At 63.1% G+C, this 56,844-nt stretch carries 52 protein-coding genes and 3 pseudogenes (1 of these 55 only partly in view); 32 read left to right on the forward strand and 23 right to left on the reverse strand.

Annotation, left to right across the window (positions count from 1 at the left end; all coding sequences use genetic code 11):
* Window positions 1-96, forward strand: a pseudogene (locus GWE18_RS20525) (IS5/IS1182 family transposase); the annotation flags it as partial.
* Between the two features lie 51 nt (window positions 97-147).
* On the opposite strand, the gene GWE18_RS20530 reads toward GWE18_RS20525, so the two are convergent.
* Window positions 148-945 (reverse strand): SDR family oxidoreductase, encoded by a 798-nt coding sequence (locus tag GWE18_RS20530; RefSeq protein WP_275187523.1) that lies wholly within the window; start codon window positions 943-945, stop codon window positions 148-150.
* Window positions 946-977: 32 nt separating this feature from the next.
* On the reverse strand, window positions 978-2,576 hold the full coding sequence (locus GWE18_RS20535; protein WP_275187524.1) for a glycosyltransferase family 39 protein: 1,599 nt from the start codon (window positions 2,574-2,576) through the stop codon (window positions 978-980).
* 115 nt (window positions 2,577-2,691) lie between these two features.
* Here GWE18_RS20535 and lepA point away from each other — a divergent pair, with 115 nt between their 5' ends.
* Complete coding sequence (gene lepA / locus GWE18_RS20540; RefSeq protein ID WP_275187525.1) at window positions 2,692-4,503, forward strand: translation elongation factor 4; 1,812 nt, start codon at window positions 2,692-2,694, stop codon at window positions 4,501-4,503.
* 30 nt (window positions 4,504-4,533) lie between these two features.
* On the opposite strand, the pseudogene GWE18_RS20545 reads toward lepA, so the two are convergent.
* Window positions 4,534-4,689: pseudogene (locus GWE18_RS20545) on the reverse strand (GNAT family N-acetyltransferase); the annotation flags it as partial.
* A 125-nt stretch (window positions 4,690-4,814) separates the two neighbouring features.
* Here GWE18_RS20545 and GWE18_RS20550 point away from each other — a divergent pair.
* Window positions 4,815-6,050, forward strand: a complete 1,236-nt coding sequence (locus GWE18_RS20550; RefSeq protein ID WP_275187526.1) for an MFS transporter — start codon at window positions 4,815-4,817, stop codon at window positions 6,048-6,050.
* 86 nt (window positions 6,051-6,136) lie between these two features.
* Window positions 6,137-7,309, forward strand: coding sequence for an acyl-CoA dehydrogenase family protein (locus tag GWE18_RS20555; RefSeq protein WP_275187527.1), 1,173 nt, complete (start codon window positions 6,137-6,139; stop codon window positions 7,307-7,309).
* Between the two features lie 195 nt (window positions 7,310-7,504).
* Here the strand turns inward: GWE18_RS20555 and GWE18_RS20560 are convergent, their stop codons facing one another.
* Window positions 7,505-9,262 carry an EAL domain-containing protein gene (locus GWE18_RS20560; protein WP_275187528.1) on the reverse strand — a complete coding sequence of 586 codons (1,758 nt, stop codon included), beginning with the start codon at window positions 9,260-9,262 and terminating at the stop codon, window positions 7,505-7,507.
* Window positions 9,263-10,064: 802 nt separating this feature from the next.
* Here GWE18_RS20560 and mepA point away from each other — a divergent pair.
* From mepA to modC, 5 genes are all read left to right on the forward strand, one after another.
* Window positions 10,065-11,012 (forward strand): penicillin-insensitive murein endopeptidase, encoded by a 948-nt coding sequence (gene mepA, locus GWE18_RS20565; RefSeq protein ID WP_275187529.1) that lies wholly within the window; start codon window positions 10,065-10,067, stop codon window positions 11,010-11,012.
* A gap of 32 nt (window positions 11,013-11,044) precedes the next feature.
* Window positions 11,045-11,566 carry a Spy/CpxP family protein refolding chaperone gene (locus tag GWE18_RS20570; protein ID WP_275187530.1) on the forward strand — a complete coding sequence of 174 codons (522 nt, stop codon included), beginning with the start codon at window positions 11,045-11,047 and terminating at the stop codon, window positions 11,564-11,566.
* Between the two features lie 214 nt (window positions 11,567-11,780).
* Entirely contained in the window at window positions 11,781-12,566 is a 786-nt protein-coding gene (modA, locus tag GWE18_RS20575) for a molybdate ABC transporter substrate-binding protein (protein WP_275187531.1), read from the forward strand.
* Window positions 12,566-13,261 carry a molybdate ABC transporter permease subunit gene (gene modB / locus GWE18_RS20580; RefSeq protein WP_275187532.1) on the forward strand — a complete coding sequence of 232 codons (696 nt, stop codon included), beginning with the start codon at window positions 12,566-12,568 and terminating at the stop codon, window positions 13,259-13,261. The genes modA and modB overlap by 1 nt, the downstream gene beginning before the upstream one ends.
* Before the next feature lie 2 nt (window positions 13,262-13,263).
* The gene (modC, locus tag GWE18_RS20585) at window positions 13,264-13,923 is read left to right on the forward strand and encodes a molybdenum ABC transporter ATP-binding protein (RefSeq protein WP_275187533.1); all 660 of its coding nucleotides are present in this window, start codon (window positions 13,264-13,266) and stop codon (window positions 13,921-13,923) included.
* A 113-nt stretch (window positions 13,924-14,036) separates the two neighbouring features.
* On the opposite strand, the gene ilvD is transcribed toward modC, so the two are convergent.
* The 5 genes from ilvD to GWE18_RS20610 all read right to left on the reverse strand — a co-directional run bounded on the left by ilvD (window position 14,037) and on the right by GWE18_RS20610 (window position 21,295).
* Window positions 14,037-15,881 carry a dihydroxy-acid dehydratase gene (gene ilvD, locus GWE18_RS20590; protein ID WP_275187534.1) on the reverse strand — a complete coding sequence of 615 codons (1,845 nt, stop codon included), beginning with the start codon at window positions 15,879-15,881 and terminating at the stop codon, window positions 14,037-14,039.
* A gap of 136 nt (window positions 15,882-16,017) precedes the next feature.
* Complete coding sequence (locus GWE18_RS20595; protein WP_275187535.1) at window positions 16,018-17,211, reverse strand: CoA transferase; 1,194 nt, start codon at window positions 17,209-17,211, stop codon at window positions 16,018-16,020.
* A gap of 180 nt (window positions 17,212-17,391) precedes the next feature.
* A complete protein-coding gene (locus GWE18_RS20600; protein WP_275187536.1) occupies window positions 17,392-18,321 on the reverse strand; it encodes a glycine/sarcosine/betaine reductase selenoprotein B family protein in 930 nt (309 codons plus the stop codon).
* A gap of 639 nt (window positions 18,322-18,960) precedes the next feature.
* Window positions 18,961-19,413, reverse strand: a complete 453-nt coding sequence (locus GWE18_RS20605) for a hypothetical protein (RefSeq protein WP_275187537.1) — start codon at window positions 19,411-19,413, stop codon at window positions 18,961-18,963.
* 88 nt (window positions 19,414-19,501) lie between these two features.
* The gene (locus GWE18_RS20610) at window positions 19,502-21,295 is read right to left on the reverse strand and encodes a potassium/proton antiporter (RefSeq protein ID WP_275187538.1); all 1,794 of its coding nucleotides are present in this window, start codon (window positions 21,293-21,295) and stop codon (window positions 19,502-19,504) included.
* A gap of 228 nt (window positions 21,296-21,523) precedes the next feature.
* On the opposite strand from GWE18_RS20610, the gene GWE18_RS20615 reads away from it, so the two are divergent.
* The 4 genes from GWE18_RS20615 to radC all read left to right on the forward strand — a co-directional run bounded on the left by GWE18_RS20615 (window position 21,524) and on the right by radC (window position 25,927).
* Complete coding sequence (locus GWE18_RS20615) at window positions 21,524-22,840, forward strand: mechanosensitive ion channel domain-containing protein (protein ID WP_275187539.1); 1,317 nt, start codon at window positions 21,524-21,526, stop codon at window positions 22,838-22,840.
* Window positions 22,841-22,955: 115 nt separating this feature from the next.
* Window positions 22,956-23,780, forward strand: a complete 825-nt coding sequence (map, locus tag GWE18_RS20620; RefSeq protein ID WP_275187541.1) for a type I methionyl aminopeptidase — start codon at window positions 22,956-22,958, stop codon at window positions 23,778-23,780.
* 351 nt (window positions 23,781-24,131) lie between these two features.
* On the forward strand, window positions 24,132-25,091 hold the full coding sequence (locus GWE18_RS20625; protein WP_275187542.1) for an MBL fold metallo-hydrolase: 960 nt from the start codon (window positions 24,132-24,134) through the stop codon (window positions 25,089-25,091).
* A 119-nt stretch (window positions 25,092-25,210) separates the two neighbouring features.
* Window positions 25,211-25,927, forward strand: a complete 717-nt coding sequence (radC, locus tag GWE18_RS20630) for a DNA repair protein RadC (protein WP_275187543.1) — start codon at window positions 25,211-25,213, stop codon at window positions 25,925-25,927.
* 64 nt (window positions 25,928-25,991) lie between these two features.
* Here the strand turns inward: radC and GWE18_RS20635 are convergent, their stop codons facing one another.
* Window positions 25,992-26,588 (reverse strand): TetR/AcrR family transcriptional regulator, encoded by a 597-nt coding sequence (locus tag GWE18_RS20635; RefSeq protein WP_275187544.1) that lies wholly within the window; start codon window positions 26,586-26,588, stop codon window positions 25,992-25,994.
* 139 nt (window positions 26,589-26,727) lie between these two features.
* Here GWE18_RS20635 and GWE18_RS20640 point away from each other — a divergent pair, with 139 nt between their 5' ends.
* The 6 genes from GWE18_RS20640 to GWE18_RS20665 all read left to right on the forward strand — a co-directional run bounded on the left by GWE18_RS20640 (window position 26,728) and on the right by GWE18_RS20665 (window position 31,886).
* Window positions 26,728-27,441, forward strand: a complete 714-nt coding sequence (locus tag GWE18_RS20640; protein WP_275187545.1) for a hypothetical protein — start codon at window positions 26,728-26,730, stop codon at window positions 27,439-27,441.
* A gap of 17 nt (window positions 27,442-27,458) precedes the next feature.
* On the forward strand, window positions 27,459-28,154 hold the full coding sequence (locus tag GWE18_RS20645; RefSeq protein ID WP_275187546.1) for a methyltransferase domain-containing protein: 696 nt from the start codon (window positions 27,459-27,461) through the stop codon (window positions 28,152-28,154).
* Window positions 28,155-28,487: 333 nt separating this feature from the next.
* Window positions 28,488-29,063 carry an HdeD family acid-resistance protein gene (locus GWE18_RS20650; RefSeq protein WP_275187547.1) on the forward strand — a complete coding sequence of 192 codons (576 nt, stop codon included), beginning with the start codon at window positions 28,488-28,490 and terminating at the stop codon, window positions 29,061-29,063.
* Between the two features lie 56 nt (window positions 29,064-29,119).
* Window positions 29,120-29,350: a hypothetical protein gene (locus GWE18_RS20655; RefSeq protein ID WP_057850106.1), complete on the forward strand. Its 231-nt coding sequence runs from the start codon at window positions 29,120-29,122 to the stop codon at window positions 29,348-29,350.
* Window positions 29,351-29,388: 38 nt separating this feature from the next.
* A complete protein-coding gene (locus GWE18_RS20660; protein ID WP_275187548.1) occupies window positions 29,389-30,417 on the forward strand; it encodes a patatin-like phospholipase family protein in 1,029 nt (342 codons plus the stop codon).
* A 14-nt stretch (window positions 30,418-30,431) separates the two neighbouring features.
* On the forward strand, window positions 30,432-31,886 hold the full coding sequence (locus GWE18_RS20665; RefSeq protein WP_275187681.1) for a GntP family permease: 1,455 nt from the start codon (window positions 30,432-30,434) through the stop codon (window positions 31,884-31,886).
* A 38-nt stretch (window positions 31,887-31,924) separates the two neighbouring features.
* Here the strand turns inward: GWE18_RS20665 and GWE18_RS20670 are convergent, their stop codons facing one another.
* Both GWE18_RS20670 and GWE18_RS20675 read right to left on the reverse strand, forming a co-directional pair.
* Window positions 31,925-32,593, reverse strand: a complete 669-nt coding sequence (locus GWE18_RS20670; protein ID WP_275187549.1) for a DUF1326 domain-containing protein — start codon at window positions 32,591-32,593, stop codon at window positions 31,925-31,927.
* Window positions 32,594-32,644: 51 nt separating this feature from the next.
* Window positions 32,645-33,490, reverse strand: a complete 846-nt coding sequence (locus GWE18_RS20675; protein ID WP_275187550.1) for an MBL fold metallo-hydrolase — start codon at window positions 33,488-33,490, stop codon at window positions 32,645-32,647.
* Window positions 33,491-33,832: 342 nt separating this feature from the next.
* On the opposite strand from GWE18_RS20675, the gene GWE18_RS20680 reads away from it, so the two are divergent.
* The gene (locus GWE18_RS20680) at window positions 33,833-34,843 is read left to right on the forward strand and encodes an AraC family transcriptional regulator (RefSeq protein WP_275187551.1); all 1,011 of its coding nucleotides are present in this window, start codon (window positions 33,833-33,835) and stop codon (window positions 34,841-34,843) included.
* Window positions 34,844-35,709: 866 nt separating this feature from the next.
* Here GWE18_RS20680 and GWE18_RS20685 read toward each other — a convergent pair.
* Window positions 35,710-36,945, reverse strand: coding sequence for a peptidoglycan-binding protein (locus GWE18_RS20685; RefSeq protein ID WP_275187552.1), 1,236 nt, complete (start codon window positions 36,943-36,945; stop codon window positions 35,710-35,712).
* 813 nt (window positions 36,946-37,758) lie between these two features.
* On the opposite strand from GWE18_RS20685, the gene GWE18_RS20690 reads away from it, so the two are divergent.
* The 7 genes and pseudogenes from GWE18_RS20690 (at window position 37,759) to GWE18_RS20720 (ending at window position 42,614) form a co-directional block, all read left to right on the forward strand.
* Entirely contained in the window at window positions 37,759-38,928 is a 1,170-nt protein-coding gene (locus GWE18_RS20690; RefSeq protein WP_275187553.1) for a saccharopine dehydrogenase NADP-binding domain-containing protein, read from the forward strand.
* Between the two features lie 149 nt (window positions 38,929-39,077).
* A complete protein-coding gene (locus GWE18_RS20695) occupies window positions 39,078-39,266 on the forward strand; it encodes a hypothetical protein (protein ID WP_275187554.1) in 189 nt (62 codons plus the stop codon).
* A gap of 329 nt (window positions 39,267-39,595) precedes the next feature.
* Window positions 39,596-40,513, forward strand: a complete 918-nt coding sequence (locus GWE18_RS20700; protein WP_275187555.1) for an aldo/keto reductase — start codon at window positions 39,596-39,598, stop codon at window positions 40,511-40,513.
* Entirely contained in the window at window positions 40,513-41,196 is a 684-nt protein-coding gene (locus tag GWE18_RS20705; RefSeq protein WP_275187682.1) for a DUF6064 family protein, read from the forward strand. The genes GWE18_RS20700 and GWE18_RS20705 overlap by 1 nt, the downstream gene beginning before the upstream one ends.
* A 247-nt stretch (window positions 41,197-41,443) precedes the next feature.
* Window positions 41,444-41,611, forward strand: a complete 168-nt coding sequence (locus GWE18_RS20710; protein ID WP_275187556.1) for a hypothetical protein — start codon at window positions 41,444-41,446, stop codon at window positions 41,609-41,611.
* A gap of 141 nt (window positions 41,612-41,752) precedes the next feature.
* Window positions 41,753-41,955: pseudogene (locus tag GWE18_RS20715) on the forward strand (JAB domain-containing protein); the annotation flags it as partial.
* Window positions 41,956-42,170: 215 nt separating this feature from the next.
* Entirely contained in the window at window positions 42,171-42,614 is a 444-nt protein-coding gene (locus GWE18_RS20720; protein WP_275187557.1) for a hypothetical protein, read from the forward strand.
* A gap of 65 nt (window positions 42,615-42,679) precedes the next feature.
* On the opposite strand, the gene GWE18_RS20725 is transcribed toward GWE18_RS20720, so the two are convergent.
* Window positions 42,680-43,174 carry a DUF3237 domain-containing protein gene (locus GWE18_RS20725; RefSeq protein WP_275187558.1) on the reverse strand — a complete coding sequence of 165 codons (495 nt, stop codon included), beginning with the start codon at window positions 43,172-43,174 and terminating at the stop codon, window positions 42,680-42,682.
* 28 nt (window positions 43,175-43,202) lie between these two features.
* A complete protein-coding gene (locus tag GWE18_RS20730; protein ID WP_275187559.1) occupies window positions 43,203-43,658 on the reverse strand; it encodes an ester cyclase in 456 nt (151 codons plus the stop codon).
* 150 nt (window positions 43,659-43,808) lie between these two features.
* Between GWE18_RS20730 and GWE18_RS20735 the strand changes: the two genes are divergently transcribed.
* Entirely contained in the window at window positions 43,809-44,417 is a 609-nt protein-coding gene (locus GWE18_RS20735; protein WP_275187560.1) for a TetR/AcrR family transcriptional regulator, read from the forward strand.
* 362 nt (window positions 44,418-44,779) lie between these two features.
* A complete protein-coding gene (locus GWE18_RS20740) occupies window positions 44,780-45,091 on the forward strand; it encodes an antibiotic biosynthesis monooxygenase family protein (RefSeq protein ID WP_275187561.1) in 312 nt (103 codons plus the stop codon).
* 2 nt (window positions 45,092-45,093) lie between these two features.
* Here GWE18_RS20740 and GWE18_RS20745 read toward each other — a convergent pair whose 3' ends face one another.
* From GWE18_RS20745 to GWE18_RS20775, 7 genes are all read right to left on the reverse strand, one after another.
* The gene (locus tag GWE18_RS20745; RefSeq protein WP_275187562.1) at window positions 45,094-46,368 is read right to left on the reverse strand and encodes an RNA polymerase sigma factor; all 1,275 of its coding nucleotides are present in this window, start codon (window positions 46,366-46,368) and stop codon (window positions 45,094-45,096) included.
* Between the two features lie 31 nt (window positions 46,369-46,399).
* A complete protein-coding gene (locus GWE18_RS20750; RefSeq protein WP_275187563.1) occupies window positions 46,400-46,795 on the reverse strand; it encodes a YciI family protein in 396 nt (131 codons plus the stop codon).
* Between the two features lie 140 nt (window positions 46,796-46,935).
* A complete protein-coding gene (locus GWE18_RS20755) occupies window positions 46,936-47,637 on the reverse strand; it encodes an AprI/Inh family metalloprotease inhibitor (RefSeq protein WP_275187564.1) in 702 nt (233 codons plus the stop codon).
* A complete protein-coding gene (locus GWE18_RS20760; RefSeq protein ID WP_275187565.1) occupies window positions 47,637-48,626 on the reverse strand; it encodes a 2-hydroxyacid dehydrogenase in 990 nt (329 codons plus the stop codon). The genes GWE18_RS20755 and GWE18_RS20760 overlap by 1 nt, the downstream gene beginning before the upstream one ends.
* Complete coding sequence (locus tag GWE18_RS20765) at window positions 48,626-49,414, reverse strand: ABC transporter permease (RefSeq protein ID WP_275187566.1); 789 nt, start codon at window positions 49,412-49,414, stop codon at window positions 48,626-48,628. Before GWE18_RS20765 ends, GWE18_RS20760 begins: the two co-directional genes overlap by 1 nt.
* Entirely contained in the window at window positions 49,411-50,208 is a 798-nt protein-coding gene (locus GWE18_RS20770; RefSeq protein ID WP_275187567.1) for an ABC transporter ATP-binding protein, read from the reverse strand. Before GWE18_RS20770 ends, GWE18_RS20765 begins: the two co-directional genes overlap by 4 nt.
* Before the next feature lie 21 nt (window positions 50,209-50,229).
* Window positions 50,230-51,249, reverse strand: coding sequence for an ABC transporter substrate-binding protein (locus tag GWE18_RS20775; RefSeq protein WP_275187568.1), 1,020 nt, complete (start codon window positions 51,247-51,249; stop codon window positions 50,230-50,232).
* Between the two features lie 141 nt (window positions 51,250-51,390).
* Here GWE18_RS20775 and GWE18_RS20780 point away from each other — a divergent pair, with 141 nt between their 5' ends.
* The 3 genes from GWE18_RS20780 to GWE18_RS20790 all read left to right on the forward strand — a co-directional run bounded on the left by GWE18_RS20780 (window position 51,391) and on the right by GWE18_RS20790 (window position 55,081).
* Entirely contained in the window at window positions 51,391-52,212 is an 822-nt protein-coding gene (locus tag GWE18_RS20780) for a creatininase family protein (protein ID WP_275187569.1), read from the forward strand.
* Window positions 52,213-52,365: 153 nt separating this feature from the next.
* A complete protein-coding gene (locus tag GWE18_RS20785) occupies window positions 52,366-52,626 on the forward strand; it encodes a hypothetical protein (RefSeq protein WP_275187570.1) in 261 nt (86 codons plus the stop codon).
* A gap of 541 nt (window positions 52,627-53,167) precedes the next feature.
* Window positions 53,168-55,081, forward strand: coding sequence for a carbohydrate porin (locus tag GWE18_RS20790; protein WP_275187683.1), 1,914 nt, complete (start codon window positions 53,168-53,170; stop codon window positions 55,079-55,081).
* A gap of 184 nt (window positions 55,082-55,265) precedes the next feature.
* On the opposite strand, the gene GWE18_RS20795 is transcribed toward GWE18_RS20790, so the two are convergent.
* Window positions 55,266-56,844, reverse strand: the 3' portion of a protein-coding gene (locus GWE18_RS20795; protein ID WP_275187571.1) for an FMN-binding glutamate synthase family protein. Its footprint extends 53 nt past the window's final position; 1,579 of the gene's 1,632 nt are visible here — the last part of the coding sequence; its start codon lies beyond the right edge, outside the window; the stop codon is at window positions 55,266-55,268.

The raw sequence follows: 56,844 nt of genomic DNA on the forward strand, positions 1-56,844 counted from the left end.
CTGGCCAAAGACTTCGAGGCAACCATCGCCAGCGCGGAAGCCTGGATCCTGATCGCAAGCATCCGCCTGCTCTCCCGCCGCCTGGCTAGAACCTGAGATGCCAATGACTTATTTTGAGTCAGACTCTCAGGATGAGGTCTGACACCATCAAAACGGGTTGGTGACAATCCCGCCGTCGACGCGGAGCGCGGCGCCGTTGGTGGCGCTGGAGGCCTTTGAGCAGACATAGCAGATCAGATTGGCGACCTCTTCCGGCTTGGCGTAGCGCTGCAGCAGCGACGCCGGGCGCCGTTCGCTGAAGGTGCGCGCGACGAGATCCTCGACCGTCGTTCCCATCGTTTTTGCGCGCGCGGCGAGGCGGACCGGCGCCAGCTCTACCCAGGTCGGGCCGGGCATCACCGAATTGACGGTTACGTTGGTGCCTTTGGTCGTCTCCGCCGCGCCGCGCGCGATCACGAGCTGCGCCGATTTGGAGAAACCGTAATGCACCATCTCCTTCGGAATGTAGACGCCGGATTCGCTGGAGACGAACACGACACGGCCCCAGTCCTTGTCATCAAGCATCCGCTTCAAATAATGCCGCGTCAGTCGGACCCCGCTCATGACGTTGACTTCGAACATCTTTGACCAGTCCGAATCCTCGATCTCGAAGAATCCCTTTGGCTCGTAGATGCCGAGATTGTTGACGAGGATGTCGACGTCGGGAAATTGCGCCACCAGCGCGGCACAGCCCGCCGCATTGCCGAGGTCGAAGGCTGCGGCATGCACCTTAGCCGACGGCGTAGCCTCTTGAACTTTCGCCACGGCCTCACCGACCGCCGCCTTATCGCGCCCGTTGACGATCACCTCCGCGCCCATTTGCGCAAGGCCAACGGCCGTGGCGAGCCCGATGCCGCGCGTCGAACCGGTGACGAGCGCCGTCTTGTCCGTCAGGTCGAGATCCATGCGTTACCCCTTCGCTTTTCTTGTAGCCGCTTCTATCTGGCCGGCGGCACGATGAAGATGTTCCAGGCCGTCGCGGGGCCGGGCATCCCTAAGAAGAATCGCCGCGTGGTCATCACCATGCGCTCGGCATTAGCAGCATGGGCCTTCATCCACGCCTCGCATTTTTCCAGCTTCCAGTCGCCGGCCTCACAGATGCCGATGAAGCCCGATCGCTCGGCGTCGTCGAGCGAGGTCAGGCCCGACGACCACGGTTCGTCCGGGGTCAGCGGCGCCGGATGATCGGGGCTGTAGAAGGTGACGGGCTGGCCGGTATCGGTATAGGCCGCGACCACCGGCCAGCGCGAATGAAAGCGCGTGTGCCAGGCTTCCGTCAGTTCGCGGGCGAGTTCGGAACGCGCCCGGTAGGTCGCACCCGCCGTGCGTTTTTCACCCAGCTCATAGGCCACGATACTTGGTGATACCGCGAGCACGACGAGCGAAATCACCAGCCACGTCGCCGTCAGGTTCAACAGCGAGACTGAGCGCACCCGCACCGCGGGAATGGCGATCAGCGCGAGCGGCGTCAGGAAGAACAGCGGGATGCCCCAATCGGTCTTGATGTAGACGTGGAATATCAAGGCGCCGAGCGGCGGCCCGATCGCCACCACCGCCTGGATGATCCAGACATTGAGCGCCCGGGAGGTATTCACGCCGGAATTGGCGCCGCGCGCAAAGGCCGGAAACGGCGCCAGGCGCCACGGCCGCCAGACAAGCGCGATCGCGCCGAGCGCCACCGGCAAAGTCAGCAGCGCGAGATTATGCCCGACATAGCCAAGTGCGAGATCGTTGATCATCGCGCGGTCGGTGAGGGAGTAGGTATCGCCGGCATAGGTGAGCGGGACGAAGTCGACCTGCTTCAACCACATCAAATGCGGGAGCATCGCAACCGCGAGCGTGGCTATCGCGACCCACGGCGCCGGCGAGCGCAGGAACTGCAGGCGCGCGGGATGGATCAACGCGGCAAGGCCGATGGCGCCGATCATGGTCAGCACCCAGTATTTGGTCATCAGCGCCAGCGCACCGGCGAGCCCGAGCCACACGCCGGATTTGATGCTGCGCTTCTCGAACGCATCGAGATAGGCCAGCACGACGAGCGGCAGCGTGACGAGCTGCAACAGGTCTGGATTGTATTTGAAGCCCTTGAAGTTGAAGATCGGATAGAGCGCCAGCATCAGCACGACGAAGAACGCGCGGCGGTGATCGACGACGCGTAACGCCAGCAGCCAGCAGATCACGAGCCCCGCGCCCAGCGTCGCCATCGCCAGTGCGTAGGTCGCCCAGTCGGTGACCGGAAAGATCATGAACCAGACGCCGGCGACCCAGCCCGACAGCGGCGGGTGCTTGCCATAGCCGAGCAGGAACTTCTGCCCCCAGGCGAAGGCTTCGGCGACGTCCATGTGGATGTCCTGCCCGGTCTTCAGATTGACCAGGATCAGCGTCCACAGCACGGCGTGAGCCACGGCAAGGCCGGTCACCAGCCACAGGGCGGCCTTCGGATCACGGGCGCGGGAGGCCAGCCACGCCGCCAGCCGCCGAATGGAGGGAAAACGCTTGCCGCGCGCGGCCGTAGGCAAAATGGATGCAGTCGACATGACCCATTCCGTAGCGTGTTTTTGCCTTGAGTGGAATCAGCTTGGCGTGAAGAAACTCCCTTAAAATACAGCAAGATGGTTGCCGCACGGTGATGTGAATGCTATCCCGCGCCCCATGACAACGACGCCGATTTCCAACATTCGCAACTTCTCCATCGTCGCCCATATCGACCATGGCAAATCGACGCTGGCCGATCGCCTGATCCAGATAACAGGCGGGCTGACGGATCGCGAAATGGCGGGCAAGGAGCAGGTGCTCGATTCCATGGATATCGAGCGCGAGCGCGGTATCACCATCAAGGCGCAGACGGTGCGGCTGAACTACCGCGCCAAGGACGGCAAGAATTACATCTTCAACCTGATGGACACGCCCGGCCATGTCGACTTCGCCTACGAAGTCTCGCGGTCGCTGGCGGCCTGCGAGGGATCGCTGCTCGTGGTCGACGCCAGCCAGGGCGTCGAGGCGCAGACGCTCGCCAACGTCTATCAGGCGCTCGACAACAATCACGAGATCGTGCCGGTCCTCAACAAGGTCGACCTGCCGGCAGCCGAGCCGGACAAGGTCAAGCAACAGATCGAGGACGTGATCGGCATCGACGCCTCGAACGCCGTGATGATCTCGGCCAAGACGGGCCTAGGCGTTCCCGACGTGCTGGAAGCCATCGTCACCCGCCTGCCGCCGCCGAAGGGCGACCGGGATGCGACGCTGAAGGCGCTGTTGGTCGATAGCTGGTACGACGTCTACCTCGGCGTCGTCGTGCTCATTCGCGTCGTCGACGGCACGATGAAGAAGGGTGGCCGTATCCGCATGATGGGCACCAACGCGGCCTATGATGTCGAGCGCGTCGGGTTCTTCACGCCGAAGATGGAGCAGGTCGACGAGCTCGGTCCCGGCGAGATCGGCTTCATCACCGCGGCGATCAAGGAGGTCGCCGATACGCGCGTCGGCGACACCATCACCGACGACAAGAAGCCGGTCACCGAAATGCTGCCGGGCTTCAAGCCGGCGATCCCCGTGGTGTTCTGCGGCCTGTTCCCGGTCGATGCTAACGATTTCGAGACGCTGCGCGCGGCGATGGGCAAGCTACGGCTCAACGACGCCAGCTTCTCCTACGAGATGGAAACCTCCGCCGCGCTGGGCTTCGGCTTCCGCTGCGGCTTCCTTGGGCTCCTGCACCTCGAAATCATTCAGGAACGACTGTCGCGCGAGTTCGACCTCAACCTGATCGCGACCGCGCCGAGCGTGATCTACAAGATGCACCTGACGGACGGCCAGGAAATCGAGATCCACAATCCCATCGATATGCCCGACGTGGTCAAGATCGCCGAGATCGAGGAGCCATGGATCGAGGCCACGATCCTCACCCCTGACGAATATCTCGGCAGCGTCTTGAAACTCTGTCAGGACCGCCGGGGCGCGCAGAAGGAGCTGACCTATGTCGGCTCCCGCGCCATGGTGAAATACGATTTGCCGCTCAACGAAGTCGTGTTCGATTTCTACGACCGCCTGAAATCGGTCTCCAAGGGCTACGCCTCATTCGATTATCATTTGACCGACTACAAGCCGGCCGACCTCGTCAAGATGCAGATCCTGGTCAACGCCGAGCCGGTCGACGCGCTGTCGATGCTGGTGCACCGCACCCGCGCGGAGGGGCGCGGCCGCGCCATGGTCGAGAAGATGAAGGAATTGATCCCGCCGCACATGTTCCAGATCCCGATCCAGGCCGCGATCGGCGGCAAGGTGATCGCCCGCGAAACCGTCCGTGCGCTGCGCAAGGACGTCACCGCCAAATGCTACGGCGGCGACATCACGCGCAAACGCAAGCTTCTGGAGAAGCAGAAGGAAGGCAAGAAGAAGATGCGGCAGTTCGGCAAGGTCGATATCCCGCAGGAAGCGTTCATCGCCGCGCTGAAGGTGGATAGCTGAGCGCGTGCCGCACGACGCCCTCAGCATACAGAATTTCGAATCGACGGCTATGACCGGAAAGGCCTTGGGCAAACCGGCTTTTGGCAATTCCTTGAAATCTCTCTTTTCATAGAAGCGATGCGCCGCCCGGAATTTGTCCGTGGTGCCGAGAAAAATCTCCGCGACGCCCGGCGCGCGGGTATGCGCCTAACGCAACTCACAATCGCAGCTCTCCGAATGATAGGGTTGCTTTCCACCGCATTGCGCGAGCGCGGCGAATAGGCCACCATCTTGCCGTGCACATAAGCAACAATACAAGCGCGGGGAAACGCATGAACAAGTCCTCCGGATTTTCCTACGGCTGGGTCGTGGTCGCCGCGGGCGCGCTGATGACCTGCGTGGCGTTCGGCGCGATGTTGTCGCTGGCGGTATTCCTGCAGCCGATTTCGGAGGCGATGGGCTGGTCGCGCAGCGGCGTCTCGGCGGCGGCGACGATCGACTTTCTCGCAATGGGGCTGGCGGCGTTCTTCTGGGGCGCGCTGTCCGACCGGTTCGGCACCCGCATCGTCGTATTTTCAGGCACGCTGCTGCTCGGCGCCGGGCTGATCGGGGCGAGCCAGGCCACCAGCCTGTGGCAATTCCAGTTGGCGTTCGGGGTATTGATCGGGATCGCGGCCGGCAGCTTCTATGCGCCGATGGTGGCCGCGGCGAGCGCCTGGATCGAACACCACCGCAGCCTCGCGGTTGCGCTGGTGTCGGCCGGCATGGGCGTATCGCCGCTGACGGTTGCCCCGTTCGCAAGCTGGCTGATCACGAGCTATGACTGGCGCACCGCGATGCTGGTGATCGGCATCGCCGCGTTGGCGTTGTTGATTCCGGCCTCTCTGCTGGTGCGACGGCCGCCGGCGCCCTCAACACTTATGGCCGCAAACGGAACCGGCGCTCCTGACGGGCAGTGGACCGTCGCGCAGGCGCTGCAAACGCCGCAATTCGTCATCCTGGCAGGTGCGCATTTCGCCTGCTGCGCGGCGCATTCCGGGCCGATCTTCCACCTGGTGAGCTACGCCATGGTCTGCGGCATCGCGCCTTTGACTGCGGTTACCGTCTACAGCCTTGCCGGATTCTCCGGACTCGGCGGCCGGCTCCTACTCGGCGTATTGGCCGATCGCCTCGGCGCCAAGCACGTTCTGGTCGGCGGCCTGTTCGTGCAGGCCCTGTCGATCGCCACCTTTCTCGCCGTCGGCCAACTTGGCGAATTCTATGCGCTGTCGGTGATCTTCGGCCTCGCCTATGGCGGCGTGATGCCGCTCTACGCGGTGCTGGTGCGCGAATATTTCGGCGTGCGCATCATGGGCAGCATGTTCGGCGCGGTCTCCGCCTTCGCCAGCCTCGGCATGGCGCTGGGGCCATTGGCCGGCGGATGGGTGTTCGACACCTTCCACGCCTATAACTGGCTGTACGTCGGCTCGTTTGCCATCGGCATGGCCGCCGTCGCCGTGGCATTCAGCTTCCCGTCGGCCAGGCGGCCGTCGCAGCCCTCCCTCGATCTGGGGCGGGCAACGGCGTGAGAGGCTGGCAATCGCCGCCGCCTTGATCACCAATGACGGATGGGTCACCATCGCGGTTACGTCAAGAAGAGAACGAGAGGAAGCGCATGAACAAGCATCCCGGCCTCGACCTCGTCGAGCGCGCCCGAGCGCTTGCTCCCTTGATCATGCGCGAGGCCGACGAGATCGAGCGGACGCGGCGGCTGACATCAGCGGTAACACAGGCGCTGATCGAGAACGGGCTGTATCGCGCGCTGCTGCCGCAAAGCTTTGGCGGCGCCGAGGTACCGCTCGAGACCTTCATGCAGATGCAGGAGGAAATCGCCAAGGCCGATGCCTCGACCGCGTGGTGCGTCGGCCAGTGCAGCGTCTGCGCCATGACCGCGGCCTATCTCGATCCCGATGCCGCCAATGAGATTTTCAACGTCGCGCCCGGCATTCTGGCCTGGGGCGCGATCAACCATGAAGTGCAGGCGGTTGCGGGCGGTTACAAAGCCAGCGCGCGCTGGGATTTTGCCTCCGGTTCGCGGCAGGCGAGCTGGTTGGGCGCGCATGTCCGCGTCGTCGAGGCCGACGGCAGCCCGCGACGCAAGCCCGATGGGTCGCCGGAGATCCGCACCATCCTGTTTCCGGTGACCAGCGCCACGATGTATGACGTCTGGGACGTGATCGGCCTGCGCGGCACCGGCACCGATTCCTACTCGGTCGACAACCTTTTCATCCCCGAAAAATTTGCAGCGCTTCGCGACGAGCCGGCGGCGCTACGCGAGAGCGGCCCGCTGTACAAGCTCTCCACCAACATGGTGTTCGGCATGGGCTTTGCGGCAACCTCGCTCGGCGTCGCGCGCGCCACGCTCGATGCGGCGATCGACCTTGCCCGCGCCAAGACGCCGCAGGCGCTGAAGGCGATGCGCGACAACAACGCCGTACAGGGGGTGATCGGCCGCACCGAGGCGACATTGCGCGCGGCGCGGGCCTATCTCTACGCGACCGCTGCCGAGGTCTGGCGCGATCTGGCGCACGGCGAGGCCACCACCGAAGCGCACCGCGTCGCGCTTCGCATCGCCACCACCTGGACCATCCATCAATCCACCGCCGTGGTCGACACCGCCTATCACATGGCCGGCGCCACGGCCGTGTTCAACGCCAACAAGTTCGAGCGGCGCTTTCGCGACATGCACGCCATCGCCCAGCAGATCCAGGGCCGCGACGCCCATTATGAAGATGCCGGCAAGGCGATCCTTTCCGGTAACCTCGATAAGCCGCCGACGGCGCGCTGAGGTAGCCGTCCGGCTCGCGCGGCGAGAAGGTGCCCGAGAAAGCGTTGCGTCACTGCATCGCGCTGGCGCTGACCTATCATGCGCGGAAGCGGAAGACGGCCAATAGACGCGCGTAGCCCGGATGGAGCGAAGCGCAATCCGGGACAGACTGGTCCGCTGCGCGATGGCCCCGGATTTCGCTTCGCTCCATCCGGGCTACGCCACCAGTGCCGCGCCATAGCCGCGCTGCGCCTTCAACAGGCTCACGATTTCCGCATTGGGCCGCGCGCGGCTGAACAGGAAGCCCTGCCCCTCCTGGCACCCCTCGTCGCGCAGGCAGTTGACTTCGGCCTCGGTCTCGACGCCTTCCGCCGTGATCGTGACGCCCAGGCCCTTGCCGAGACTGATGATCGAACGCACGATCGCCTGCGCATCGGGGTTGGCGGCGAGATCGCGCACAAAGGACTGGTCGATCTTGATTTTGTCGAACGGAAAGCTGCGCAGATAGCTGAGGCTGGAATAGCCGGTGCCGAAATCGTCCATCGAGATGCGAACACCGAGCGCGCGCAGCGCATGCAGCGTCGCCAGCACCTCGCTGCTCTTTTCCAGAAGCAGCGTCTCGGTGATCTCGAGTTCCAGGCGCTTCGCCGACAGGCCGGACTGGTTCAGCGCATCCATTACCAGCGACAGCAGATTGCCGACACGGAACTGCAGCGGGGACAGATTGACCGCGACGCGGATGTCATCGGGCCATTGCACCGCATCCATGCAGGCGCGGCGCAGCATCAACCCGCCAACGGCGTTGATCAGTCCGGTTTCCTCCGCAACGGGGATGAATTCGGCCGGCGAAATCATGCCGCGCTCGGGATGCGGCCAACGCACCAGCGCCTCGAAGCCGGTGATGCGCCCGCTCGAAAGATCGACCAGCGGCTGGTAATAGGGTCGCAGCACATCGCTCTGGACGGCCTCGCGCAGCTCGGTTTCGATCTTGCGGCGGGCCTGAGCTCGCGCGTCCATCCCGGCCTCGAAGAACGAAAACGTACCCCGAGAATCGTTCTTGGCGCGCGACAATGCGAGATCGGCGTTCTTCAAGAGCTTCTCGGATTCATCGCCGTCGCCGGGCGACATCGCAATGCCGATGCTGGCGCCGATCACGACGGAATGCCCGTCCAGCAGATAGGGATCAGCGATCACGTCCAGCAGGCGTCTCGCCAGAAACGCCGCATCCTCAGGCCGCGTCACCCTGCTCTGGACGATCACGAATTCGTCTGAGTTGAGCCGGGCCAGTGCATCGCCCTCGCGCAATATCGATCGCAATCGCTTGGCGACGCCGCGCAGGAGCGCGTCGCCGATACCATGGCCGAGCGTGTCGTTGACCGCCTTGAAATGGTCGAGACCGAGCACGAGCACCGCCACCTGCTCGGCGCTGCGGCGCGTGCGCAGCAGGATGTCGTCCATCTTCTGACGCAGCAAATTGCGGTTCGGCAGCCCGGTCAGGCCGTCATGCTGGGCCATGAAAGTCATTTGCGCTTCGGCGCGCTTGCGTTCGGTGATATCCATCAGCGCGAGCAGGACCGCCGGCTGATCGCCATAAACGAGCTGGCGCGAATAGATCGCCAGATCGATCAGCGCACCGTCGGCCCTGACATGCTTCCAGGTGCGCGCTGCGCGCTCATCGCCAGAATGGCTGTCGGCCCACGGCAACTCGGGGTCGAAGGCCTGCAGGCTGCGGATCGTCAGCTTCTCGAATTCGCTGCGGCTGTAACCGTAATGCTGGATCGCGGCGTCGTTGACGGCGAGAATGCGTTCGTCACGCAGTGCGCAGACAATCATCGGAATCGGATTGCTGTCGAACAACAGCCGGAACGACGCCTCGCGCTGCTTCAACTTTGCAGCGGGCTTTGCCGGCCGGCCTAGAAAGCGAACAATCGCCGTCTGCTTTGGCTTTCTGGTCTTTCTTGGCTTCTTCGGCATTGCTACGCTCTACTCGCACTCTACGCGCAAAGTTTTCGGATAAGTTGTCTGAAAAAATAGTATCTCTTGTCGATGAAACTGGCCCCGTGCGTGGTCATGCGCAGCCTGAGAGAAGCGGCGACCGCACGCTTTGCGTGTATCGTCAGTCGAAGCGGTCGGCGGGAGTCGCAAATTCACGTGGCAGAAACCGCAACACCGGTAACGGGCGCACGACCTGCGTCCTGGATGCACAAGGAATGCGCGAAACGCCGTGCGTGCATATAAATATAGGTCAAATGATCGACAGGGTTATCGGACGGTTAACGATGGTGGCGACATAACGCCCGTTCAGCTGAACGCAGCGGCGCGGCTTGCGCTTCCGGCACGACGTCGTGATCGTAAAGCCGTTTTCGGAATGCTGCATGCGCTGAGATCTCGGCATCGCGAACGCCAAGATCGGCGCAGGAAGAGTCGCAGCGCATGCCGTTCTCCCGCGCACCGCGCTGAACCGCCGCCACCCGCTTACGCCGCAGCCGCTCACACGCACGCCTCCTCGAACCGTCCGGCAGGGCTTGCTGGCGCGCGAATAATAGCAAAAAGCGAGAGAATGAAAGCTGGAGCGGAATTCACCAACGATGGTGGAAATCCCTGCTCCAGTTGATCTCGATGCGGGTATCGCGTGGACCGTTGCGCAGGACGCAGCGAATCCGGGTTAATCTTAACCCGGCGGGCGCGTCGCGATTGCAGGGACCAGGCAATGGCGTTTGCCGCGCTTTTCCCCTGTTGCCCATTCGTGCTACTGTTGCGCGAATAGAGTGATCTGATGAGCCCCCGCCTGATTCTGATTCCGCTCCTGACCTTGATGACTGTCGCCAATGCCGCGAGCGCATGGGCGCAGGACAAGGGCACGGTCAACCCGAAGCCGCTGCCGCCGCTCGCCAACCCCAACGATCCCAAGATCGCCGCCAAGGAGCTGTTCGGCCGCAAGTTATTGCCGGCGGCGATGCCGACGCGCGTGCACGGGTTCTATGCCCACGGCTGCATCGCGGGCGCGGAAGGGCTGCCGATCAACGGCGACAATTGGCAGGTGATGCGGCTGTCGCGCAATCGTTACTGGGGGCATCCCAACCTGGTCGCGTTGATTAAGCGGCTCGCGGCCAAAGCGCGCCGGGATGCCGGCTGGCCGGGCATATTGGTCGGCGACATGTCGCAGCCGCGCGGCGGGCCGATGTTCACCGGACATGCCAGCCACCAGGTGGGGCTCGACGCCGACATCTGGCTGACCCCGATGCCGAACCGGCAATTATCGCGCAACGAGCGCGAAGATATGTCCGCCGTGATGATGGTGCGGACCGATCGGCTCGACATCGACCCGCAGGCCTGGACGCCGACCCATCTCGCGGTGATCCGCGCCGCCGCGCTGGAGCCCAGCGTGCAGCGCATCTTCGTCAATGCCGCCATCAAGAAGGCGCTGTGCCGCGAAGCCAGAGGCGATCGCGGCTGGCTCCACAAGGTGCGGCCAATGTACGGCCACGACTATCACTTCCACATCCGCATGAGATGCCCGTCCGGCGCCGGCGAATGCGAGAGCCAGCCCGAACCGAACGAAGGCGAAGGCTGCAGCGCAGGCGATCTCGCCTACTGGTTCAGCGATGCGGTGCTGCATCCCAAGCCGCCGAAAGTGCCGCCGAAACCGAAGCCGCCGATGACGATGGCTGAGCTGCCGCCCGCCTGCAAAACCGTATTGCAGGCGCCGGACGCAAAGCCCTGACCGCGCAAGATCAGACCCGCAGGAGAATGACAATGAAGATTTTGCCTCTGATAGCGTCCATCGCTTTTGTCACAAGCGTGCATGCACAAACCCCATATGCCGGAATGCAGTCGCGTTCGATCAAGGCGCTTTCGGATCAGCAGATCGCCGACCTCAATGCCGCTCGCGGCATGGGTCTGGCGCTTGCCGCCGAATTGAACGGATATCCGGGCCCGTTGCACGTTCTCGAGCTGGCCGACAAGCTTGAACTCTCGGCCGATCAGCGCGCGAGCATGCAGCGCCTGTTCGATTCGACGAAGGCCGAAGCGATGCCGCTGGGCGTGAAGCTGATCGAGCAGGAAGCCGAGCTGGACAAGCAGTTCGCAACCCGCACGGTCACGCCGGAGAGCCTGAAGGCGTCCACCGCGGCCGTTGCCACGACGCAGGGAATGCTGCGCGAAACTCATCTGAAATATCATTTGTCGACTGGAAGCATTTTAACGCCAGCGCAGATGACGAAGTATGCGGAATTGCGAGGTTACGGCAGCGGCCACAGGCGTCAGCATCACCATTGACAGTTCGGAAAGGCCGGACCGATCTCAACTCAGTGAGGTCGAGCCGCCTTTACCTCGGCTGCCATCCTGATTATGTTGGGGCTGGCGATATCCCTATCGACCGCAAGTCCTCAGGGGATTCCGGAACGGCGCTTCCGACCATCGCCTCATCGACCCGACCAACGCCTGTCTTGTGCGCGCTGTCTGCGCCTCGCAAGCATGCATGGAGCGCCTCATGTATCGCCGTACCGGTATCTTCATTGCCCTTGTCCTTCTGATCGGCGCGCTCTGCCCGCCCGCGGTCGCGCAGGAAAGGACCGTGAGCGTCTTTGCCGCGGCTTCGATGAAGAACGCGCTCGACGACATCAACACCGCCTACACGGCCAAGTCTGGCGTCAAGATCACCGTCAGCTACGGCCCGAGCTCGGGGCTGGCCAGGCAGATCGAACAGGGTGCGCCGGCCGACGTGTTCATTTCCGCCGATACCGACTGGATGGACTACGCGACGTCGAAGAAGGCCATCCGTCAGCCGAGCCGGGTCAATCTGCTCGGCAACAGCATCGTGCTGATCGCGCCGAAAGATTCCAGGATCGACAATGTCGGTATCGCGTCAGGCTTCGACCTTGCGAAGCTCGCGGGCGACGGCAAGATCGCGACCGGCGACGTGAAATCCGTTCCCGTCGGCAAATATGCCAAGGCGGCGCTGGAAAAACTCGGCGCATGGGAAGCCGCCGAGCCGAAATTCGCGATGGCCGAAAGCGTGCGCGCGGCGCTTACGCTGGTAGCGCGCGGCGAGGCTGTTCTCGGCATCGTCTATTTCACCGACGCCAAGGTCGAGCCCGGCGTCAAGGTCGTCGGCACCTTCCCGGCTGATTCCCATCCGGCGATCATCTATCCGGTGGCGGCGACGACCACCGCAAAGCCGGAGGCCTCGGATTATCTCGCCTTCCTGCGCTCGACTGCGGCGAGGACCATACTCGAAAAGTACGGCTTCAAGTTTCTCGTCAGCCCCTCGACCTGATGTTCGAGATTTCGCCCGCCGAATGGACGGCCATCCTGCTTTCGCTGCGGGTGGCCGTTGTTGCGACGCTGGTGGCGACGCCGTTCGGCATCGCGCTGGCGTGGCTACTGGCGCGGCGTGAATTCTGGGGCAAGTCCATCCTCGATGCTCTGGTTCATCTGCCGCTGGTGTTGCCACCCGTCGTGACAGGTTATTTGCTGCTGCTGACGCTCGGCCGCCGCGGCCTGGTCGGCGCATGGCTCGCCGACAACCTCGGCATCGTGTTCGCATTTCGCTGGACCGGAGCTGCGCTTGCCTGCGGCGTGATGTCGTTTCCGTTGTTGGTCAGGCCGATCCGGCTCTCGATCGAGGCGATCGACCGCCGACTGGAACAGGCATCGAGCACGCTCGGCGCCGCACCATGGCAGGTGTTCGCCACCGTGACCTTGCCGCTGGCACTGCCGGGCGTACTCGCCGGCATGGTGCTCGGCTTCGCCAAGGCGATCGGCGAGTTCGGCGCCACCATCACCTTCGTCTCCAACATCCCCGGCGAGACCCAGACCATTTCGTCGGCGATCTATTCGCTGATCCAGACGCCGGATGGCGACAGCGCGGCCGGGAGGCTGGTTGTCGTTTCCACCGTGATCGCGATGGGCGCGCTGATCGCCTCCGAATGGTTCGCGCGGCGCGCCACCAAACGCCTGCATGGAAACTGACCATGCTGCGCGTCGACGTCACCAAACAGCTCGGCGAGTTCTCGCTCGAAGCCTCGTTCGAAAGCCAGGGCCGCGTCACCGGCCTGTTCGGCGCGTCCGGCGCCGGCAAAACCTCGCTGATCAACATCATAGCCGGGCTGTTGCGGCCTGACCGCGGTATTATCGCGCTGGACAATGAGACGCTCGACGATACATCCGCAGGCGTCCATGTGCCGCCGCATCGTCGGCGCATCGGTTACGTGTTCCAGGACGCACGGCTGTTTCCGCATCTTAACGTGCGGCAAAACCTCGATTACGGCCGGCGCATGAACCGGCTCGCCGAAGATCAAGCGCAGCACGCGCGGATCACCGATTTGCTCGACATCGGCCATCTGCTCGACCGCCGTCCCGGCCAGCTCTCCGGCGGCGAGCGCCAGCGCGTCGCCCTCGGCCGCGCGCTGTTGTCAAAGCCGCGCCTGCTGCTGCTAGATGAGCCGCTGGGATCGCTCGACGAGAGCCGCAAGGAGGAAATCCTGCCCTATTTGGTGCGGCTGCGCGACGAAGGCATTCCCATGGTCTATGTCAGCCACGACGCCGCCGAGCTGCGTCAGCTCGCGACGCAGATCGTGATGCTGAGGCGCGGCCGCGTGACCGCGCTCGGCGGTGTCAAGGTGCTGACGTAGGTGACGGTGGTTTGTAGGGTGGGCAAAGCGCAGCGTGCCCACCATCGAGAGGCGTTTTAATGATAGATGGTGGGCACGGCGCGAGGGCGCCTTTGCCCACCCTACGAAACCCTTTACTCCGGAACGACGCGCACCGCGCCGCGGGCCGCACTCGTCGTCAGCGCCGCATAGGCCTTCAGTGCCATCGTCACGTTGCGGCTGCGCTTCTTGGCGGGCTTCCACGCCTCCGCCCCGCGGGCCAGCATGGCTTCACGGCGCTTCGCCAGCGTGGTGTCATCGACCATCAGGCTGATCGAACGGGCGGGGATGTCGATCTTGATGCGATCGCCATCCTCCACGAGGCCGATCAGGCCGCCTTCGGCGGCTTCCGGCGAGATGTGCCCGATCGACAGGCCTGAGGAGCCGCCGGAAAAGCGGCCATCGGTGATCAGCGCGCAGACCTTTCCGAGCCCCTTCGATTTCAGATAGCTGGTCGGATACAGCATCTCCTGCATGCCGGGACCGCCGCGCGGACCTTCATAACGGACCACGACGACGTCGCCGGCGTTGATCTTGCCGCCCAAAATGCCTTCCACCGCGGCATCCTGGCTTTCGAAGATCCGCGCCGGCCCCTCGAACTTAAGGATGCTCTCATCGACTCCAGCGGTCTTCACGATGCAGCCGTCCAGCGCCAGATTGCCTGACAGCACGGCAAGGCCGCCATCCTTCGAATAAGCATGCTCGGCGTCGCGGATGCAGCCCGTCGCACGGTCGGTATCGAGCTCCTCGAACCGGCGCTCCTGGCTGAACGCGACTTGCGTCGGCACATTGCCCGGCGCCGCCGTGAAGAACTTGCGGACGCTTTCGCTCTTGGTGCGCACGATGTCCCAGCGGCCGAGCGCGTCCTCCAGCGTCTTGGAGTGAACCATCGGCAGGCCGCGATTGAGCAGGCCCGCGCGGTCGAGCTCGCCCAAAATGGCCATCACGCCGCCGGCGCGGTGGACATCTTCCAGATGCACATCGGCCACCGACGGCGCTACCTTGCAGAGAACAGGCACCCGCCGCGACAGGCGGTCGATATCCTGCATCGTGAACGGCACCTGTCCTTCATGGGCGGCAGCCAACAGATGCAGCACCGTGTTGGTCGAGCCGCCCATGGCGATGTCGAGCGTCATGGCGTTCTCGAACGCCTTGAAGTTCGCGATCGTGCGCGGCAGCGCGGTTTCATCATCCTGCTCGTAGTATCGCCGCGCCAGATCGACGATCAGATGCCCCGCCTCGACGAACAGGCCCTTGCGGTCGGCATGGGTGGCCAAGACCGAGCCGTTGCCCGGCAGCGCCAGCCCCAGCGCCTCAGTAAGGCAGTTCATGGAATTGGCGGTGAACATGCCCGAACACGAGCCGCAGGTCGGACAGGCCGAGCGCTCGATCACTTCCACGTCGGCGTCGCTGACATTGCTGTCGGCGGCTGCGACCATGGCGTCGATCAGGTCCACCGCGCGGACCTTGCCCTTGAGATTGACCTTGCCGGATTCCATCGGACCGCCCGAGACGAACACGGTCGGGATGTTGATCCGCAGCGCCGCCATCAGCATGCCGGGCGTGATCTTGTCGCAGTTGGAGATGCACACCATGGCGTCGGCGCAATGCGCGTTGACCATGTATTCGACGCTGTCGGCGATGATCTCGCGCGACGGCAGGCTGTAGAGCATGCCGTCATGGCCCATCGCGATGCCGTCATCGACCGCGATGGTGTTGAACTCTTTCGCGACGCCGCCCGCCTTCTCGATCTCGCGCGCGACGAGCTGGCCGAGATCTTTCAGGTGCACGTGGCCGGGCACGAATTGGGTGAACGAATTGACCACGGCGATGATCGGCTTGCCGAAGTCCTCATTCTTCATGCCGGTGGCACGCCAGAGGCCGCGGGCGCCCGCCATGTTGCGGCCGTGGGTCGTGGTTCGGGAACGGTAGGCGGGCATGGTCTGTCCTTCTTGGATCGGGAAAGGCGTCTTTTAGACGGTGAGCTCTGTCGATTAAAGCGCCTTGGCGCGGGGTCGCCATGCGCGGGCCACCCAAAACGGGACAGTGCTAGGGGCACCACTGCCCCGGCTACCGCTAGATGACCTCGCGCGCCCGCAGTTCCGCGATCGCGCCTCCGTCATAGCCGAGCGAGGCCAGCACCTCGTCGGTATGGGCGCTGAGCGCGGGGGCCATACGGTCGAGCCGGCCGCCGCCATGAGCGAGCTGAAAGCCGCTGCCGGCAAAGCGCAGGCGCCCATAGGGCGTATCGATTTCCTGAATGGCGCCGCGCGCCGCGATCTGCGGATGGTCGATCACTTCCTCGACCTTCCAGATGCTGGCGCAGGGCGCGCCCGCGGCCTCCAGAATCTTCTCCCACTCGCGCGGGTCCTTCTTCGACAGCGCCTCCTCGATGATCGCCCGTAGCGCCACCTCGTTTTCCTGCCGGGCGAACCAGTCGGCGAAGCGGGGATCGTCCAGCGCATCGGCTCGATCAAGCGCGGTCATCAACGCGCGGTATTGCTTCTCGCTGTTGACGGCCAGCAGCAGATAGCCCTCGCCCGCCCTAAACAGATTGGCGGTCGGCCGGCGGCTCACCGCCTGATTGCCGGAGAGCTGCTGGCGGTGCCCGGCGACCGAATAGTCCGCAACCTGCCCGGACAGGAACGCCAGCGTCGCCTCCAGCATGGAGACGTCGACCAGTTGCCCCTTGCCGGTGTGCGTGCGCTGGAACAGCGCGCTGGATACGCCGAACGCGGCCGTGGCGCCGGACAGGACATCGCAGACCGCGAAGCCTGCCCGCGTCGGCCCGGTCTCGGCATGGCCGGTGATCGACATGATGCCCGAGAGCGCCTGGATCTTGCCGTCATAGCCGGCGCCCAGCCGTTCCGGCCCGGTCTGGCCGAAGCCTGAAATGGCGCAATAGATCAGCCGCGGATTGATCGCGGAGAGCGCGGCGTAGCCGATGCCGAGCTTGTCCATCACGCCGGGGCGGAAATTCTCCATCACCACGTCAGCCTGCGCGGCGAGCTGCTTGACGATGGCGATCGCTTCCGGTTTTTGCAGATCGAGCGTCAGGCTTCGCTTGTTGCCGTTGATCGCCTGCCAGCCCGGCGCGAGGCCGCGCTCGGCCCATTCGCGGCTCAGCGGCGTGCGGCGCATGTCCTCGCCCTCGCGCCGCTCCACCTTGATGACGTCGGCCCCGAGCAGCGCGAGCTGGTAGCTCGCATAGGGGCCAGCCAGCACCTGCGTGAAGTCGAGAATCTTCACGCCTTCGAACGGTCGGGTCAATGGAACGTCCTCCTGCTTCTTTCTTCCCTCTCCCCTTGTGGGAGAGGGTGGACGCGATGCGAAGCATCGCGGACGGGTGAGGGGTTCTTTCCGCGAACACCGAATGCGCAGAGAGATACCCCTCATCCGGCAGCCTTCGGCTGCCACCTTCTCCCACAAGGGGAGAAGGGAAGTAACCCGTCACGCCGCGCGGTTACCGCGCGCGATTTCTTTCTGCTTGTCGAACTCGGCGCGGCGCCTGGCCAGCTCTTCCGGACTCATCTGCGCAATGTTGTTGTAGTCGAGCTTCCAGGAAGCATCCTCGCTCCAGCGCAGCGGCGACTGCATCGTGGTGCGCGCGCCGGGAGCGGACTCCAGCAGCCGCAGCGCCAGTTCGAGCGTCAGCGCCTGCGATTCCACGTCGTGCGGCTTGCCGGCGGAATTGCCGAGCGGGAAATCCGAAAACAGGAAGCGCGGCGCGGCCGCGTGTTCGACGATGTCCTTGGCGCACCCCATGACGACGGTGGCGATGCCGTTGGCTTCGAGATGACGCGCCACCAAGGCTGACGTCTGGTGGCAGACCGGGCAGTTCGGGACGATTATAGCGGCGTCGACCTTGTCGGCCTGGCAACGCGCGAGGATTTCCGGCGCATCGACATCGATGGTGACGCGGTGGCTGCGATTGGTCGGCGCGCCGAAGAAGCGCGGCGCGACCTCGCCGATCCGTCCCGAGGCGGCGGCTTTCAGAAGCTGCGGCAGCGGAAACCACGTGCCGCTGTCGGTCGCGGTGGTGTGCTTGCGGTCGTAGCCGATATGCGAGATCCGCAAATCGTGCTGCTTCGACGTGTCGCCATCATAGACCTGGTAGAACTTGGCACTGCCATTATACGCCGCGCCCGGGCCCTGATCGCCCTTGGTGGGATCATATTGGGCCGCGGTGGTGATGATGGTGACGCGCGATTGCGCAAGCGGCTTCTTCAGCGGCTGGAACGGCGCATCGACATAATGCGCCCAGCGGTAGGGCGTGGTGTAACCGATCGCCGCGTAATAATCACGGGTGCGCTGCATATAGGGAATCGCGGAATCGTAGTCGGGCGCAAAACCGAGCTGATCGTCGAGGGGGCCGGACATTGTGTTTCTCCTGCGTTTCCACCGCGCGCGTAAGATCGATTTTCGGGAAGACTAGAGATACTCGGCCGGTTCCTCAACTGCCGAAAGTGCAACTCAAACCCGCATGACCGGCGACCAGCGCCGCTGCCTCTTCTCCCTCGCCCCGCTCTTCGCGGGGTCGAGACGAGCGAAGCTCGCTCTTAGAGGGTTGGGGTGAGGGGCTCTCTCCACACGCACGACGCCAATCGATAGACCTGTACCCCCTCACCCGAACGCACCTCTGCGCTCGCAGGCGACGCGCGCCCCGAGTTGATGCGACGGCTCGTGTCCCTCGAAATGACACGGAGAGCTGTCATGCCCGCGAAGGCGGGCATCCAGTACGCCGCGGCCTATCGGTTCAATCATTGACGTCTCTGGAATACTGGATCACCCGCCTTCGCGGGTGATGACGACGGAATATGAGCTGGCGTTCTCGCGGCGCATTGCGTCCGAGGTTTGCTATCAACTTCCCGCCCTCTTAGTCAGAGGGCGCAGGGAAGACCGGGTGCGCGCTGCACCCGCGGTCTCGTGTGCAATGTACACAAAGAAGTGCGCACACGAGCATACAGGGTCCAGCGGGTTTGTGACACTCATCGTAAGTCCCCCACGTAAAACGTCGGCTCAAACGTCTTCTTCGATTGCAAATGGGCCGCGAAAGAATGCCTTGATGCTTTCATCGTCCATCTCCCCGCCCAAGCGGGCCATTTCCTTCAAAACCCGGGAGCAACTGGTGTAGGACAGAAAAGAATCATTCGTCGCATTCTTCATTCTGAACCAGTTCGTAAACTGGCTGCATAAGGAGACAGCTTCCGCGCTTTCAGCGGAGTTGCCTTCGTCGATGTCGGCCTGTTTGGCGGCGCCGCTGACGAGCTTGTCGTTCAATTCCACGAATTTGTTCCAGACTTCCGGCGTCGCGCGAGCCATCCGAACAACCGAGAGTAAATTCGACATCTTCGCCGGAGGCTTATCCAGATCCTCGATGTTTGACCGGCCGCCACTGGCCTTGGAGCGAGCCTCTTCCCAAGCCCACAGCTCGTATTGCCACGGATAGTATTGGTTCTTCTGATCTGTCATTCGTCGCCTCAATCACATTCGATGAGCGCCCGCTTAAGCTCGTAGGGCGGATTGGAGCCGAAGGCGTAATCCGCCCTACGCACTTAATTCAGACCCCCGCGACCGACGACCAGACCTCCGCAAGCTTGCGCCTGAACGCCTGCCGGCGCGTCAGGGGCACGGCCTTTTCCTCATCCTCGGGCAGGCGAAGGCCGACCACGTTGACCCGGCCGCCGCTAATACTGCGCGCGACAAGAACGATGGGATCAAGCACAAGCTCGGCGCCTTCCTTCGGCGCGTGATCCAGATGAATGTCGAAGTAATCCGCCAGCGTCAGCTTCGCCTGCTCTGCTCCGGCCGATACGCCGTAGATCTCAGCCAGTTCGCCGAGCGTGTGCTCGCCCGATACCATGAAATCGCCGAGCAGATGCGGATCGGGCGCCGAGCTCGGCGCCATGTCGACAAAGAAGCGATCGAGCGCCTCCGCCTTTTCCGGCGGCGCCAGCAGATAGACGTAGTCACCCGGTTCGACCGGACCGGCCTCGGCAGGCGAAAGAATCCGCTCGTCGCGGATCACCAGCGTCGGTTTCGACCAGGACGGAATGAGGCCGCGCCGGAAGTAGAGGCTCTTCGGCCGCACCGGATAGCCGACCAATTGCTGTTCGAGCTGGCCCGGCAGATCGAGCTCGACGCGCCGCGGACCGCGGTCGGCGCGCGGCAGCGCCACGTGCAGCCAGCGCGCCGCCGGCGCCAGCGTCCAGCCCTGCAGCAGCAGCGAAATCACGACCACGACAAAAGCGACGTCGAAATAGAGATAGGCTTTCGACAGCCCGACCAGCATCGGGATCGACGCGAGAAAGATCGCGACCGCCCCGCGCAGGCCGGTCCAGGCGATGAAGACCTTTTCCCGCCAGTTGAACCGGAACGGCACGAGACACAGCAGCACCGCGAGCGGCCGCGCCACGAGCATCAGCACCAGCGCCACGATCACAGCGGGACCCACGCTGTCCAGAAGCCGCTGCGGCGAGGCCAGAAGGCCCAAGAGAACGAACATCACGATCTGCGCCAGCCAGGTCGCGGCGTCGAGAAACGTCACCACCGAATTATGCGCGCGCGTCGGCCGGTTGCCGATGATGATGCCGGCGAGATAGACCGCGAGAAATCCGGAGGCGTGCGAGATCTGCGCCACGCCGAAGATCACCAGCGCGGCGGTCGTGACAAAGGGCGCATGCAAGCCCTGCGGCAGCGCCACACGATTGAGCGCCAGCACCACCAGACGGCCACCGATCACGCCAAGGATGGCGCCGAGCAGGCCTTCGCGCGCGAGCTCCATGACGACATGCGCAGGCGAGCTTTCACCGCGTGAAATGAATTCGACCAGCATCAGGGTGAGAAAGATCGCGAACGGGTCGTTGGTACCGGATTCAACTTCCAGGGTTGCTCCGACACGGGGGCGCAGGCGCAGGCCCTGCGTGTGAACGAGCAGGAACACCGCCGCGGCATCGGTCGATGCCACAACAGCGCCGACCAGCAGCGACTCGGTCCAGTTCAGATCGAGCGCATATTTAGCGGCCGGTGCCGCGATCAGCGCGGTGAGCAGCACGCCGACCGTCGCCAGCACCATCGATGGCGCAAGCACCGTCCGAATGCTTTGAAACTTGGTCCGCAGGCCGCCGTCGAACAGGATCAGCGCCAGCGCCACCGATCCCACCAGATAGGTGGTGCGGACGTCATCGAAGCTGAGCTGGCCCGGCCCGGCATCGCCGGCCAGCATGCCGATCAGGAGGAACACCAGCAGCAACGGCGCCCCGAAGCGCAGTGCGAGCAGGCTCGACAGAATGCCCGCCATGACCAGAATGGCGCCCAGAAAGATCGCTATGCTGACCGAGTCGAGAGAAGCCATGAACCTCCGCAATAACCTTCGCAATCGCCGCAAATACTTGCAATTGCATCCTTATCGTTGCCACAGTTGATCGCCAACCCATTTCTGCGATAGCGGCAATGTGCCCGAGTTTAAGGGCTTAAACTGACTTGGCCGGCCCATGTATCGATGGCCCGCCCGCCCTGTTTGTGGAAATCTGCCCACCGTTCGAATCAAATTTGTCTGCGCTGCCCTGACGAGATTTTGCCGATGGACACGTTCCCGAAAGAGATCATTGAGTTTTTGCAATCGACCGCGCGATCGGTCGGTGCAGAGATCACCTCGCCATGGTTCTATCTGCAGTTTGGGCTGATCCTGGCCGCGGCCGGCATCGCCTATGCGGCGGATACGGCAATCCGCGGGCGGGTCGACATGACGTCGCTGGCCATGCGCTGGCCGTTGCCGCTCCGGCATTTCGTCCGCGTGCTGGTCGGTAGCGCGTCGACCGCGGTGTTCGCGATCCTGGTGATCGCGGAGCGCGTCACGATGTACCACCTGACGTGGCCAAGCCGCAGCTACCTCCTGATGGTCGCCGCCAAGCTGGCGCTGGCGTGGCTCGTGATCCGGCTCGTGACCTCGGTGATCAGCAATGCCTTCATCGTCAAGCTCGTGTCGATAACGGCATGGCTTGTCGCGGCGCTGAGCATCCTCGGTCAGCTCGAACCGGCAGCGGAAACGCTGGACTCGTATGCGATTGAGATCGGTGGCTTGCGGCTGACGCCGTTGCTTCTGATCAAGGCTGGCGCACTGTTGATCGCGACGCTGTGGCTGACCAACATCGCCAGCAACTTCATCGAAAGCAGGATTACCCGCGCCAGCGACCTGACGCCGTCGATCCAGGTACTGCTGGTCAAGATTATCCGCATCGGACTAATGGTGGTGGCGATCGCGATCGCGCTCGGCGCCGTCGGCATCAATCTTTCGGCGCTTGCGGTCTTTACCGGTGCGGCCGGCGTCGGCATCGGTCTGGGCCTGCAGAAGATCGTCGCCAACTTCATCTCGGGCATCATCCTGCTGGCGGACAAATCGGTGAAGCCCGGCGATCTCGTCACTATCGGCGACAGTTCGGGCCGGATCAGCGCAATGAAGACGCGCTACATCTCGGTTGCCGCCGGCGACGGCCGCGAGTTCCTGATCCCGAACGAGGACCTAGTGACGCAGAAGGTCGTCAACTGGACCTATACCGACAAGAACACGCTGGTGAAGGTACTGTTCAGCACCAATTACGACGCCGATCCGCGCGCGGTGTGCAAGCTGGCCATCGACATTGCCGGCACCGTGCCGCGCGCGATCAAGAACAAGCCCCCGAACTGCATCCTGACCGAATTCGCCGAGGCCGGGATGAAGTTCTCCCTGACCTTCTGGTTGCCCGATCCTGACGGCCTGGACAACGTCAAGAGCGAGGTGATGCTGGCGCTATGGGATGCGTTCAAGCGCGAGGGGATCCGTGTTCCCTATCCGGTGCGCGAAATCCGCATCCGCGGCGGCGCGCTGCCGGTCGAGCCCGTGGTGGAAGTTTCCGGATAGATGCAAGTCTTTTTAGGGCCTCCAGCACCTCAGCCTCGGCTTGCCGCAGGCCGCTCCGATCACTAAGTTAGACGATTAAATCAACCATTCCTGTTCCCCAAAGCATGACCCGCCCATGAGCTATATCGAAGCGTCAGACACCTCCTTGCGAAAGACCGGCCAGATCAAGCTGCATGGCGCGAGCGGGTTCGCCGGCATGCGCAAGGCGGGCGCGCTGGTCGCCAAATGCCTCGACGAGCTCACCGACATCGTCAAGGCGGGCGTCCCGACATCACGGATCGACGAATTCGTCCGCGACTTCGCCTTCAGCCATGGCGCCTATCCGGCGACGCTGATGTACCGCGGCTACCGCTACTCGACCTGCACCTCGATCAATCACGTGGTCTGCCACGGCATGCCGGGCGACCGCGCGATGAAGGAAGGCGACATCGTCAATATCGACGTCACCTTCATCGTCGACGGCTGGTACGGCGATTCCAGCCGCATGTATGCGATCGGCCCGATCGCCCGCAAGGCCGAGCGGCTGATCGAGGTCACGTATGAGGCGATGATGCGCGGCATCGCCGCCGTGAAGCCCGGCGCCACCACCGGCGATATCGGCCACGCCATCCAGAGCTTCGTCGAGCCGCAGGGCATGAGCGTGGTGCGCGATTTCTGCGGCCACGGCCTCGGCCGCATGTTCCATGACGAGCCGAACATCATCCATATCGGGCGCCCCGGCGAGGGCGTGATGCTGAAGCCCGGCATGTTCTTCACCATCGAGCCGATGATCAATCTCGGCAAGCCGCACGTGAAGATCCTGTCCGACGGCTGGACCGCGGTGACGCGCGACCGTTCGCTCTCGGCGCAGTTCGAGCATTCGGTCGGCGTGACCGCGACCGGCGTCGAGATCTTCACGCTGTCGCAGCGCAACGGCGAGAAACCGCTGGTTACGACGTAGTTGGGCCGGTGCCTGGCTCTCCCGCGCAGGGAGCTGACGATTGGGCGGAGGAACGCCGCCCTCTGGCGGAACTCGTTGCGGCCTGCCTCATCGCACGTATCGTCCTTCTCGCGGGCCGTTTCATCGAGGCTTTCCGCGTGGACCGTCCCGGCCGCGAGCCTTGTTTGCAAATGCCTCGCATGTGCTGAAAGCCCTGCCTCGCCAAGCCCGCGCCGCATTGCGGCAACACGCCTTGTCATTGAGCTGCAATGACACCGGAATATCCCGGGTTGTGTGGTGTAGCACGTAGCGTGGGGCCCTTCGGAACAGAAGTCTCTGGCGGGCAAGGGATCAACCAAGGGAGCATGGGCAATGTTTGAAATTTCACGTCGCGATCTGGTTCTCAGGAGCACTGGGGCAGCGCTCGTTTTCGGCCTCCAGGGGCCTGTGTCATTCATCGGGGCGGCGCAGGCGCAGCGGGCCGCGGACAGCCTCAAATACAAGGTCGGCGAGATCGAGGTCTTCAGCCTGCATGAGGGCAGTGTTGAGCGTGCTCTCGATGCCAACTTCGTCAAGAACGCCTCGCTGGACGACGTCAAGAAGGCGCTGACGGCCGCCGGAATCGGCCCCGACAAGTTCGACAATCCCTTCACCGTCACCGCGATCCGGACCGGCGGCAAGGTCGTGCTGTTCGACACCGGCTTCGGAAGCAATGGCCCGTCGACCGTGGGCAAGCTCGCCAACAACATGAAGGCGGCCGGCCTCGATCCGGCTGCTGTCTCCACCGTCGTGATCTCGCATTTCCATCCCGATCACATCTCCGGCCTGTGGGTGAAGGAGACCAACGCGCAGGTATTTCCGAACGCGGAAATCCTGATGCCCGAGGTGGAGTACAAGTTCTGGACCGATCCGGCGCTGGTGGAGAAGATGCCGGAGGCTGCCCGCGGCAATGTGCGGCGCATTCAGTCGACCTTCCCGACCTGGAAGAACATCAAGCAATATGTCGATGGCGCTGAACTGGTCCCCGGCGTGCGCGCCATTGCCACGCCCGGCCACACCATCGGCCACATGTCGTTCCTGGTGGCCTCGGGCGGGCAGCAATTGTTCATCCAGAGCGATGTGACGGGTATCCACCAATTGTTCGTCAAGAATCCCGGCTGGTTCTCGATGTTCGATTCGGACGGACCGAAGGCGGAAGCCACGCGGCGCGCGTTCTTCGATCGCGTCATCGCCGAAAAGGGCATGATCGCCGGCTATCATTTCGGCTTCCCGAATGTCGGCACGCTGTCGAAGGACGGCAACGGCTATGCGTTCGCGGCCGTGAAAGCTTGATCGCGGCAAGCGGCAAGTTCTGAACGACCCGAGGGCGCCGTGCTCTGCACGGCGCCTTTTCCTCAGCTACCCGCAATTCCGGGTTGCAAAAGCTGGGCAGCACGGCATGTTTACGGCCGATGCCAGCCAAGACCAGCAATCCCCCGGATCAACCCGCCGATACGCCGCACTATCACGGCCACCGCGAACGCTTGCGCGAGCGCTTCTATGCGGCCGGTCCGGAGGCGCTGAGCGACTACGAATTATTGGAGATGGCGCTCTTCCCAGCCCTGCCCCGCCGCGACACCAAGCCGTTGGCGAAGGCGCTGTTGAAGAAATTCGGCTCGTTCGCCGAAGTCATTCACGCGCCGGTGGCGCGGCTGCGCGAGGTCGACGGCATCGGCGAGGCTTCGGTCAACCAGATCAAACTGCTGGCCGCCGCCGCCAACCGCGTCGCGAAAGGCGAGATCAAGCGCAAGATTGCGCTGTCGTCCTGGAACGACGTGATCGATTATTGCCGCAGCGGCATGGCGTTTGCCGACAAGGAGCAGTTTCGCCTGCTGTTCCTCGACAAGCGCAACCAGTTGATATCAGACGAGGTGCAGCAGACCGGCACCGTCGACCACACCCCGGTCTATCCGCGCGAGGTGATCAAGCGGGCGCTCGAACTATCGGCTACCGCATTGATTCTGGTCCACAACCACCCCTCCGGCGATCCCACGCCCTCGCAGGCCGATATCCAGATGACCAAGGCGATCGTCGAGATCGCAAAGCCGCTCGGCATTTCCGTGCACGACCACATCATCGTCGGCAAGAACGGGTACGCGAGCTTCAGGAGTCTTGGGCTGCTGTCTTAGCGGGGCGGACCACCGCATTGGAAGAGCCGGCCACCACATGGCACTGGCCGCCACGCGGCGAAGCTCACCCAACACGCGACCTGGTTCGGATCGATGCCCCTGCACCATTGAGCGCCAAACGGCGGAACATCGCGTCGGCCTGAGCCGGCGTCAGTCCGGGCCTTCGCTCAAGCCACCACGTCAGCACCGTCAAGAGCGTGCCGACGACAAATTGCACCACCAGTTCGCGCGAGACGGCGCCGTCGTCCCGCGCCGCCGGCAGCTCCTTACGCACGAACTCGGAGAGAACCTTGCGAAGTTCGCCGATCGCCACGACGCCTCCGCGTCCACCGACCATCGCAAGGTAGACGTCCGCGTAGCCGGCGGCGTGCTCGAACATGGCGCGGCTGAAGCCCAGAGGTTCGTCTTGCGCTCCATCAGTCCCGGTGCGGGCAGCGCGCTGTGCATCCGTGAGCTCGCGGCGCAGAATCTGAAAGCCATTCCGCAACAAGTCTTCCTTGCCGGTGTAGTGACCATAGAAGGTAGAGCGGCCGACATCGGCCTCGTCGATGATGTCTTGAATCGTAGTGGCTTCGTAGCCCTTGCGCAGAATCAAGGACATGAGCGCGCTGTGCAGCGCCTTGCGGGTACGTAGCGCGCGGCGATCGATCACCTCGGCCATCTATCAAAGCCATAAATTCCCGGACAATTTCTCGAAATTGTCCGATAGCGAACATCGCTCGTCGGTCGTCCGTGGACCATACCGAACATGGTGTTCATCATTATACACCCTGTCCTGATGCGAGCAAAAGGAGGACACCATGCTCGATATCATCGCTGCCATATTCGTTGCGGCGCTGTACGCAACCATCGTCGGTACGCTGGTCGGATTATCGCCGCTATCGGCCGCGGCAAAGCTCGCCCTGTTCGCGGCGGCGGCGGCATGGCTCGGGTTTGTAGTCGCGATTGCCGCGTTCGGCTGGCTCGCACCGGGAGTTTTTGGCCCGATGCCGGGCACGCTACTGCCGTTCGCCACGATCCTCGCGCTCCTCTTCGGAGGCTGGTCTCTTGTCCCCGAATTCCGCAGTGCCGTTCTCGCCGTGCCGCTGGCGGCCTTGGTTGGGGTGCATGCGGGGCGACTGGGCGGCGTTGTCTTTCTACTGTTCTATGCGGACGGCCGCTTGTCCGCGCCGTTCGCGCCAGTCGCCGGGATCGGCGACATGCTTACAGCGGCATTCGCGATCGCGCTGGCGGCGACGCTGGCACTCAATCTTGGCGTACCCCGGATTTTGCTCGTCACCTGGAACGCGTTCGGCGCTCTCGACCTTGTCGTGGCAGTTTCGCTCGGATTGCTCTCAATGCCTGGCACACCGTTTCGTATCTTCACCGAAGAACCCGGCACGTTGGTCATGACCACGGTGCCAGGAGTCCTCGTGCCGGGGATGGTCGTTCCGATCTTTCTCTTCGTGCATTTTGCAATTGCGGCAAAGCTGCGAACGGCCGCCGCCAAGCCCGGCCGCCTGGCGGTTGCGTAATCGAGAACGGACAGGCCATGGGTGATCAACCGTTGCGAAATACGGATATCGCCGAAGCCGGCGGCAAATCGGCCGGCGCCGAGGCAAACCGTGGCATCGGATTTCCGCGCATCTATGACCTGCTGATGCGGATCCTTACGCGAGGGCGGGAGCAGCAGTATCGGCAGGAACTGCTTGACCTTGCGGGCGTCGCCCCGGGTCACTGCGTGCTGGATATCGGATGCGGAACGGGCACGCAGGCGATCGCAACTTACCGTCGAGCGCAGCCGGGCGGCTCGGTCGTCGGTGTCGACGTCTCCGAGAACATGCTCGCCACCGCACGCCGCAAGGTCCACCGCGCCGGCGTTGACATCGCGTTTCATCACGCGGATGCGGCTCGGCTGCCGTTCGAAGACGGCCGCTTCGATCTCGTTACGATCACGACCGTGATGCACATGATCCCGCCGAGCCGGCGCCGGCTTTGTCTCAGTGAAGCGTCCCGGGTTCTCAGATACGGCGGCCGGTTGCTGCTGATCGACTACGCCGGCAATCTCGAAGCACGAAGTCACTGGAGCGCGAAACACGGCCGGCATGGGCTCTTCGACCTATACAGCTTGAGCGAGCCGCTGTTGGACGAGGGATTGGATGAACTGGACGGCGGACCGCTGCGGTGGCTCAGCCTCCACTTCCTGCGCGCAACAAAGAGACGAACGTCTGCAGACGCCGCTGTCTGATTCGCCGTGGCCGAGGTTGCCGTAGGGAGAGGGAAAAAGGCCGCCGCAGGATCATCACGAATGATCATCAACTACAGCCCCCTGTCCTTCCCGCGAAGGCGTGACGCCGAAAAGGGAGCCACGTCAATACGCTAGTGCGCGCACAGGGTCTGCTGCACGATCACCCCCAGCGCGACCTCGCACCATGAAAATCACGACCGACGATATTAAAATCAGGTGATCGCAACGCGCAGTTGCGCTAGTATCCACGCGTCGAACATTCCGCGGCGCGATGCTTCCGCGTCGAGGGCCCGACAAACTAACGTCGGATAGGTTTTCGCATCGGAGGACCTCATGACCAGCACTTCAGACACCGTAAAAAGCCCTCAGGCCGGTTCGGATACGGCGCCGCTGCGCGCCAAGTGGGGCTGGATCGTCGCACTCGGCGTCGTCTATCTCATCGCCGGGTTTATCGCACTTGGCAGCGTCGCGATGGCCACCTTCGTGAGCGTCCTCGTGGTCGGCGTGATGATGATCGTCGCCGGCGTCGCAGAGGTGTTTGGCGCCTTCCAGATCAAGAGCTGGGGCAAATTCCTGCTCTGGGCCCTGCTCGGCGTGCTCTACATCATCGCCGGCTTCGTCACGTTCCAGAACCCGCTGCTAGCCGCGGTGCTACTGACCCTCGTTCTCGGCGCATCGCTGTTGGTCTCGGGCATCATGCGGATCGTGCTGGCGTTCAGCATGAAACGGGAAACGCCCTGGATCTGGGTGGCGCTATCCGGCGTGATCACGCTACTGCTCGGCGTACTGATCCTGCTGCGCTGGCCGGTTTCGAGTCTCTATATCCTCGGCCTGTTCCTCGCCATCGATCTCATCATGGCCGGCGCCGGCTGGATCGGGCTCGGCTTCGGCCTGCGCCGCGCTCGCTGAGATATGGTTGGCGGACTGCGCAGCGCAGTCCCTTGATCGACGAAAAGGAGGCGCCCATGCGCTGGATCTACCTCGCCGTCATCATTCTGTTCGTCGCTGCGACCGTCATCTTCGCACTGCAGAACTTCGAGGTCGTCACCATGTCCTTCCTCGGCCTGAATGCCCGCGTGCCGCTCGCAGTGCTGGTCGCCGTCGCCTACCTGCTGGGCGCAGCGACGGGCGGCAGCCTGTTCGCACTGCTGCGCCGATCTTACGAAGGGTCGAGGGGAAGTATCGGAGCGTCCTGAGTTGAGTGTCGTTTCATCTCCGATCAACGAGGGTGATGATGGACGAAACAGCGCGCGAACCTGTCCTGGTGGACCTCGCTTTGCAGGGCGGAGGCTCCCACGGCGCTTTCACCTGGGGCGTGCTCGACCGGCTGATCGAGGAGCCGTGGCTGCGGATCGAGGCAATTTCCGGCACGTCGGCGGGCGCGATGAATGCAGCCCTGGTGGCCGACGGATGGACGCAAGGCGGTGCCGATGGCGCGCGGGCGGCGCTCGCGGCCTTTTGGCGAGGCGTGTCGGACGCTGCCGCATTCAGCCCGCTGCAGCGCTCGCCGCTCGACCGACTAATGGGCCGCTGGACGCTCGACACGTCACCCGCCTATGTCGCCATGGACCTGATGGCCCGTGTGCTTTCGCCTTATGATCTCAATCCGCTCGGCCTCAACCCGCTGCGTGCCATCCTCGCCAAAAGCATCGATTTCGACCGACTGGCGCGGGCATCAATCAGGCTGTTCGTCACCGCGACCAACGTGCGCACCGGCCGCGGCCGCATCTTCCGCAACGCGGAGATCACGGCCGACGTCCTGCTTGCCTCGGCCTGTCTACCAACCATGTTCCAGGCGATCGAGGTCGACGGCGAACCCTATTGGGATGGCGGCTATGCCGGCAATCCGACCCTCACGCCGCTGGTGCGAGAAAGCGACGCTCACGACGCCATCCTGGTGCAGATCAATCCGCGCGAACGACCGAAACCGCCGCGCACGGCGAACGAAATTCTCAACCGCCTCAACGAAATCTCCTTCAACTCGCCGCTCATGAAGGAATTGCGCATGATCGCGCTGCTGCGCCAGGTGGCGGACCCCGGGCACGGCGAGGGCGCGCGCTGGGCCGGAATGCGCACGCACCGGATCATGACCGACACACTCACGGCGTTCGGTGCATCATCGAAACTCAATGCTGAATGGGAGTTCGTTTCGCTGCTTATGGAAGAGGGACGCAAGAGCGCCGACGCATTCCTCAAGGCGCATGCTGACGACCTCGGCCGGCGCTCCACCGCCGATATCGATGCGCTGCTTGCGGAGTGCTGAGGGCGATGACGCTGCTGGGACTTCTCGGCATCCTGATCGGGCTCGGCCTGCTGATCTTGTTCGCCTATCGGGGCTGGAGCGTGTTGCTGCTCGCGCCGTTTGCCGCGCTGGTTGCCGCACTGTTTTCCCGCGAGCCGCTGCTGGCCCACTGGACCCAGACCTTCATGGTCAGCGCGGCAGGCTTTCTGGCCCAGTTCTTTCCGCTGTTTCTGCTCGGCGCCCTGTTCGGCAAACTGATGGAGGACAGCGGCTCGGTCGCCGCGATCGCGGCCTTCATGACGCAGCGGCTGGGCACGCGGCGGGCCGTGCTCGCCGTGGTGCTCGCCGGAGCGCTCGTCACATATGGCGGCGTCAGCCTGTTTGTCGCCTTCTTCGTGCTCGCACCGATGGCGCACGAGCTGTTTCGCAACGCCGGCATTCCGCGGCGGCTGATGCCGGCGGCGATCGTGCTCGGCACCTCCACCTTCACCATGTCGGCGCTGCCCGGCACGCCATCGATCCAGAACGCGATCCCGATGCCGTTCTTCGGCACCACGCCGTTCGCCGCACCCGGCCTTGGCATCCTGGCATCGTTGATCATGCTCGGCTTCGGCCTGTGGTGGCTCAACCGCGAAGAGGCCAACTCAAGAAAGAGCGGCGAAGGCTTCGGCGACGGCGTTCCCATGCCTTCCGCCCATCTTGCCACCGACGAAAAGCTGCGCGAACGCGCCACCACCGCGCGGGAGTTCGATCCGGCGGAGATCTTATACGGTGCGGCAACCGACGCGCCGCCGTCGGTTGCACTCGCGGGACTGCCGCTCATTGTGGTGATTCTCGTCAATCTCGCGATGTCGCTGCTCATCCTGCCGGCGCTCGACACCCGCTTTCTCGCCGATGCTCGCTGGGGCGAAACGTCGCTCGCTGCCGTCGGCGGCGTATGGGCTGTCATCACAGCCCTCGCCTGCGCGATCGTGACGGTCCTCGCCGTCAGCCATCGGCGATTGCCGGCCCTGCGCGCAACCATGGACGCCGGCGCCAACGCCGCCGTACTGCCGGCCCTGAGCGTTGCGAGCCTGGTCGGTTTCGGCGCCGTGGTGGCGGCGATGCCCGCCTTCGATGTCGTGCGCGACACCGTGCTCGGTATCGGCGGCGGACCGCTGGTCTCGCTCGCGGTGGCGACCAATGTGCTCGCCGCGCTCACAGGCTCGGCATCGGGCGGGCTGACCATTGCGCTCGACGCACTCGGAGGGACGTATATGGCGCGCGCGGCGGAGATCGGCCTCGATCCCGCGCTGCTGCATCGCGTGGCGGTGATCAGTTCGGGTACGCTCGACAGCCTGCCTCATAACGGCGCTGTCGTCACGCTGCTCGCCGTCTGCGGATCGACGCACCGGGAGAGCTATCGCGACATCGTCATGGTCAGTATCGTCGGCGCACTCGTCGCCCTCGCTGCCGTCATCGCGCTCGGCTCGGTAGCGGGATCGTTCTGAGCCATCGGCGCTGACGTCATTCGCGGGAACGCGGGGGGTCATGTGCCAAGCCATGCCGTGAGCCTTGATCTGTGCCTGACCAAGCCATCCTGATTGAAGTGGTGAACGCAAAAATGCGCCCATGAATCTTCGAACGCCATCTCCATGTCACCTGTGACCGACGTGGTACCCAACCCGATTTCTGCATAGGTAAACTCGAAACTGCCACTAGGACGCGCCAGCGCAATGTGGAATGGCTGCCCAGTAAACTCGTTGATCTTCGGCCGGCCGGTGCTCCGCATGACGCCTTGTATCTCTACCCTTGCGGTTCTGAGTTCCAAGTTCGCGTCGAGATCTATCGGCAGGAACAACGTCTCGCAAAATTCTGAGCAGGTGGACGCGAATACGGCGAAAAGATTGCTCAATGGTTTGCATGCCTCGCCCGAGATGATCGTTTCAAGCGCGATCCGTTGAGCTTCATCTGCACGCTCGTCGATGACGATCTGGCGCCGGCCGTTTCCGTCCTTGATTTCGCCAGGCCACTTGTACAGCCCCGCCCAGTTCAGGCCCGAGAGCGGCGTATCATTGAAGTGGCCTTCGACGATGGTGCCGACGAAGGCCGACTGGCAGTAGCCATGGGTACTCGGCAGGTTGAACTGGCAACCGCAATTCATAGCGCAATTGCAGTTATCGTAAGTCTCGCTCTTGAATAGCCATTGATCAGCCATCTTGCTGCGCCTCCCAAAAGCGATGACGCTCAATTCGACTTTGCGCGAGCTTCAAGTCGGAACGAAGCGATAGGCGCCATTCTTGCGCTCGACAAAGCCGGTGCCAGGGAACGGCAGGTGAGCGCCGATCAGCCGGCGCTTGTCAACGACGAGTCGATCAAGCAGGCGCAGGCGGGTCGAGATGCCCCGATCAGGCTCATGGTCGACTGGCACCGGCCACGACGGATGCTGGAATGAGATCACAGCATGCGTAAGCGCGTCCGCAACGATGACGAGACCATCCCCACCGGCGATCTCGACCGAGATGTGGCCCTGCGTATGCCCTGGCGTATCGATGACCCGCACGCCACTGACAATCTCATCGCCATCCCGTACCGTCCTTATCTTGTCCTTGACGTGCGAGAAATGGTTCTTGGCGCCATTGGTGATGCGATCGCTGGTTGCCAAGACTGCCGGCAACCTTCGCATCACATCCGGGTCGGCCCAAAGGTTCCATTCGACGGCCGAAACGAAATAGCTCGCATTCGGATAGATCGGGTTGTCATCCGCGTCGAGGATGCCCCAGAGGTGGTCGGGATGGCCGTGGGTCAGGACGATCTTGGTAACGGCCGCCGGTGGAATGCCGGCAGCTTCGAGGTTCTCCGCAAGCTTTCCCGCCGTGGGCTGGTGGCGCGGGCCGGTGCCCGTGTCGACCAGGACCACATCGGACTGGCTACGGATCACCGCGACAGTGTTCACGAGCTGGAGCCGTTCGCCGGTTTGTCCGGCTGCGTTCAGGGCGGCTTCGCGCTCGGCGGGCGGAGAGTCCGGCGTCACGAGGAAGCCCGCTGGAAGGAAGAAATGGCCGTCGCTTACGACCAGGGTCTCGAGGCTGCCTGATTTGTGGACCGGTACCATATGGACGGCTGCTCTTGCCGGTCGCAGCGAAGTCACGCACGCAGATGCGGCCAGAGCCGCTGCAGCCGATTCACGCAGAAATTGGCGACGAGCTATTCTGTGAACATGCCCTGCAGTCACGACGCTTCCCTCCCCGTTGGGCGCGAAGCTTAACTGGCGCATTTGGTTGCTGGATATCCTGATGCCGCGAGGTTCTATCCGGAAAGCGCGTAAAACGTGGAAATCGCCTTCCAGGAACCAACGATCATTATCCAAAAACTGCAAGAATGATCGGAACATTCCCGGCCCCCGATGCCCATGCCCTCGGTATGCGTGGTATGCTCGATCAACACGGAGGCGAGCATGCAGCTTGGCACAGCGCCGCTTCTGGAGCAGATGCCCATCTTCCACAGCCGCAATGTGGAAGAGACCGGTGCGTTCCTGCGCGCGAAAGGCTACCGCTTCGACATCGCAGGGCGGCAGGCCCGCCAGCTCGATGCGCGCCTCAACGGCGTTTACACGCCGGGCTTCTACATGGGCTACGTGCAATACGGCGGCGCATCGGTTGTCCTGTCTCCGAGCCCCGCCCGCACCGACACCTGGATCCACCTGCCGCTTCGCGGGCAACTTGAAGCCACCATTGGCCGTGACAACGTCGTTTGCGATCCGAACCTTGCCACGATCATCTCGCCGACGCGCGAGAAATGTCGGCTGGTATCGGAGGCCGATAGCAGCCGCATCCAACTGTCTTTGACCAAATCCAGCCTTACAGGTCAGCTTGCCGCCCTGCTCGGCGAGCCACCAACCGCTCCCCTCGACTTTGCGCCCACCATCGACCTCGCCGCGGGGTACGGCCGCAGCCTGGCACGCTACGTGCTGATGGCCGTCGCGGACCTGGAACAGGCGGGATCGGTGCTCTGGAGCCCGACGACGATGAGCCAGTTCGAGCAGTTCATTATGACCGCACTGCTGCTGTCGCATCCGCACAATTACAGCAACGCGCTGCGACGCCTCGATAGGCCGATTGCGCCGCGTGACGTAAGGCGCGCGGTCGACTACATCGAAGCCCACCTCGATCAGGCAGTCACAGTGGCCGACCTCGTTACGGCGACCGGGGTCGCGGGCCGAACACTCTTTATGCACTTCAGGGATTTCAAGGGCGTCTCGCCGATGCGCTACCTGCGGAACGCCCGCTTGAGGCAAGCTCGCCAGGCCTTGCTGCGGGCCGACCCGGAAGCGAATGTCACCGAGATTGCCATGAGCACGGGGTTCACCCACATGGGCCGGTTCTCGATCACCTACCGCACGTATTTTGGGGAAAGTCCTTCGGAGACGCTGAGAGGTCAAGCGCAGCAGCTTCGGAAGCAACCGTAGTTTGGAAAGCTCCAGGCCGGCAATCGCGTTTGCTGCGTTCAGTCGATCCACCAAGGCAACGACTGGCTTCGTGCTGAGGTCTCCTTTGAAGGTTTTCGGATGCCGGCCCATGACGGTAGCGCGGCGTACGCCGGCGCCGGCGTCCGAAAACCTTCACAGTAGGCGACATCGTTGACACACGATGGTCAATCGGCACAATCGAACTGTCCTCTACAGGAACAAGGTGCGGCAATGGATGCCAACTCAGTGTCTGGCAAATGTTTGTGCGGCTCGATTGTTTTCCAATACACCGGGGCACCGAACTGGACGGTGCATTGCCATTGCGAGAGTTGTCGACGAGCAACCTCTTCCCCAATAACGACATGGATTTCAGTCCCACGCAGCGCGTTCGCGTTCACGAAGGGCGCGCCGCGCTATTTCCATTCTTCGCCAGGCGTTCGGCGTGGTTTCTGTGAGAATTGTGGGTCACCCCTCACATATGAGAATGAACGGATAGAGGCAGAAATTCACATATATGCGGTGTCGCTGCTCGATACGAATTATGCGTCGCCGAGCTGCCATGTCTTCGTTAACGAACAACTACCTTGGTTCGAGGCGCTCGATGACTTGCCGAGGTTTGCAACGACCGGTCGCGACGGTGCCTCGCCTATCCGCATCGGTCCTAAGAAGAAATTGGATTGATCTTTCGTGCCGAGGGCCAGTTAGTGTCGGGTCTCGGTTGGATAAATGAAAGTAGATTTCGCCGAATTGTCCGCCGAACCGACCCACACCAGAAGTTGACCGCGAGAGCCGTAACCGCGCGAGGACATGTCTCGCCCAAAGCGGGAACAAACAAGAGCCCCGCCGAAGCGGGGCTCAAGATGATCTCAATACTTGCGACCTGAACCGCCCTGATCAGACTGGTTCTTCATCGCAGGTGCCGGCGCATTGTTGTTCTGGTTGGTCTGCCCCGACGGCTGGTTGGCGCTCGGCTGATTGCCGCCTCGCGCCGGGGCCTGTCCAGTCGTCTGACCGGCCGGAGGCCGTTGCGTGCCGGCCTGGCCGGTAGTTGCCGGCTGGTTTCGTCCAGCCTGACCCGTTGTCGTAGGCTCGTTCTGCCGGGCAGGCGCATTAGCCTGACCGGTATTCTGGCCGGTCACGTTCTGCCGCGCCGATGGCTGCTGGCCGGCCGTCGTCGACTGGTTCTGAGTGGCGCTTATCTTGTTGGACACTCCGAGCGCGGCAACAGTGCGTGTATCAATCGTGCCGCTGGCCTGCAGGCCCTGCCGCCGCTGGAAGACCATCAAAGCCTCGCGCGTCCGGGCGCTGAACACGCCATCCGCTCTGCCAGTCAGCAAACCGCGTTGGATGAGCACCCGCTGCACCACGCGGATTTCGTCGGGGCTCAGATCGAGCGCGGCGACGCTGCCGCCGCCGATGCGGCCACGACCCGTGAACCGCGTCCTCGGTCCGGCCGGGACAACGTCCACGATCCTCCGGCTCCGATCCACGAACACGATCTCGTCCTCCACAACGAAGAAGCTGTAGTCGCGGTAGGCCGGGAACGTGTCGATCAATACGGGGAATGCCGCGACCGACACAAAGGAGACATGCCGTGGCACCACGACGCCGGTGTTGACCCGGAAGTTGATGGAGTTGAAGTTAACCCGCGCCACGTCGCGCGAGCCAAGCACCGACTGCTGCAGCGTTGTCTGCTGTTGTGAAGTCACCGACACGCGGCCCGACATGCTCTGAGCAGCCGCGCCCTGGCCTTCTGCCCGCACACTGGTCTGTCCCTGGGTGTTGGCGCCGGTCGTTGTGGACTGACCCTGCTGCGCCTGACCTTGGGAAGGAGCACTTGGCCTGGCGCCGGTGCCCGTCGTCGTACCCGGCCTTGCATTCGGACCCGCCGTTGCCGCACCGGTTTGGTCACGGCGCTGCTGGGTTGTCTCTGCGGTTGCCGGCGTTTGCTTTTGCTGCGCCTTTTGTTCGGACTGACGCGTCTGGTCGCGCTCGCCACGGCCTTGCCCCACGGTCTGGTCCTTTTGCTTACCATAGGACTGGTCCTGCGCCTTTCGTTCTGACTGACGCAGTTGATCGCGCTCGCCGCGACCTTGCCCCACGGTCTGATCCCTTTGCCCGCGCTGCGACCGATCCGCGCCGATCTGTCGCTCGCCCCTATCCATCGCGCGGCCGCCCTCTCTCATTCCTTCGCTACGCTGTGCGCGCGATGGCGCAGCAGCAGGGCTTTCCGCCCGGCCGCCTGCTCGGCCTTGCGTCATCCCTTCACTGCGGGATGCCCCGCCTGCGCCCTGCGAAATTCCACCTCCCGACTGCCTCTGTTCGGCGGCACCGCCACCGGCTCCTCCACCGGCGCTTGTTCCGCCCCCGGCACCTGCTCCTCCGCCGGCACCCATTCCGCCACCGCCGCCACCCTCACGCATGCCCTGCGCCGCCGCCAGACTGACGCCGGCGAGCAGCGCTGCTGTGGTCAGCAGGAACCTGCTCTTTCTAATGCTGTGCATGTGAATCTCCTCCGTTTTCCTCGCAGCATTTTTTCGACGCGGTACTTTCGAACTGCGCAGTTCAAGGCTCCGTTATGAGTGATGGACCTGCTGCAAACGAGCGCTCGTCCGAGTTTCCGATCTGCTGGGAAAACGAAGCCCCGATGCCATTCGTTCCCCGTTCAGGACTGTTGCGTCAGCGGGACAAATGGGTTCCGGTGCGAAACTGGCTCCGGTCAAACCGACGCGAATGATCCTGACCGGACGTTGCGCCCCCAAGGCAGGAACTGTGGTACCCTCTGTCAAACGCGATGGGACGGTTCAACGAAGCGGCCGCTCCTCAAATGGCGCTTGCTGCTCGTGCTGAGTGTCCCCGTGTCCTGCGACACGGTCTGAAGACAGCTCTTCCGGATCTCGAGGAGGATCAACGTCGTGAAGCGGGACTTCGACCTCATCGTCTATGGCGCGACGGGTTACACCGGCCGTCTGATCGCCGAATATCTGGCGACATTCTATCGCGGCGATGATGCTCCGTCCTGGGCGATCGCTGGACGCTCGACCGACAAGCTCCAGAAGGTGCGTGCCGATATCGGCGCACCAGACAATTTGCCTTTGGTGAAGGCGGATGCCGCCGAGCCGGCCAGCCTGCGTTCGATGTGCGAACGTGCGGCCGTGATTATCACGACGGTCGGGCCCTATCAGCTCCACGGTCCCGAGCTTGTGGCGGCCTGCGCGGCGACGGGCACCGGCTATGTCGATCTGTGCGGCGAGCCGGCCTGGATGCGGCGCATGATCGACGCCCATCACGAAGAGGCGAAACGGACCGGCGCGCGCATCGTCTTCTCCTGCGGCTTCGATTCCATCCCGTTCGATCTCGGCGTGTTCACGTTGCAGGAGAAGGCGCGCGAGAAGTTCGGACGCCCGGCGCGGCGGGTCAAAGCCCGCCTGCGCAAGGTGAAAGGCGGCATGTCAGGCGGCACCGCGGCGAGCGCTCAGGCGACGTTGGCCGCCGCCGCGCGTGACCCCGCCCTGATCCGGCTGCTGAGCGATCCCTTCGCGCTGACCCCGGGATTCACCGGGCCATCTCAGCCGTCGGGCCTTGTCCCCGAATACGACCCGAGCCTGAATGTATGGCTCGTGCCTTTCCCAATGGCGCCGATCAACACCAAGAACGTGCACCGCACGAATTTCCTGTTGGGTCATCCCTACGGCGCGGACTTCGTTTACGACGAGATGATGGTCGCGCCGGGTTTTGGGGAAATCGCCGGCGTAGCGACGGAGACGCTCGCCACGATGGTTTCCTTGTTCAGGACTGGCGGTCTCAAACCCGGCGGAGGTCCTTCTCGGGAAGAGCGCGAGAAGGGCTTCTACGACATCCTCTTCCGGGGCGAGTTGCCGGATGGCGGACGGGTCGAGGCGGTAGTCACGGGCGACCGCGATCCGGGCTACGGCTCGACCAGCAAGATGATCGCCGAGAGCGCTCTCTGCCTCGTGCGCGACGTGCAGGGCGAGGGCGGCGCCTGGACGCCGGGGGCGCTGATGGGTCCGGCGTTGCGCAAGCGTCTGGAGGAGCGCGCCGGTCTCACCTTCAGCGCGCATTGAGGGAACGCTCAGAAATGCTGCGGCGTTCTGGATTACGTGAATCGTAGGCAACGAAAGCGCCGCTTGGCGAGTGCGCCCCCTCAAATCCGGTTCAATGGCCGCTTGCGGCCATAACATGATTGTCGCGAAATCCAGCAAAGGAGCCGACCATGACCCAGCGTATCCCTGAGAACTATTCCGCGGCCGAGTGGAGACTCGTCACCATCATGGGCGCGCTGCCGCCGCGTGTCCCCAACGATGACGACGATGATGATGATGATGATGAGGACGAAGACAACGACACCGAACCGGACGACGAGGAGCCTCCGGTCGTCAGAGACCCCGACGAAGACGAATAAGCGCGAGGGCTCGCAACAGCTCGCCAGCCCTGATCGCAGTGCGGCTCGATGATTGGTTGCGTTGAGGGTCGGATGCCGTTCGATCAACCACATCGACGCCGGCTCATCGCAGCGCCCGGTCAATATCATCGTCGGCAGGAGCGGTCACGCAAGTTTGAGAGGACCGAATTTCACCTGGCGATATCAGCGGTGCATCGTAGATTGAGCTCGGGACGCGACTACATATTTGATCCAATGCCTTAATCTGCAATTTTGTATTGCAGAGCTGGCGGCGGTGTTTCTGCGCCTTTTGCGCGGGAGTTTCGCTCGCCGCGATGATGGAGCATCGGATGCGGACCACACGCCGAACGTTCCTGCAAGCCTCCACGGCAACAGCCGCAACTGCGCTCTTGCCGAGCGCACTGCATGCTCAGGCAGACGCACCCGCCCGCCGTCCGATACCCTCGACCCGCGAGGAGATACCGATCGTCGGATTAGGGACCTGGATCACCTTCAACGTCGGCAATGATCCGGCGCTCAGGGACGAATGCGCTCGTGTCATGGCCGCCTTCTTCGAGAGCGGCGGCCGCATGATCGACTCCTCGCCCATGTATGGCTCGTCGCAGCCCGTGATAGGCTACGGCCTTCAGAAGCTCGGGCGCCCCTCCGCGCTATTCTCGGCCGAAAAGGTCTGGACGTCCTCAGGCGCGGCAGGCCCGCCCCAGATCGAGCAATCGCGTCGCTTCTGGGGTGTGCCGAAATTCGACCTCGTTCAGGTTCACAACCTTCTCGCCTGGAAAGCGCATCTGCAGACGCTGTTCCAGATGAAGGCGACCGGCACGGTGCGTTACGTTGGCATCACCACATCCGAAGGCCGCCGGCACGATCTCGTCGAACAGATCATGCGGAACGAGCCTATCGATTTCGTGCAGCTTTCCTACAACGTCGCCGACCGCGAGGCGGAGGCGCGGCTGCTGCCGCTGGCGTCGGAGCGCGGCATCGCCGTGATCGTCAACCGGCCGTTCCGGCAGGGCGCGCTGACCCAACGGCTTCAGGGTAAGTCGCTGCCCGAATGGGCGGCCGAACTCGGCGTGTCGAGTTGGGCGCAACTCATGCTGAAGTTCATCCTCTCTCACCCGGCCGTCACCGTCGCAATCCCGGCGACCACCCGCGTCGACCACGTGCGTGAAAACCTCTCGGCCGCCGCCGGCCCCATGCCTGATCCGGCCATGCGGGAGCGCATCTCGGCCCATGTGAAGGCTCTTTGATGTCGGAGTGGTGGACCTACCGGGCAGGGGATTTCCTGCTGTTTTCGCCGCGCGTCTACTGGCGCATGTTCGAATCGCACAATGCGGCGCTCTGGCCGCTGCACGTACTGACGCTCGCCGCCGGCCTCACCATCATCCTGCTCATCGCGTGGCGGCCGGGAACCTGGGCACGCTGGCTCACGCTCATCCTCGCGATCCTTTGGATCTTCGTCGGGTGGTCCTTCCTGTGGCAGCGCTACGCGACCATCAACTGGGCTGCCGCCTATGTCGCGCCGGCTTTCGTCGTTGAAGGCGTGTTGCTCCTCGTCGCATCCTCGCTCAATGGTCTTGCCTTCGACCGGCGCGGGCCTGCCGGTTGGATAGGATATCTCATCCTTGCCTTCGCACTGGTCGGACAGCCCTTGCTTGCGCCGCTGCAGGGACGCGGCTGGGCCTCGTCCGAAGTCTTTGGCATCGCGCCGGATCCGACGGCGATCGCGACAACAGGCGTTCTGCTCCTCGCTCGCGGCAGGCTCTTGCCAGTGCTGCTGCCAATCCCCGTTCTCTGGTGCCTCCTGAGCGGCATAACCCTCAGGACGATGGGAGAGCCACAAGCCTGGGCCCCTTATGCCGCCCTGGCGCTCGCCGCCGCGGGCTGGATCTGGACGATCATCCGCCAGCGCAGATCGTCTTCGCCCGCGTGAATGCGGGCAGCCGGATACGCGGATCGCCTCCAATATCCATCCTCAACAAGCCGCGCCACGAACGCGATCAATCAAAGCGAGCGTATCGGCAGGCAGCGCGTCGCCGCTCCATGGGGATGCGGCTGATCCAGTCATCGCCTGCATTTACCATTTATTAACTCTCCGCTTCGCGCTTTGGCGAACGCGTGAGAGAGTGGTTCATCGGATGAGAGGGGGTAGCTCATTCTGGAATGAGAGGGGATCGATAATGAATCAGCTAGCAGAGCGCATGAGGGTCGTGGCTCTTTCGATGAGCCCGGAGCACCTGATCGACAAATTTCTGGACCGGCTCGAGGAACTGAGGGGCGCGATGGCGCTTGCTGAAATCAACAGCTTGGCCCGCAACGAGGCGCGAACCAAGGTGCTGTTCGATTGATTTGCGACTAAAGCGCGATGGCGCGGTCGAACCGCCATCGTGCTTTAGCTCATTATTGTTATTGATTGTTATTTGGCGGGTGCGACGGCACAAAGCCGTTGAAACAACTCAGCACCGGGCCAAATGGAGTGGATGTCCCAAATAGGCAACCATCCCTCCGGCGATCCCACGAAATCGCAGGCCGATATCCAGATGACCAAGCGATCGTCCAGATCACCATCCCGCGCGGCATTGCTGTGCACGACCGCATCATCATCGGCAGGACCGGGCATGCGAGCCTGATGTCATGGTCAGCACGCCGGCTTCCTTGCGGAACCAGCGGCCGTCTCCGACGATTGGTTTGAGGCTTGTGTCACGGAACCTTCCTGACGGCTGGAAGGTCCGGGGAACCTAACGGCGAGGATGCCGACAGTTCACAGACTGCGACAGGCGGCTGTCGGCGCACAGGCAGTTCACTCGCTCCGGAATGCGGAAGCCGCTATCACCCACTGTTCCTTGCGGCGACTGATTGTTTGCGGGGCTTGCCTCGCTTCTGCAGGCCAATACCTGGAGTAAGGGTATGAACGCATCGGAAATGTTGTCACGCCAAGGGCGTTATCTTCTTCAACTCGGCGTTGTGCTGTTTCTCTTCACGTCATTTGAGGGCTTCATTATTCCTGCGCTTGCGGCCCCCAATCTCGGCCGCTCAGTCCACACGCTATCCGGTTTTACCGGAGTCTTGTTCCTGACAATGGGACTGATGTGGCCGATGCTCAAGCTTGGCACCACGGCATCAAGAGTAGCGTTCTGGCTCCTGATCTATTCAGCGCTGGCGACGATTGCCGGATTTGTTGTCGCGGCATTTTTGGGAGCCGGCGGCTCGATCATTCCCATCGCAGCCCAGGGGGTGCGTGGGAGCGACCTTCAGGAAGCGATGATCCAGGCACTGATGTATCCGGCCGCGCCAACCGGCATCGTTGCGTTCGGGTTGATCCTTTGGGGCCTTCGCGCCAATCCCAATTGATCGCTTGCCGCGCTATCGCTGCGCACGTTGGCGGCTAGCTCGCACTATCTCCAACAGCATATCCATCAGATGATCTGGGAAATATTGTAGGCGATGCCGCCTTCCACCAGATATCCCGATCCGACGCAGACGATGTCGTTCATCCAGGCGTATGGCTCCGCCCCGGTCTCGAACAGCGGATTGGTACGGAAATAATACCGCGACGGATCGACCTGATATCGCTTCGCTGGATCGGCCATCTCCGCCCGCAGTTCGGGCGGCGTGATCCAGCGGCCGCCATAACTCATCTGCACCAGCGCACCGTCATGCATGCGAAGCGTCAGGCGGACATCCAGCGACATGGCACCGTCGGCGCGAAACAGCGCCCAGTCGCCGCCGCCGGGCACCACCTCGCCGCGCAGCCTGGGGCCTTCGAAGCTCCCGCCCGCCGCACCGAACAGGATGCGGCGGCCGAGCGGGCCGTCGCCGATGTCCAGTTTCGGATTGAGATCGACGACGATGTCGAACAATGGCGCCATGCTGATCGCGGCGACCGGTTTGACGCGCGCATCTCGTGTCATGTTTGAAGCCTGCTCTGCTGGGGGGATGTCATTCGGCGGCCTGCTGCCGGGCGGCCGCATCGGCGAAGGTCTTGCGCCGAACCGTATCTGTCGAGACGCCGGACTGCGCGCACAGCTCCGACAGGTCGAAGAAAAAGCGCTCGCGGGCGATCCGGTCGTCCTTGAAGGCGAACTGGATGAATACGGGAAGTTCGGCGCGCCGGCCGTTCGGTACCACGCCAAAGCGATCGCCGGTCATGGTCATCCGTACATGACCCCAGCAGACGAGCGTATCGTCGTTGGCGGCGTGGCCTTCGAGCACGACGTTGTAATCGGGAAACGAGACGAAGAAGCGGCTCAGCACCTTCTCGTTCTCGGCAAGTCCGCGGGCGCTGGTGCCGAAGGCCGGGGTTTCCAGCAACATGTCGTGATGCAGAACGGCTAACGCCGCCGGCACATCCTGCCGGCTTTTTGCCGCCGCCAATGCCTGCGCCAGCTCGAACATCCGGTCGCTGTTCATGTAATTCCCTCCTTCCCAAGGGGCCCTTCCGCCAAAGCAAAAGTGGCTATACCAAATTCGTACCATCTGTTTTTTACATACCGACTGTATGTTATATGTTGATAGGATCATAAGCGTCAAGTGGTATGTCGGGGCATGCAGGAAAACGGCCGCGAACGAACCCGCCGCGAGGAATACACCGAGGCCACGAGGCAGGCGTTGCTGGCGGCCGGCCGGGACGCTTTTGCGAGCGAGGGCTATCAAGCGGCGGGGATCGAGGCGATCTCGCGCGCCGCGCGGGTGACACGGGGCGCCTTCTATCACCACTTCGAGGACAAGAAGGCGCTGTTCGACGCCGTGGTCGTCGCCTTGCAGATCGATGCCGCCGCAAAGATCGAAGCGAGAGCCAAGACGCAGCGCAAGGTGTGGGATCGCCTGACCGAAGGCATCGATGCCTATCTCGACGTCTGCCTCGAACCAGCCTATGCGCGCATCGTGATCCAGGAAGCGCCGGCGGTGCTCGGCAATGCGCGCTACCGGGAGATCGAGGAAGCCCACCCGATGGCCCTGCTCACCGCGACGCTGGCGGCGCTGAAGCGCCAGGGCGAGCTCGACTTCGAGGACATCGAGCTCTTGAGCCGGATGGTCGATGCGATGATCTGCGAGGTCGCGCTGCTGCTGCCCGGGGCGGAGAATCCGAAAAAGCTCCGCACCCGCGGACAAAAGATCGTCGGCAGCCTGCTCGGCGCCTTCCGCACGGCCTGAGCGCGGACGCACTCCCGGCTCGACCCATCGCCGTACCGCCTCCGCGGTGTCGGCCGGCGTGGTGTTGAAGCAAATGCGGGTTTGCGGCGCGCCGAGGTGAACCAGATTGATGATCCGCTCAAATAGCTGCAGCCGCTCCCGCGGCTCGCGCAGCCATGCGCCGATCACCACGCAGTCATAATGCTTTGCTTGCTCCCAGGCAAAATGATTTGGCTCAAAGAAACGCGCGCATCGTCAGACAAGTTCCAGCCTTGCCATGACATCACGGTTCGACTTGTGTCGAAGCATTCTTGTCACGAAATCGGCTATTGCCTCGCGAGCTCGAGACCGAGCGCGTGCTGGATGTTTCACAGGAGAACACCATGGCTGCCACAGACAACGCAAACCAGAACCTCGTCGTCACGGCTTTTTGGGAAGTCAATTCGGGCGAAGAAGGTACCGTCGCGGAGCTTCTGAAGGATTTTCTGCCGCAGGCGCAGCGCGAGCCTGGCGTCAAGGCGTTCCAGATTCACCAGAACGTCGCAAAGCCGCGGGAATTCTTCTTCTACGAGGTTTTCGCGGGCGAAGCGGCCGTCGCCGAGCATCAGCAGACCGACCACTTCAAGAACATCATCCTCGGGCAGGCGATTCCGAAACTCGCCAGGCGCGAACGGTCACAGTTCCGTTTCATCTGAAATCAAAGCTGCGGCGCGTCACCGCCGGCCTCGGTGGCGCGCCGCTTCAACAATTCGCGTTCGCGCGTGTTGGTCGCAAGCGTTGACGCAAGCTCGAATGCGCTGCGGGCTTCCGCGAAGCGGCCGAGCTTGTAAAGCAGATCGCCGCGGACACTTGGCAAGAGGTGATAGGTTTTCAGCGCAGGCTCGCCTGCCAATCCGTCCACGATCGCGAGTGCGGCCGCCGGCCCCTCGGCCATGCCGATCGCCACCGCGCGGTTGAGCTCGATGATCGGCGAGCGCACCAGGCCCAGGAGTTCGGCATAGAGATTTGCGATGCGCGGCCAGTCCGTTTCATCAGGTGTGGCGGCTCTGGCGTGACAGGCGACGATTGCCGCCTGCAGCGCGTAGAATCCGGGTCCGCCGCCGAGTTCGTAGGCTCGCGCCAGCGCCGACAGCCCGCGGCGGATCTGAAGCCGGTCCCACCGCGCCCGGTTCTGGTCCATCAATAGAATCGGATCGCCGGCCGCATCCGTGCGCGCTGCGGTGCGCGATGCGTTCAATTCCATCAACGCGAGCAGGCCGTGCGCTTCGGGTTCCTGCGGCGCGACCAGCGTCAGCACGCGGCCCATGCGCAGCGCATCGTTGCAGAGCTGCGGCCGCAGCCATTCGTCGCCGCGAGCGGCCGTGTAGCCTTCATTGAAGATGAGGTAGACGACCTCCAGCACCGAGGCCAGCCGTTCCGAAAGCTCCGCGCCGCGCGGGGTTTCATAGGCGAGCCCGGATTCCGACAGCGTCCGCTTCGCGCGCACGATGCGCTGGGCGATGGTCGCTTCCGGCTGCAGGAAGGCGCGCGCGATCTCTTCCGTCGTCAGGCCGCAGATCATCTTCAGCGCCAACGCCGCGCGGGCCTCGCGCGACAATTTCGGATGGCAAGCTGTAAAGATCAGCCGCAGCAACTCGTCACCGATATCGTCGTCCAGGCCAGCGTCTGGATCGGGCATCGCCTGCTGCTCCTGCTCCAGATCGCGCATCAACATCTCGTGCTTGCGCGCGAGCATGCTGCGGCGGCGCATGTCATCGAGCGCACGGCGCTTGGCGGTTGCCATCAACCACGCGCCGGGCCTTTCCGGCACGCCGGTGGCGGGCAAATGTTCGAGCGCCGCCACCAGGGCTTCCTGCGTCAGGTCTTCGGCCAGCGTCACGTCGCGCAACATCCGCGACAGCCCGGTGATCAGGCGCGGCTGCTCGATGCGCCAGACCGCCAGGATGGTGCGATTAACGTCGGCGGCCGTCATCGCCGCCGACCAGATCGGCTATGCCGCGCCATCAGGCGTGCGCGGCGGATTCGACGTCGCAGGTCGTTTCCAGGCCGTGGCCGGCCATGGCGCGCAGCTCGCAGGTGCCTTCCCAGCCGGGCATGTGGTCGAGATGAAGCTGCATGAACTCCTTGGCCATGGCGAGCGCTTCCGCCTTGTCGCGGAACTCGAATATGGCGTAGCCGCCGACCACTTCCTTGGCCTCCACGAACGGGCCGTCGGTGACCCTCAGCTTGCCGCCTTCGATCGAGACCCGTGCCCCCTGCTGCAGCGGGGTCAGCCCGCCCATGTCGACCATCCGGCCGGCCTTGATCTCGCGTTCGGCAAGCTTGCCCATCGCCTCCATCAAGGCGGGCGTCGGGGCCTTCATCGGCTGCGGGGAAGTGACGATGGACATGAAGCGCATGAACAACTCCTGTGCTGCGAGTTGGCGGCATCAGGCCGGCCATTCCGTCTCGCTATAAGGAACGACGATCCGGCCGCGGCCGGATCGACATGCGCTTTGGAAATATTTCGGGCGAGACAGACCGGCTGTCCTGCTCCAGACTATTGTCCGCGGATCATGATCAGGGGGTCGGCGGTATCAGGCACCCGCCGCCACTGCGCATTGTCGTCGGCCTCGAACTGCCAGGTGTCGCCCTTGGCCGACATCAGGATCATCTGTCCGCGCTCCAGCCGCCACTGGTTTGGCGCAAATGCCACAACCGCCGGATCGCATTTCGGCTTCAGGAATACCTGGAAATTATCGCCGGTCGCTTCGGTGTTGGTCAGCGTCAGGCCGCAGACCGTCTGGCCGTTGCCGCGGACCATCGACCAGTCGCCAATCATCTGGTCCATCGATTTGGCGAGCGAACGGGCGGCGGCAAGGTTCTGCAGGATGTAGACACCCTCGCCGGTCCGCAGGCCTTCGAAGATGCCGCTTTCAACTTCAGTGAAATCGATCACCGGTTGGCCCGCCGCATCCTGCAGCCGTACGATGTCCAGCCCCTTGATATTCCAGGCCGTGATGTCCTTGGTGAACGGCAACGCCTTGGCGCAACCGGGCTCAAGCTCTAGCTTGAGCCCCTGCGGCGTCGCATCGCCCTTCATCGTGATGACGCACGTCTTGCTGCGTTCGGTGGTCGCAAGCTCCCACTGCCCGATCATTTCCTTCTTCAGGGTCGAGGCATCCTGCGCCGCGACTTGCGGTGCAAGCGCGAGCAGCGCCGTCAGCGCTGCTGCCCTAATGCCTGAACGCCCAAGTAACATCAGCGTCCCTTCACCGGGGTTTCCGGAACGGGCGTCAAGGGCGCCTTGCCGGCAAACCAGTTTTTCAGATTGTCGACGACAAGCTGATCCATGGCGTTGCGCGTTACCACGGAAGCTGAGCCGATATGTGGCAACAGCACGACATTTTGCATGGCCTTCAGCTCGTCCGGCACGTTCGGCTCGTTGGCGAAGACGTCAAGGCCGGCGGCGAGAATGGTGCCGGATTTCAGCGCCGCAACCAGCGCCGGTTCGTCGACGACGGAGCCGCGCGCGACGTTGATAAGCACGCCGCGCGGCCCGAGCGCCTTCAGCACGTCGGCATTGATCATCTTTGCGGTGGAGGCGCCGCCGGGTACGATCACGATCAGCGTGTCGACCGCCTTCGCCATTTCCATCAGGTCGGGATAGTGCTTGTAGGAGACGGCCGAGGAGGGCCTTCGCGAGTGATAGGAAACCGGCACGCGCGACGCTTCAAGCCGGCGTCCGATCGCCTGGCCGATGCGGCCCATGCCGACGATACCGATCTGGCGGTCGCGCAGCGAGCCGGCGCTCAAGGGATAGTTCTGCGTCTGCCACAGGCCGGAGCGCAGATAGCGGTCGGCCTTGACGAATTCGCGCAAGGTCGCAATCAGGAGGCCCATCGCGACGTCGGCGACTTCTTCCGTCAGCACGTCAGGCGTGTTGGTGACGACGATGTCGTGCTCGCGCGCGTAAGATGAATCGACGTGGTCGTAGCCGACGCCGAAGCTTGCGATGATTTCGAGCTTCGGAAATTGCGACAGCGCCTTCGCATCGGCCGGCACCATGTGATAGGTCACGGCCATGCCGCGGATCTTCGCTATCGTTTCGGGCGTCAATCGCTCGAGATCGGCGCGGCTCTCCGCCATATGCAGGACGAACTGGTCCGAAAAACCGTTTTCCAGAATCGGCCTGATTGGCCCGTAGATCAGGACATCGATCTTTTCGGACGAAGTATTCGCGGCAGCCATCAATTTTCCTTTCCAAGCGCGCTCTCATGCCAGCGCCGTAGTACCAGATGCGAAACTAGCGCCAGCAACCCATAGATGACAATCCCGGCCACCGACAGCAACAACAGCGCCGCGAACATTCGGGGAATGTTCAGGCGATAGCCGGACTCGGCGATCCGGAAGGCAAGGCCGGAGCCGGCGCCCGCGGTGCCCGCCGCGATTTCGGCGACCACGGCGCCGATCAACGACAGGCCGCCCGCGATCCGCAGGCCGCCGAGAATATACGGCAGCGCCGCCGGCAATTTCAGGTATCGCAACGTCTGAAGCCGTGACGCGCCATAGAGCTGAAACAGCCCGGCCAGATTGCGGTCCACCGAATTCAGCCCGAGCGTGGTGTTGGACAGGACCGGAAAGAAACCGACGATCCAGGCGCAAACGATGACCGCAGTCTGCTGCGGCAGATAGATCAGCAATAACGGCGCAATTGCGATCACCGGCGTGACCTGCAGGATCACCGCATAGGGAAACAGCGAATATTCCAGCCATTTGGACTGATTGAACAGCAGCCCCAGCGCGACACCGCCGACCGCCGCCGCGATGAAGCCTTCCAGCGTGGTCAGCAGGGTGACGCCGAGCGATTCCGACAGCACCGGCCAGTCACCGACGAGCGTCTGAAACACGACATAAGGGCTTGGCAGCACGTAGGGCTGGATGTCGTTGACGCGCACCACGAGTTCCCAGAAGCCCAGGCCCGCTGCCAGCACGGCAACGGGAAGCAGCATCCGGCCGATATTCTGCAAGGAATTCATGCGCTGCGCTGCCCGGAATCGGACGGCGACAGGGCGCTGGAGACCGCGCGGCAATAGCCGGCATACTCCGCCGAGGTGCGAAACTCCTCCCCGCGCGGCTCCGCTGTGGCGATGCGAAACTCGCTGGCGAGACGGCCCGGCCGCGCCGTCATCACGATCACCCGTTGCGACAGGTAGACCGACTCGAATACCGAATGGGTGACAAAGATGACGGTCTTGTGCAGCTTGCGCCACAGATCAAGCAGATCGTCGTTGAGCCGAAAGCGCGTGATCTCGTCGAGCGCGGCGAACGGCTCGTCCAGCAAGAGAATATCCGGGTCGGTGACCAGCGCGCGCGCCAGCGAAACACGCATCTTCATGCCGCCGGACAATTCACGGGGATATGCATCGGCAAATTCGGAAAGCCCGACCTGCGCCAGCGCCTCCTCGATGCGCCTGTTCGCTTCGGCCGCCGTCGCGTGCGCTAGCTTCAGCGGCAGGCGCACATTCTCGCGCGCGCTCGCCCACGGCATCAGGGTCGGCTCCTGAAATACAAAACCGATGGGATGCCGCCCATCCGCCCTGTTGGCGCGATGGGAAACGCTCACGGTGCCCACACTCGGCGCGCCGAGCCCTGCGATCAACCGGAGCGCGGTCGATTTTCCGCAGCCGGAAGGCCCGAGCAACGAGACGAATTCGCCTTTTGCGACATCGAGATCGAGCGGCCCGAGCGCAGTCACGCCGTTCTCATAGGTCTTGACAACGGTCCGCAGACGCACCGCAAGGCCCGCCGTATCGATATCCGTCTCAGACAAAGCGGGCTCGGCCATTCCCGGTCAGTTCTTCGGCCGCAGATCGACACCGACGCCCTTGTTGACGAAGCGCAACGTGTAGGCCTGACGGTAGTCGATATCGCGGCGAACCACGCCGGCCCGCACCATCTTGTCGAAGAAGCTCGCCACCCGTGCGTCATTCATGGCGCCGATGCCGTCGCGCAAGGTGTCGCCGGAATCGACGATGCCGTATTCCTTCATCTTGGCGACGGAATAGCTGAGTAGCTCGTCGGTCATTTCGGGGTTGATCTTCTTGATCATCGCGTTGCCGGCGGAATTGTCGCCGTAGAGATAGTTGTACCAGCCGATGGCGGAGGCATCGACAAAGCGCTGCACCAGGTCCGGCTTCTTGTCGACGATTTCGCGTCGGGTCTCGATCAGCGTCGAATAGGCGTTGAAACCGTGATCGGCGAGCAGAATCACACCGGGCTTGAACCCCGCCGCCTTCTCGATGGCGAAGGGCTCGGAGGTAACGTAACCCTGCATCGCGCTCTGCTTGTTCACGATAAAGGGCTGCGGATTGAAGGTGTAGGGTTTTACTTTGCTCTCGCTGAAGCCGTATTCCGATTTCAGCCACTGGAAGTAGCTGGCCACGCCTTCCTTGGAGACCAGCAGCGTCAGCGGCTTGAGATCTTCAAGCTTGGTGATCTTGCTTTCCGGATGGGTCAGGAAGACCTGCGGATCCTTCTGGAAGATCGCGGCGACCGCGATCAGCGGCACGTTGTTGGCGACGGCGTCGAACGATTGCAGCGTGTTCGCGCTCATGAAGAAATCAAGCTTGCCGGCGGTCAGCAGGATGCGGTTGTTGGTGTTGGGGCCTCCCGGCACGATGGTGACGTCGAGGCCGTATTTCTTGTAGGTGCCGTCGGCCACCGCCTGGAAGAAGCCGCCATGTTCGGCCTCCGCGACCCAGTTGGTTCCAAATGACACCTTGTCGAGGGTCTCGGCGCGCGCTGGGACCAGCGCCGCAACAAGCGCCAGAAGAGCTGCGGTTAACGCTCGCGGCAAAAAGGCCGGGTTCATGATTGGACTCCGTCGATCGTTCTGGCCCATGATGGGGGCTGTGGCGTTGATTGCGTTCCCTAAGGGTTTGGTCCAGGGATCTGACCAATCCCCGCAATAACAAACTACCCTGCAAATCCATCCAAAGAAACGCTTCGCTCGATGGCCCCAACCGTTCCGCCCCGCGACTGGACCGACATCCGCTGGCCCGACATCGCCAAGGCCGGCACCAAGGCCGACGCCGCCCGGTGGATCGCGGTGCTGCCGCTGGCGGCCACCGAGCAGCACGGCCCGCATCTGCCGCTGGAAACCGACGTCCTGATCGGCGAGGCCTATCTGGCGCGGGTGCGCGAGCTGTTGCCTGTCGCGCTTCCCGTCACCTTTCTGCCGCTGCAGCCGGTCGGCATCTCCACCGAGCATATCGACTATGCGGGCACGCAGACGCTGCCGACCGAGGTCGCGTTGAAGGAGTGGATGGCGATCGGCGAGAGCGTTGCGCGGTCCGGAATCCGCAAGCTCGTGATCGTGACGAGCCATGGCGGCAACAGCGCGGCGATGTCGCTGGTGGCGCAGGATCTGCGCGCCCATCACGGGCTGCTCGTGGTGACGACGAGCTGGTCGCGCTTCGGCGTGCCGTATGGATTGTTTTCCGCAGAAGAATTGCGTCACGGCATTCATGGCGGCGCGGTCGAGACGTCGATCATGCTAGCGCGCTATCCGCACACCGTGCGCAAGGAAGCGATCGCCGATTTTCGTCCCGCCAGCATCGCGATGGAGAAGAAATTTCGTTGGCTCTCGGCGCATCGGCCAGTCCCCTTCGCGTGGCAGGCGCAGGACCTCAATGAAAGCGGCGCGGTCGGCGACGCCACCAAAGCCTCCGCGGAGAAAGGCGAACAATTGCTCGATCACGGCGCGCGTGCATTCTGCGAATTGCTCGACGATGTCGACAAATTCGATCCGGAATTGTTTCTTCGTAAAGCATAGAATCGAGGATCTATTCTCGTAACCATCTGAAATATCGAATAAATAAACGACGAAACCATATTTCCAGCCACAACCTCGAACCGCTCTCGAGGAGCCTCCGTCCAACTGGGCATGCGGACCACAATGGCCGCCTAACACAGGATGGAGACTTCCATGTCGATCAAGACCAAGTTCGCCGCTCTCGCTCTCGCTACCCTTGCCGTTACCGGCACGATCGCTTCCACCACCCAGGCGCAAGCCAAGCCGCTGCACTGGGGTGTTGGAGCCGGCCTCGTTGGCGCCGCTGTCGTCGGCACCGCAATCGCCGCTTCTGGCCCCGGCTATTACTACGACGGCTATCGCCGCTGCGGCTGGGTTCGCCAGTTCGACGCCTTCGGCAATTACATCGGCCGCGTGCGTACCTGCGGTTACTGATTTCTTCGGCTGACTTGGTTTCTGTTTGAGAGGCGTCTTCTTTCCAAGCAAACCACTTCAGACCCTGAAAACGCTTCTCGTGGATTTGCGTCCGGCACGGGCGCCTCATCCACCCCCGTGCCGAACCCGACCCGCCCGGTTGTCCCCCCGGGCGGGTCAACCTTTTGCGAACCATCGCCCTGGCCAGGCCCGGTATGTTGCACGCACGTCACGCGACGATGTCATTTAGACGAAACGGTTCAATCCTTCTTGCAATTGCGAACTGCTCCCAACAAAGCTTGCAGAGCGGATTGCGCTCCTGCCGATCCGGCTTTCGGCCGGGAACAGCCGCTAATCCACAAAAAGGGGCTTGGGCCGGTGATTTCATGCGATTTCTTTGGTGCTAGCGCGCCGGCAAATCAGCAGTGATAAGAGCGACCGCCGGAATGTCAGCGCCGAGAGTGCCCGCACGATGACCCGCCGCAGCCGATCCCGAGATTCCTTGTTGGCTGGCCTGGGCTTCAGCCTGCTCGCATGGAGTGGCGTTGCCAACGCTGCCGACATGTCCCTCAAGGCGCCGGCTGTTAGAGCTGTTTATAGCTGGACCGGCTTCTATCTCGGCGGCCATGTCGGTTATGGCGGCGGCAGCTTCGGCCCTGATACCAACCCCCTGCCGTTGCAAGGCGTGTTTTTTCCCCACAGCATCACCGGCCTGATCGGCGGCTATCAGGCCGGCTACAATTTTCAGCTCCCGAACAACCTGGTGTTGGGCACTGAGGCCGATGTTTCGTTCCTGAGCACGCTTGATCGTCCGAGGCTTGCGCCGGCTCCCTTCAACACGACCTTCGACTATATTGCCACGGCCCGGGGCCGCGTCGGTTACGCCTTCGGAACGCTATTGCCCTATGTGACCGGCGGCGTCGCCTGGGCCAGGGCCCATGTCGACATCAATGATGTCGATGGAAGCGTGTTATCTACGCGCGGGCATACACATCTCGGCTGGACCGCAGGCGCTGGCGTCGAGTATGCCGCCGATGCCAGATGGAGCGCAAAACTCGAATACGACTACATCGATCTGGGAGCCCGAGCCTATGGGCTTGCGGACGTGCCGCTGCCGGACGTCAGGGTCGATCCGAAGATCCATACGGTCAAGCTCGGATTGAACTACAGGATCTGGGACGGGCCGGGCTCCGCGACATCAAGCGATTACGCCATCAGGCCACCCACCCCTCCCGCGTCCAGGGACTGGAACGTCCACGCCCAGACGACATTCCTTCCGCAGGGCTATCCGAGCTTCCGCTCGCCGTATCAGGGTACGAACAGCCTGCCGGGCGCCGGACGCGTCAGAGAGACCTGGACGGTCGGAGCCTTTCTCGGCTGGCGGTTGTGGGACGGCGGAGAGTTCTATTTTGGTCCGGAGCTTGCGCAGGGCTTTGGAATCGGCGGTACACTAGGCTTGGCAGGTTTTTCCAACGGCGAAGCGCAAAAAGGCGGCGCCGAATATCCGAGATTCCGCGCACAGCGCTATTTCTTCCGGCAAACGTTCGGGCTCGGCGGCGAACAGGAAGAAGTAGCCGATGCTGCCAATCAGCTGCCGGGCAAGCGCGACATCGATCGGGTCACGGTGACGGTCGGACGATTTGCCGTCGGAGATTTTTTTGACGGCAATTCCTACGCAAAAGACCCGCGTGTGGATTTCATGAACTGGGCAATGTGGGCGGCCGCGGCCTATGACTTTCCGGCCGATCTCCCCGGATTTACCCGCGGCGCCGTGGTCGAACTCAATCGCAAGGATTGGGCAGTCCGCGCGGGCCTGTTTCAGGTACCCTCGGCTCCCAACAGCGATGTCCTCACCTTCAAGACCGGCGGAGCTGTTGTCGAATTCGAAGAACGTCATACTGTGTTCGACCAGCCCGGCAAATTGCGGCTCGGCATCTTCGCCAATCGCGGCAATACCGGCAACTACCGCAACGCGCTGGCGATCAGCGCCGCAGACCCGGCGCTCGATATCAACAACGTCATGACAGACATCCGGCGCCAAAATCTCAAATACGGATTCTACGTCAACGCCGAGCAACAGATCATGACGGATGTCGGCCTGTTCGCCCGCGCGAGCTGGAACGACGGCCGCAACGAAATCCTGTCGTTTACCGACATCGACCGCAGCGTCTCGGCAGGCCTGTCGGTCAAGGGCAGCTATTGGGGACGCCCGAGCGATACATTCGGTCTGGGCGGTGCGATCAACGGACTTTCCGGCACGCACCGCGATTTCCTGGCGGCCGGCGGTCTCGGCCTGCTGATCGGCGACGGCCGTCTCAACTACAGCAACGAACGAATCCTCGAGACCTACTACGCCTACGCCATCGACAAGAACTTCACGTTCACCGCCGACTACCAGCTTATTACGAACCCCGCCTACAATGCCGACCGCGGCCCGGTCCACATCTTCTCCGGCCGTTTCCACGGGGAGTTCTAACCGTCGTCCCTGCGAACGTCCAGATACCTTCTGTCGTCCCTGCGAACGCAGGGACCCATAGCCACCGGCCAAAATTGTTCTTGCAGGGATATTTGCCGTTCTGTCCTATCGATAGATCACGCGGTATGGGTCCCTGCGTTCGCAGGGACGACGGTGACAGACGTGCTCACCAACCGAGTGACGCTCACCCCGCCGGCTGGAACGAATCCGCGCGCGCCATCGCCCAGGCATCGCGGAAACGCGGATCCTGGGTGCCTTCTATCAACTCGCCCGGACGCAGCGAGGGATAGAGCTGCGCAAACGACAATGTGTCGTTCGTGGAGGATCGCTGCGAGAAATGGATCGGCCGCAATTGCCGCGGGTGGTCGAGGCCGGCGGCGGCGATAAGTTCGGACAGGGCGTGCAGGGTAGCGTGGTGATAATTGTAGACCCGTGCGGTCTTGTCCGGCACCACCAGCGCGCGGGCGCGGAGCGGATCCTGGGTGCTCACGCCGGTCGGGCATCGATCGGTATGGCAACTCAGCGACTGGATGCAGCCGAGAGCAAACATGAAGCCGCGCGCCGAGTTGCACCAGTCGGCGCCGATCGCCATCGCTCGCGCCATGTCGAATGCGGTCGCGATCTTGCCGGCGGCGCCGATCCTGATCCGGTCGCGCGCATTGATGCCGATCAGTGCATTGTGGACGAAATTGACGCCTTCGCGCATCGGCATCCCCAGATGGTCCATGAATTCCAGCGGCGCAGCACCGGTGCCACCTTCATTGCCGTCGACCACAATGAAATCAGGATATATCCCGGTCTGAACCATCGCCTTGCAGATCGCCAGGAATTCCCAGGGATGACCGAGGCACAGCTTGAATCCGGCGGGCTTGCCGCCGGACAGTCGTCGCATCTCGCCGATAAAGACCATCATTTCCAGCGGCGTCGAGAACGCGCGGTGCGTGGCCGGCGAAATGCAATCCTCGCCCATGGGGACACCGCGAATTTTGGAGATCTCTTCAGAGACCTTGGCCGCCGGAAGCACCCCGCCATGCCCCGGCTTGGCGCCCTGGCTGATCTTGAGTTCGACCATCTTGATCTGATCGTCGCTGGCGACGCGAGCAAATTCCTCCGGGTTGAACGAGCCGTCGCGGTTGCGGCAGCCGAAATAGCCCGAGCCGATTTCCCAGATGATGTCACCGCCGTGTTCGCGGTGGTAAGGACTGACGCCGCCCTCGCCGGTGTCATGCGCAAAGCTGCCCTTCTTCGCACCGCCATTTAGCGCCCGCACCGCGTTGGGGCTGAGCGCCCCAAAACTCATCGCCGAGATGTTGAAGACCGAGGCCGAGTACGGCTTGGTGCAGTCGGGTCCGCCGATGGTGACGCGAAATTGCTCTACGGCACGAGACTTCGGCGCCATCGAATGGTGCATCCATTCATAACCATCGCGATAGACGTCCTGCTGGGTGCCGAACGGCCGCTTGTCGAGCACCATCTTGGCGCGCTGATAGACCAGAGCGCGGGTATCGCGGGAGAACGGCATGCCGTCCTTCTCGCTCTCGAAGAAGTATTGCCGGATCTCGGGGCGGATTTCCTCTAGCAGGAAGCGGATGTGCGCTGAGATCGGATAGTTGCGTAGGACCGCGTGATTCTTTTGCAGGAGATCACGAATGCCGAGCAGCGTGAGCGCGCCGAAGATCGCGATCGGCACCAGCAGAAATTCCCAGACTTTTAGATTATTGTCGAAAATCCCGATGCCGATCAGCAACGCCGTGACGACGGCA

Source organism: Bradyrhizobium sp. CSA112, assembly GCF_029051645.1.
Taxonomy (GTDB): domain Bacteria; phylum Pseudomonadota; class Alphaproteobacteria; order Rhizobiales; family Xanthobacteraceae; genus Bradyrhizobium.

Coding starts and splice junctions, on each gene's coding strand:
- GWE18_RS20790 (WP_275187683.1), top strand. CDS start 53,168: ATGTCCCTCAAGGCGCCGGCTGTTAGAGCTGTTTATAGCTGGACCGGC.
- GWE18_RS20740 (WP_275187561.1), top strand. CDS start 44,780: ATGGCTGCCACAGACAACGCAAACCAGAACCTCGTCGTCACGGCTTTT.
- modB (WP_275187532.1), top strand. CDS start 12,566: ATGTTCGAGATTTCGCCCGCCGAATGGACGGCCATCCTGCTTTCGCTG.
- GWE18_RS20650 (WP_275187547.1), top strand. CDS start 28,488: ATGACCAGCACTTCAGACACCGTAAAAAGCCCTCAGGCCGGTTCGGAT.
- map (WP_275187541.1), top strand. CDS start 22,956: ATGAGCTATATCGAAGCGTCAGACACCTCCTTGCGAAAGACCGGCCAG.
- GWE18_RS20645 (WP_275187546.1), top strand. CDS start 27,459: ATGGGTGATCAACCGTTGCGAAATACGGATATCGCCGAAGCCGGCGGC.
- GWE18_RS20695 (WP_275187554.1), top strand. CDS start 39,078: ATGACCCAGCGTATCCCTGAGAACTATTCCGCGGCCGAGTGGAGACTC.
- GWE18_RS20670 (WP_275187549.1), bottom strand. CDS start 32,593: ATGGCTGATCAATGGCTATTCAAGAGCGAGACTTACGATAACTGCAAT.
- GWE18_RS20750 (WP_275187563.1), bottom strand. CDS start 46,795: ATGCGCTTCATGTCCATCGTCACTTCCCCGCAGCCGATGAAGGCCCCG.
- GWE18_RS20610 (WP_275187538.1), bottom strand. CDS start 21,295: ATGGCTTCTCTCGACTCGGTCAGCATAGCGATCTTTCTGGGCGCCATT.
- GWE18_RS20705 (WP_275187682.1), top strand. CDS start 40,513: ATGTCGGAGTGGTGGACCTACCGGGCAGGGGATTTCCTGCTGTTTTCG.
- GWE18_RS20735 (WP_275187560.1), top strand. CDS start 43,809: ATGCAGGAAAACGGCCGCGAACGAACCCGCCGCGAGGAATACACCGAG.
- GWE18_RS20780 (WP_275187569.1), top strand. CDS start 51,391: ATGGCCCCAACCGTTCCGCCCCGCGACTGGACCGACATCCGCTGGCCC.
- GWE18_RS20600 (WP_275187536.1), bottom strand. CDS start 18,321: ATGTCCGGCCCCCTCGACGATCAGCTCGGTTTTGCGCCCGACTACGAT.
- GWE18_RS20785 (WP_275187570.1), top strand. CDS start 52,366: ATGTCGATCAAGACCAAGTTCGCCGCTCTCGCTCTCGCTACCCTTGCC.
- GWE18_RS20660 (WP_275187548.1), top strand. CDS start 29,389: ATGGACGAAACAGCGCGCGAACCTGTCCTGGTGGACCTCGCTTTGCAG.
- GWE18_RS20730 (WP_275187559.1), bottom strand. CDS start 43,658: ATGTTCGAGCTGGCGCAGGCATTGGCGGCGGCAAAAAGCCGGCAGGAT.
- GWE18_RS20555 (WP_275187527.1), top strand. CDS start 6,137: ATGAACAAGCATCCCGGCCTCGACCTCGTCGAGCGCGCCCGAGCGCTT.
- GWE18_RS20725 (WP_275187558.1), bottom strand. CDS start 43,174: ATGACACGAGATGCGCGCGTCAAACCGGTCGCCGCGATCAGCATGGCG.
- GWE18_RS20635 (WP_275187544.1), bottom strand. CDS start 26,588: ATGGCCGAGGTGATCGATCGCCGCGCGCTACGTACCCGCAAGGCGCTG.
- GWE18_RS20535 (WP_275187524.1), bottom strand. CDS start 2,576: ATGTCGACTGCATCCATTTTGCCTACGGCCGCGCGCGGCAAGCGTTTT.
- mepA (WP_275187529.1), top strand. CDS start 10,065: ATGAGCCCCCGCCTGATTCTGATTCCGCTCCTGACCTTGATGACTGTC.
- GWE18_RS20755 (WP_275187564.1), bottom strand. CDS start 47,637: ATGTTACTTGGGCGTTCAGGCATTAGGGCAGCAGCGCTGACGGCGCTG.
- GWE18_RS20640 (WP_275187545.1), top strand. CDS start 26,728: ATGCTCGATATCATCGCTGCCATATTCGTTGCGGCGCTGTACGCAACC.
- GWE18_RS20625 (WP_275187542.1), top strand. CDS start 24,132: ATGTTTGAAATTTCACGTCGCGATCTGGTTCTCAGGAGCACTGGGGCA.
- modA (WP_275187531.1), top strand. CDS start 11,781: ATGTATCGCCGTACCGGTATCTTCATTGCCCTTGTCCTTCTGATCGGC.
- GWE18_RS20680 (WP_275187551.1), top strand. CDS start 33,833: ATGCAGCTTGGCACAGCGCCGCTTCTGGAGCAGATGCCCATCTTCCAC.
- radC (WP_275187543.1), top strand. CDS start 25,211: ATGCCAGCCAAGACCAGCAATCCCCCGGATCAACCCGCCGATACGCCG.
- GWE18_RS20655 (WP_057850106.1), top strand. CDS start 29,120: ATGCGCTGGATCTACCTCGCCGTCATCATTCTGTTCGTCGCTGCGACC.
- GWE18_RS20550 (WP_275187526.1), top strand. CDS start 4,815: ATGAACAAGTCCTCCGGATTTTCCTACGGCTGGGTCGTGGTCGCCGCG.
- ilvD (WP_275187534.1), bottom strand. CDS start 15,881: ATGCCCGCCTACCGTTCCCGAACCACGACCCACGGCCGCAACATGGCG.
- GWE18_RS20710 (WP_275187556.1), top strand. CDS start 41,444: ATGAATCAGCTAGCAGAGCGCATGAGGGTCGTGGCTCTTTCGATGAGC.
- GWE18_RS20720 (WP_275187557.1), top strand. CDS start 42,171: ATGAACGCATCGGAAATGTTGTCACGCCAAGGGCGTTATCTTCTTCAA.
- GWE18_RS20760 (WP_275187565.1), bottom strand. CDS start 48,626: ATGGCTGCCGCGAATACTTCGTCCGAAAAGATCGATGTCCTGATCTAC.
- GWE18_RS20775 (WP_275187568.1), bottom strand. CDS start 51,249: ATGAACCCGGCCTTTTTGCCGCGAGCGTTAACCGCAGCTCTTCTGGCG.
- GWE18_RS20700 (WP_275187555.1), top strand. CDS start 39,596: ATGCGGACCACACGCCGAACGTTCCTGCAAGCCTCCACGGCAACAGCC.
- lepA (WP_275187525.1), top strand. CDS start 2,692: ATGACAACGACGCCGATTTCCAACATTCGCAACTTCTCCATCGTCGCC.
- GWE18_RS20675 (WP_275187550.1), bottom strand. CDS start 33,490: ATGGTACCGGTCCACAAATCAGGCAGCCTCGAGACCCTGGTCGTAAGC.
- GWE18_RS20745 (WP_275187562.1), bottom strand. CDS start 46,368: ATGACGGCCGCCGACGTTAATCGCACCATCCTGGCGGTCTGGCGCATC.
- GWE18_RS20560 (WP_275187528.1), bottom strand. CDS start 9,262: ATGCCGAAGAAGCCAAGAAAGACCAGAAAGCCAAAGCAGACGGCGATT.
- GWE18_RS20615 (WP_275187539.1), top strand. CDS start 21,524: ATGGACACGTTCCCGAAAGAGATCATTGAGTTTTTGCAATCGACCGCG.
- GWE18_RS20605 (WP_275187537.1), bottom strand. CDS start 19,413: ATGACAGATCAGAAGAACCAATACTATCCGTGGCAATACGAGCTGTGG.
- GWE18_RS20530 (WP_275187523.1), bottom strand. CDS start 945: ATGGATCTCGACCTGACGGACAAGACGGCGCTCGTCACCGGTTCGACG.
- GWE18_RS20570 (WP_275187530.1), top strand. CDS start 11,045: ATGAAGATTTTGCCTCTGATAGCGTCCATCGCTTTTGTCACAAGCGTG.
- modC (WP_275187533.1), top strand. CDS start 13,264: ATGCTGCGCGTCGACGTCACCAAACAGCTCGGCGAGTTCTCGCTCGAA.
- GWE18_RS20765 (WP_275187566.1), bottom strand. CDS start 49,414: ATGAATTCCTTGCAGAATATCGGCCGGATGCTGCTTCCCGTTGCCGTG.